At 69.7% G+C, this 55,725-nt stretch carries 58 protein-coding genes and 1 riboswitch (1 of these 59 only partly in view); of the genes, 29 read left to right on the top strand and 29 right to left on the bottom strand.

Annotated features, from left to right (window positions below; genetic code table 11):
* Positions 1 to 412, top strand: the 3' end of a protein-coding gene (locus F0U44_RS15305; protein WP_149729240.1) for a carbohydrate kinase family protein. 521 nt of this gene lie to the left of the window's left edge; only the last 412 of its 933 coding nucleotides appear in the window; its start codon lies beyond the left edge, outside the window; it ends in the stop codon at positions 410 to 412.
* Here the strand turns inward: F0U44_RS15305 and F0U44_RS15300 are convergent.
* Entirely contained in the window at positions 405 to 641 is a 237-nt protein-coding gene (locus F0U44_RS15300) for a sulfurtransferase TusA family protein (protein WP_149729212.1), read from the bottom strand. The two genes, F0U44_RS15305 and F0U44_RS15300, sit on opposite strands and share 8 nt — an antisense overlap.
* Positions 638 to 1,747, bottom strand: a complete 1,110-nt coding sequence (locus F0U44_RS15295) for a cysteine desulfurase family protein (RefSeq protein WP_149729211.1) — start codon at positions 1,745 to 1,747, stop codon at positions 638 to 640. Before F0U44_RS15295 ends, F0U44_RS15300 begins: the two co-directional genes overlap by 4 nt.
* Positions 1,748 to 1,851: 104 nt before the next feature.
* On the opposite strand from F0U44_RS15295, the gene ctaC reads away from it, so the two are divergent.
* The 4 genes from ctaC (at position 1,852) to F0U44_RS15275 (ending at position 6,274) form a co-directional block, all read left to right on the top strand.
* Complete coding sequence (gene ctaC, locus F0U44_RS15290; protein WP_246160507.1) at positions 1,852 to 2,742, top strand: aa3-type cytochrome oxidase subunit II; 891 nt, start codon at positions 1,852 to 1,854, stop codon at positions 2,740 to 2,742.
* Positions 2,739 to 4,433 carry an aa3-type cytochrome oxidase subunit I gene (ctaD, locus tag F0U44_RS15285; protein WP_246160506.1) on the top strand — a complete coding sequence of 565 codons (1,695 nt, stop codon included), beginning with the start codon at positions 2,739 to 2,741 and terminating at the stop codon, positions 4,431 to 4,433. Before ctaC ends, ctaD begins: the two co-directional genes overlap by 4 nt.
* Positions 4,433 to 4,849 (top strand): cytochrome c oxidase subunit 4, encoded by a 417-nt coding sequence (locus F0U44_RS15280; RefSeq protein ID WP_149729210.1) that lies wholly within the window; start codon positions 4,433 to 4,435, stop codon positions 4,847 to 4,849. The genes ctaD and F0U44_RS15280 overlap by 1 nt, the downstream gene beginning before the upstream one ends.
* A gap of 186 nt (positions 4,850 to 5,035) precedes the next feature.
* A complete protein-coding gene (locus F0U44_RS15275; protein ID WP_149729209.1) occupies positions 5,036 to 6,274 on the top strand; it encodes a L,D-transpeptidase in 1,239 nt (412 codons plus the stop codon).
* A 70-nt stretch (positions 6,275 to 6,344) separates the two neighbouring features.
* Here F0U44_RS15275 and qcrB read toward each other — a convergent pair whose 3' ends face one another.
* The 4 genes from qcrB to ctaE are packed head-to-tail and all read right to left on the bottom strand — an operon-like array spanning position 6,345 to position 10,814.
* Positions 6,345 to 8,093 carry a cytochrome bc1 complex cytochrome b subunit gene (gene qcrB / locus F0U44_RS15270; RefSeq protein WP_149729208.1) on the bottom strand — a complete coding sequence of 583 codons (1,749 nt, stop codon included), beginning with the start codon at positions 8,091 to 8,093 and terminating at the stop codon, positions 6,345 to 6,347.
* A 2-nt stretch (positions 8,094 to 8,095) separates the two neighbouring features.
* Positions 8,096 to 9,247, bottom strand: a complete 1,152-nt coding sequence (qcrA, locus tag F0U44_RS15265; protein WP_149729237.1) for a cytochrome bc1 complex Rieske iron-sulfur subunit — start codon at positions 9,245 to 9,247, stop codon at positions 8,096 to 8,098.
* Between the two features lie 14 nt (positions 9,248 to 9,261).
* Positions 9,262 to 10,137, bottom strand: coding sequence for a cytochrome bc1 complex diheme cytochrome c subunit (gene qcrC / locus F0U44_RS15260; RefSeq protein WP_246160505.1), 876 nt, complete (start codon positions 10,135 to 10,137; stop codon positions 9,262 to 9,264).
* A 32-nt stretch (positions 10,138 to 10,169) separates the two neighbouring features.
* A complete protein-coding gene (gene ctaE / locus F0U44_RS15255) occupies positions 10,170 to 10,814 on the bottom strand; it encodes an aa3-type cytochrome oxidase subunit III (protein WP_149729207.1) in 645 nt (214 codons plus the stop codon).
* A gap of 85 nt (positions 10,815 to 10,899) precedes the next feature.
* Here ctaE and F0U44_RS15250 point away from each other — a divergent pair, with 85 nt between their 5' ends.
* From F0U44_RS15250 to trpD, 3 genes are read left to right on the top strand one after another with little or no spacing between them, the layout of a single operon-like run.
* The gene (locus F0U44_RS15250) at positions 10,900 to 11,775 is read left to right on the top strand and encodes a cytochrome c oxidase assembly protein (protein WP_246160504.1); all 876 of its coding nucleotides are present in this window, start codon (positions 10,900 to 10,902) and stop codon (positions 11,773 to 11,775) included.
* A 44-nt stretch (positions 11,776 to 11,819) separates the two neighbouring features.
* Positions 11,820 to 12,221 carry an Rv3143 family two-component system response regulator gene (locus tag F0U44_RS15245; RefSeq protein WP_149729205.1) on the top strand — a complete coding sequence of 134 codons (402 nt, stop codon included), beginning with the start codon at positions 11,820 to 11,822 and terminating at the stop codon, positions 12,219 to 12,221.
* A gap of 4 nt (positions 12,222 to 12,225) precedes the next feature.
* Positions 12,226 to 13,257 carry an anthranilate phosphoribosyltransferase gene (trpD, locus tag F0U44_RS15240; RefSeq protein WP_149729204.1) on the top strand — a complete coding sequence of 344 codons (1,032 nt, stop codon included), beginning with the start codon at positions 12,226 to 12,228 and terminating at the stop codon, positions 13,255 to 13,257.
* Positions 13,258 to 13,266: 9 nt separating this feature from the next.
* On the opposite strand, the gene F0U44_RS15235 is transcribed toward trpD, so the two are convergent.
* A complete protein-coding gene (locus F0U44_RS15235) occupies positions 13,267 to 13,878 on the bottom strand; it encodes a YgjV family protein (protein WP_149729203.1) in 612 nt (203 codons plus the stop codon).
* Between the two features lie 179 nt (positions 13,879 to 14,057).
* Between F0U44_RS15235 and F0U44_RS15230 the strand changes: the two genes are divergently transcribed.
* Complete coding sequence (locus F0U44_RS15230) at positions 14,058 to 16,355, top strand: hypothetical protein (RefSeq protein ID WP_149729202.1); 2,298 nt, start codon at positions 14,058 to 14,060, stop codon at positions 16,353 to 16,355.
* Between the two features lie 33 nt (positions 16,356 to 16,388).
* On the opposite strand, the gene F0U44_RS15225 is transcribed toward F0U44_RS15230, so the two are convergent.
* The 4 genes from F0U44_RS15225 to F0U44_RS15210 are packed head-to-tail and all read right to left on the bottom strand — an operon-like array spanning position 16,389 to position 19,257.
* Positions 16,389 to 16,667 (bottom strand): Lrp/AsnC family transcriptional regulator, encoded by a 279-nt coding sequence (locus F0U44_RS15225; protein WP_149729201.1) that lies wholly within the window; start codon positions 16,665 to 16,667, stop codon positions 16,389 to 16,391.
* Positions 16,664 to 18,385, bottom strand: a complete 1,722-nt coding sequence (locus tag F0U44_RS15220) for a DEDD exonuclease domain-containing protein (RefSeq protein ID WP_149729200.1) — start codon at positions 18,383 to 18,385, stop codon at positions 16,664 to 16,666. The genes F0U44_RS15225 and F0U44_RS15220 overlap by 4 nt, the downstream gene beginning before the upstream one ends.
* 48 nt (positions 18,386 to 18,433) lie before the next feature.
* Entirely contained in the window at positions 18,434 to 18,919 is a 486-nt protein-coding gene (locus F0U44_RS15215; RefSeq protein WP_149729199.1) for an SRPBCC domain-containing protein, read from the bottom strand.
* Positions 18,916 to 19,257 (bottom strand): ArsR/SmtB family transcription factor, encoded by a 342-nt coding sequence (locus F0U44_RS15210; protein ID WP_223163709.1) that lies wholly within the window; start codon positions 19,255 to 19,257, stop codon positions 18,916 to 18,918. The genes F0U44_RS15215 and F0U44_RS15210 overlap by 4 nt, the downstream gene beginning before the upstream one ends.
* Positions 19,258 to 19,348: 91 nt before the next feature.
* Here F0U44_RS15210 and F0U44_RS15205 point away from each other — a divergent pair, with 91 nt between their 5' ends.
* From F0U44_RS15205 to F0U44_RS15190, 4 genes are all read left to right on the top strand, one after another.
* On the top strand, positions 19,349 to 19,555 hold the full coding sequence (locus F0U44_RS15205) for a hypothetical protein (RefSeq protein WP_149729198.1): 207 nt from the start codon (positions 19,349 to 19,351) through the stop codon (positions 19,553 to 19,555).
* Positions 19,556 to 19,739: 184 nt separating this feature from the next.
* Positions 19,740 to 19,910, top strand: a riboswitch (cyclic di-AMP (ydaO/yuaA leader).
* A gap of 12 nt (positions 19,911 to 19,922) precedes the next feature.
* Positions 19,923 to 20,915, top strand: coding sequence for a C40 family peptidase (locus F0U44_RS15200; protein ID WP_149729197.1), 993 nt, complete (start codon positions 19,923 to 19,925; stop codon positions 20,913 to 20,915).
* Positions 20,896 to 22,161: a hypothetical protein gene (locus F0U44_RS15195; RefSeq protein ID WP_149729196.1), complete on the top strand. Its 1,266-nt coding sequence runs from the start codon at positions 20,896 to 20,898 to the stop codon at positions 22,159 to 22,161. Before F0U44_RS15200 ends, F0U44_RS15195 begins: the two co-directional genes overlap by 20 nt.
* A 1-nt stretch (position 22,162) precedes the next feature.
* Complete coding sequence (locus F0U44_RS15190; RefSeq protein WP_149729195.1) at positions 22,163 to 23,392, top strand: M48 family metallopeptidase; 1,230 nt, start codon at positions 22,163 to 22,165, stop codon at positions 23,390 to 23,392.
* 71 nt (positions 23,393 to 23,463) lie between these two features.
* Here the strand turns inward: F0U44_RS15190 and F0U44_RS15185 are convergent, their stop codons facing one another.
* The 11 genes from F0U44_RS15185 to F0U44_RS15135 form a co-directional block, all read right to left on the bottom strand.
* Positions 23,464 to 23,637 (bottom strand): Flp family type IVb pilin, encoded by a 174-nt coding sequence (locus tag F0U44_RS15185; RefSeq protein ID WP_149729193.1) that lies wholly within the window; start codon positions 23,635 to 23,637, stop codon positions 23,464 to 23,466.
* Between the two features lie 254 nt (positions 23,638 to 23,891).
* Complete coding sequence (locus F0U44_RS15180) at positions 23,892 to 24,062, bottom strand: Flp family type IVb pilin (protein ID WP_149729194.1); 171 nt, start codon at positions 24,060 to 24,062, stop codon at positions 23,892 to 23,894.
* A gap of 101 nt (positions 24,063 to 24,163) precedes the next feature.
* Positions 24,164 to 24,337: a Flp family type IVb pilin gene (locus tag F0U44_RS15175; RefSeq protein ID WP_149729193.1), complete on the bottom strand. Its 174-nt coding sequence runs from the start codon at positions 24,335 to 24,337 to the stop codon at positions 24,164 to 24,166.
* 166 nt (positions 24,338 to 24,503) lie between these two features.
* A complete protein-coding gene (locus F0U44_RS15170) occupies positions 24,504 to 25,154 on the bottom strand; it encodes a response regulator transcription factor (RefSeq protein WP_149729192.1) in 651 nt (216 codons plus the stop codon).
* Entirely contained in the window at positions 25,151 to 26,743 is a 1,593-nt protein-coding gene (locus tag F0U44_RS15165; protein ID WP_149729191.1) for a sensor histidine kinase, read from the bottom strand. Before F0U44_RS15165 ends, F0U44_RS15170 begins: the two co-directional genes overlap by 4 nt.
* Before the next feature lie 24 nt (positions 26,744 to 26,767).
* Positions 26,768 to 27,685: a type II secretion system F family protein gene (locus tag F0U44_RS15160; RefSeq protein ID WP_149729190.1), complete on the bottom strand. Its 918-nt coding sequence runs from the start codon at positions 27,683 to 27,685 to the stop codon at positions 26,768 to 26,770.
* A 1-nt stretch (position 27,686) separates the two neighbouring features.
* The gene (locus F0U44_RS15155; protein WP_149729189.1) at positions 27,687 to 29,600 is read right to left on the bottom strand and encodes a type II secretion system F family protein; all 1,914 of its coding nucleotides are present in this window, start codon (positions 29,598 to 29,600) and stop codon (positions 27,687 to 27,689) included.
* The gene (locus tag F0U44_RS15150; protein ID WP_246160503.1) at positions 29,597 to 31,144 is read right to left on the bottom strand and encodes a TadA family conjugal transfer-associated ATPase; all 1,548 of its coding nucleotides are present in this window, start codon (positions 31,142 to 31,144) and stop codon (positions 29,597 to 29,599) included. The genes F0U44_RS15155 and F0U44_RS15150 overlap by 4 nt, the downstream gene beginning before the upstream one ends.
* A 2-nt stretch (positions 31,145 to 31,146) precedes the next feature.
* Complete coding sequence (locus F0U44_RS15145; protein ID WP_149729188.1) at positions 31,147 to 32,337, bottom strand: CpaE/TadZ family protein; 1,191 nt, start codon at positions 32,335 to 32,337, stop codon at positions 31,147 to 31,149.
* Between the two features lie 9 nt (positions 32,338 to 32,346).
* A complete protein-coding gene (cpaB, locus tag F0U44_RS15140) occupies positions 32,347 to 33,087 on the bottom strand; it encodes a Flp pilus assembly protein CpaB (protein WP_188113506.1) in 741 nt (246 codons plus the stop codon).
* A 246-nt stretch (positions 33,088 to 33,333) separates the two neighbouring features.
* Positions 33,334 to 35,142, bottom strand: coding sequence for an AMP-dependent synthetase/ligase (locus F0U44_RS15135; protein ID WP_149729186.1), 1,809 nt, complete (start codon positions 35,140 to 35,142; stop codon positions 33,334 to 33,336).
* 79 nt (positions 35,143 to 35,221) lie between these two features.
* Here F0U44_RS15135 and F0U44_RS15130 point away from each other — a divergent pair, with 79 nt between their 5' ends.
* From F0U44_RS15130 to F0U44_RS15110, 5 genes are read left to right on the top strand one after another with little or no spacing between them, the layout of a single operon-like run.
* Positions 35,222 to 35,680 carry an SRPBCC family protein gene (locus tag F0U44_RS15130; RefSeq protein ID WP_149729185.1) on the top strand — a complete coding sequence of 153 codons (459 nt, stop codon included), beginning with the start codon at positions 35,222 to 35,224 and terminating at the stop codon, positions 35,678 to 35,680.
* A gap of 29 nt (positions 35,681 to 35,709) precedes the next feature.
* Positions 35,710 to 36,915, top strand: a complete 1,206-nt coding sequence (locus F0U44_RS15125; RefSeq protein WP_149729184.1) for an ArsA family ATPase — start codon at positions 35,710 to 35,712, stop codon at positions 36,913 to 36,915.
* Positions 36,912 to 37,361, top strand: a complete 450-nt coding sequence (locus tag F0U44_RS15120) for a hypothetical protein (RefSeq protein WP_149729183.1) — start codon at positions 36,912 to 36,914, stop codon at positions 37,359 to 37,361. Before F0U44_RS15125 ends, F0U44_RS15120 begins: the two co-directional genes overlap by 4 nt.
* Before the next feature lie 7 nt (positions 37,362 to 37,368).
* Positions 37,369 to 38,316, top strand: coding sequence for an ROK family glucokinase (locus F0U44_RS15115; RefSeq protein WP_246160502.1), 948 nt, complete (start codon positions 37,369 to 37,371; stop codon positions 38,314 to 38,316).
* Between the two features lie 10 nt (positions 38,317 to 38,326).
* The gene (locus F0U44_RS15110) at positions 38,327 to 39,232 is read left to right on the top strand and encodes an ROK family protein (protein WP_149729182.1); all 906 of its coding nucleotides are present in this window, start codon (positions 38,327 to 38,329) and stop codon (positions 39,230 to 39,232) included.
* Positions 39,233 to 39,258: 26 nt separating this feature from the next.
* On the opposite strand, the gene F0U44_RS15105 is transcribed toward F0U44_RS15110, so the two are convergent.
* Together F0U44_RS15105 and F0U44_RS15100 are read right to left on the bottom strand one after the other, a co-directional pair.
* Positions 39,259 to 39,696 (bottom strand): hypothetical protein, encoded by a 438-nt coding sequence (locus tag F0U44_RS15105; RefSeq protein WP_149729181.1) that lies wholly within the window; start codon positions 39,694 to 39,696, stop codon positions 39,259 to 39,261.
* A gap of 38 nt (positions 39,697 to 39,734) precedes the next feature.
* The gene (locus tag F0U44_RS15100; RefSeq protein WP_149729180.1) at positions 39,735 to 40,505 is read right to left on the bottom strand and encodes an alpha/beta hydrolase; all 771 of its coding nucleotides are present in this window, start codon (positions 40,503 to 40,505) and stop codon (positions 39,735 to 39,737) included.
* 72 nt (positions 40,506 to 40,577) lie between these two features.
* Between F0U44_RS15100 and F0U44_RS15095 the strand changes: the two genes are divergently transcribed.
* The 5 genes from F0U44_RS15095 to F0U44_RS15075 are packed head-to-tail and all read left to right on the top strand — an operon-like array spanning position 40,578 to position 44,496.
* Positions 40,578 to 41,306 (top strand): lysophospholipid acyltransferase family protein, encoded by a 729-nt coding sequence (locus tag F0U44_RS15095; RefSeq protein ID WP_223163708.1) that lies wholly within the window; start codon positions 40,578 to 40,580, stop codon positions 41,304 to 41,306.
* A gap of 3 nt (positions 41,307 to 41,309) precedes the next feature.
* Positions 41,310 to 42,431, top strand: coding sequence for a MacS family sensor histidine kinase (gene macS / locus F0U44_RS15090; protein ID WP_149729178.1), 1,122 nt, complete (start codon positions 41,310 to 41,312; stop codon positions 42,429 to 42,431).
* A complete protein-coding gene (locus F0U44_RS15085; protein ID WP_149729177.1) occupies positions 42,428 to 42,940 on the top strand; it encodes a flavin reductase family protein in 513 nt (170 codons plus the stop codon). The genes macS and F0U44_RS15085 overlap by 4 nt, the downstream gene beginning before the upstream one ends.
* A gap of 10 nt (positions 42,941 to 42,950) precedes the next feature.
* On the top strand, positions 42,951 to 43,613 hold the full coding sequence (locus F0U44_RS15080; protein WP_149729176.1) for a response regulator: 663 nt from the start codon (positions 42,951 to 42,953) through the stop codon (positions 43,611 to 43,613).
* Positions 43,606 to 44,496 (top strand): hypothetical protein, encoded by an 891-nt coding sequence (locus tag F0U44_RS15075; protein ID WP_149729175.1) that lies wholly within the window; start codon positions 43,606 to 43,608, stop codon positions 44,494 to 44,496. Before F0U44_RS15080 ends, F0U44_RS15075 begins: the two co-directional genes overlap by 8 nt.
* On the opposite strand, the gene F0U44_RS15070 is transcribed toward F0U44_RS15075, so the two are convergent.
* Complete coding sequence (locus tag F0U44_RS15070) at positions 44,493 to 45,320, bottom strand: DUF1028 domain-containing protein (protein ID WP_149729174.1); 828 nt, start codon at positions 45,318 to 45,320, stop codon at positions 44,493 to 44,495. The genes F0U44_RS15075 and F0U44_RS15070 overlap by 4 nt on opposite strands.
* Positions 45,321 to 45,435: 115 nt before the next feature.
* Here F0U44_RS15070 and F0U44_RS15065 point away from each other — a divergent pair, with 115 nt between their 5' ends.
* From F0U44_RS15065 to F0U44_RS15040, 6 genes are all read left to right on the top strand, one after another.
* Positions 45,436 to 46,464, top strand: coding sequence for a 6-phosphofructokinase (locus F0U44_RS15065; protein WP_149729173.1), 1,029 nt, complete (start codon positions 45,436 to 45,438; stop codon positions 46,462 to 46,464).
* Positions 46,465 to 46,605: 141 nt separating this feature from the next.
* Positions 46,606 to 47,805 carry an amidohydrolase family protein gene (locus tag F0U44_RS15060; RefSeq protein ID WP_188113505.1) on the top strand — a complete coding sequence of 400 codons (1,200 nt, stop codon included), beginning with the start codon at positions 46,606 to 46,608 and terminating at the stop codon, positions 47,803 to 47,805.
* 71 nt (positions 47,806 to 47,876) lie between these two features.
* Positions 47,877 to 49,382: an APC family permease gene (locus tag F0U44_RS15055; RefSeq protein ID WP_149729171.1), complete on the top strand. Its 1,506-nt coding sequence runs from the start codon at positions 47,877 to 47,879 to the stop codon at positions 49,380 to 49,382.
* Positions 49,383 to 49,416: 34 nt separating this feature from the next.
* Positions 49,417 to 50,766 (top strand): class II 3-deoxy-7-phosphoheptulonate synthase, encoded by a 1,350-nt coding sequence (locus F0U44_RS15050; RefSeq protein ID WP_368732094.1) that lies wholly within the window; start codon positions 49,417 to 49,419, stop codon positions 50,764 to 50,766.
* A 20-nt stretch (positions 50,767 to 50,786) separates the two neighbouring features.
* Positions 50,787 to 51,377 (top strand): cupredoxin domain-containing protein, encoded by a 591-nt coding sequence (locus F0U44_RS15045; protein WP_149729170.1) that lies wholly within the window; start codon positions 50,787 to 50,789, stop codon positions 51,375 to 51,377.
* Positions 51,374 to 52,366, top strand: coding sequence for a threonine aldolase family protein (locus F0U44_RS15040; RefSeq protein ID WP_149729169.1), 993 nt, complete (start codon positions 51,374 to 51,376; stop codon positions 52,364 to 52,366). Before F0U44_RS15045 ends, F0U44_RS15040 begins: the two co-directional genes overlap by 4 nt.
* A 3-nt stretch (positions 52,367 to 52,369) precedes the next feature.
* Here F0U44_RS15040 and F0U44_RS15035 read toward each other — a convergent pair whose 3' ends face one another.
* From F0U44_RS15035 to F0U44_RS15020, 4 genes are all read right to left on the bottom strand, one after another.
* Positions 52,370 to 52,582 carry a hypothetical protein gene (locus F0U44_RS15035; protein ID WP_149729168.1) on the bottom strand — a complete coding sequence of 71 codons (213 nt, stop codon included), beginning with the start codon at positions 52,580 to 52,582 and terminating at the stop codon, positions 52,370 to 52,372.
* A 37-nt stretch (positions 52,583 to 52,619) separates the two neighbouring features.
* The gene (locus tag F0U44_RS15030; RefSeq protein ID WP_149729167.1) at positions 52,620 to 53,798 is read right to left on the bottom strand and encodes a T6SS phospholipase effector Tle1-like catalytic domain-containing protein; all 1,179 of its coding nucleotides are present in this window, start codon (positions 53,796 to 53,798) and stop codon (positions 52,620 to 52,622) included.
* Between the two features lie 212 nt (positions 53,799 to 54,010).
* Complete coding sequence (locus tag F0U44_RS15025; RefSeq protein ID WP_149729166.1) at positions 54,011 to 54,277, bottom strand: hypothetical protein; 267 nt, start codon at positions 54,275 to 54,277, stop codon at positions 54,011 to 54,013.
* A 470-nt stretch (positions 54,278 to 54,747) separates the two neighbouring features.
* Positions 54,748 to 55,362, bottom strand: coding sequence for a hypothetical protein (locus F0U44_RS15020; protein ID WP_149729165.1), 615 nt, complete (start codon positions 55,360 to 55,362; stop codon positions 54,748 to 54,750).
* Positions 55,363 to 55,725: the final 363 nt, after the last annotated feature.

Raw genomic sequence — 55,725 nt, 5'->3', positions numbered from 1 at the left:
CGCCGACATCCTCATCACCAACGAGTACGAGTCCCACGTCATCGAGAAGAAGACGGGCTGGACCAGCGACGACGTCCAGAAGCGGGTGCGCCTCCAGGTGACCACCCTGGGCGCTGACGGCGTGCGGATCGAGGGCACCGACCAGGAGCTCATCGAGGTTCCGGCGTGCAAGGACGTCACGCCTGTCGAGCCGACCGGTGTCGGTGACGCCTTCCGGGCCGGCTTCCTCGCCGCCCTGGGTTGGGAGCTCAGCCTCGAGCGGGCGGCCCAGGTCGGCTGCGTCCTCGCCGCCTACGTCGTCGAGACCGTCGGCCCGCAGGAATACACGTTCACGCCGGCAGAGTTCCTCGACCGCCTCCGGGGCTCCTACGGCGACGAGGCGGCCGACGAGGTCGGCGCCCACATCAAGTGAGGCGCTTCACCACGTAGCGGGGGAGTCCGTCGGCGGTGGAGTCCTCGCCGACGTACTCCTGGCCGCGCATGCGGCACCACGCAGGCACGTCGTGGCGGGCTGCGGGGTCGTCGCTGACGACCGCGAGCAGCTCGCCGACCTCGACGGTCGGGAGCGCCTTCGCGAGCTCGATGACGGGCCGCGGGCAGGGGATCCCGCGGCAGTCGAGCTCCACCGACGGCTCGCTCACAGCCCGATGCCTGACCGGATATCGGTGACCAGCTCGGTCACCGCCGTGCAAAAGCGCTCCACCTCGTCGTCGGTCGTGTCGCGCCGCAGCGACACGCGGACGTTGCCGTGCGTCAGCGCACCCATCGCGGCCAACACGTGGCTCGGCTCCAGCGTCGACGCGGTGCACGCCGAGCCACTGGCGACGGCGAACCCGCGCCGGTCGAGGCCCGTGACGAGCTCGTCGCCGCTGATGTAGAGGCACGAGAAGGTGACCAGGTGCGGCAGCCGCTCGACCGGGTCGCCGACGACCTCGGTGTCGGGAAGCGCCGCGGCACACGCCCGGATCCGGTCGACCTGTCGGTGCTGGCGAGCGGCGGTCTCCTCGCGCTCGGCGAGCACCGCCTGGAGCGCGGCAGCTGCCGCGAGAGCCGCCGGGACCGAGGCGCCGAGGTGGTCGAGACCGTCGTCGCCCGGGAACGGCGTCGTCCACCGCGTCGACCGGCGTACGACGAGCACGCCGACCCCGCTCGGTCCGCCCCACTTGTGGGCGGACCCGGCCAACGCCGACCAGCGGGTCGGGAGCGGCATGCGCCCGATCGCCGCGGCCGCGTCGACGAAGAGCGGCAGGTCGTCGGGCAGGTCCAGGTCGTCGACTGGCTGGCGCGTGCCGACCTCCTGGTTGGCCGCCTGGAGCGCGACCACCCCGACGCCCGGTCGCCGTGCGGCGGTGGACATGGCGTCGAGATCGACGCGGGCGGCGCTGTCGACGGCCACCGAGACATGCGCGGGGGAGGCGTGCCACTGGGCTGCATGCAGGACCGAGGAGTGCTCCACGGCGCTGTGCACGATGCCGCCTCCCGATCCCGCGGCCAGCAGGCCCAGGAGGCCGCGGTGAACCGCCTCGGAGCCCGACGCGGTGAATCCGACCTCGTCCGGGCGCGCGCCCAGGCACTCGGCGACGACCGCGCGAGCGTTGTCGAGGAGGAGGCGGGCGTCGCGGCCGGCCCCGTGGAGGCGGCGCGGATCGGCGTAGCCCCGCTCGAGCGCAGCGAGCAGGGTCTCGCGTGCTGCGGGGTGGAGAGGCTCCGCCGACGCGGTGTCGAGGTAGCCAGGCGGGCCGGTCACGGCTTAAATCTAGTCCGCGCCACGTTTCAGACCCGGCGCGATCTCGGGGGCCCGGGTCCGCTAGTGTTCGCAGGAGTTGTGACCCTCGAGAGGAAGGCTCGTTCGTGGGCTTGAGGCACCCCGAGCGCACGGCAGGACCGTCGCGGCGTTTTCGTCGCGCTACCGTCCTGGCCGGCGTCGTCGTACTCGCGCTGGGCCTGACCGGCTGCTCCGACGAAACCCAGGCAGGCCGTTTCGGCATGCCGGAGATCGTGACGAAGCAGGGTCAGGACAACCTGGACCTTTGGCAGGGCGCTTGGATCGCGGCTCTCGCGACCGGCGCTGTCACCTGGGCTCTGATCCTCGGCGCGGTCTGGTACTTCCGCCGCCGCAGCGACGACGAGGTCCCGGTGCAGACGCGCTACAACCTGCCGGTCGAGATCTTCTACACGATCTTCCCGATCATCATGGTGATCGTGTTCTTCTCGCACACCGTGCGCGTCCAGAACACCATGCTGGAGATCGACCCGCACCCCGACGTGACGGTCAAGGTCGTCGGCCAGAAGTGGCAGTGGACCTTCAACTACCCCGACTCCGTGGACACGCCTGACGGCACCAACGTCTACGTCGCCGGCACCGGTGATGACCGCCCGCTCCTGGTGCTCCCGGTCGACAGCACGATCGAGTTCGACCTCTACAGCCCCGACGTGATCCACGACTTCGGCGTGCCCGCCTTCGCGATGCGCATGGACGTCGTCCCGGGTCGCGACAACAAGTTCCAGGTCACCACGACCGAGACCGGCACCTTCGCCGGCAAATGCTTCGAGCTCTGCGGCGCCTACCACTCGCGCATGCTGTTCGACGTCAAGGTCGTCTCGCAGGCGGACTACGAGGCCTACCTCGCCGAGCTCGCGGCAGATCCCGACCACGTCAGCGAGGCGCCGGTCGTCGGCGGCGCCTACTCCGAAACCCCGGTCCTCGAGGACCTCAACAACACTGAGGGAGAGGACGAGTGACTGCCACCGTCGCCCGCTCCGCGGAGGTGACCGGACGCAAGCCGCTCGGTCAGCAGCTGGTCAGGGTCATGACCACGACCGACCACAAGGTCATCGGCAACCTCTACTTCACGACCGCGCTCCTGTGGTTCATGGCCGGCGGCATCATGGCGCTGCTCATGCGCTCCGAGCTTGCCTACCCGGGCAGCCAGGTCGTCAACGAAGAGACGTTCAACCAGCTCTTCACCATGCACGGCACGATCATGCTGCTGCTCTTCGCGACGCCGCTGTTCTTCGCCTTCGGCAACGCGATCATGCCGCTGCAGATCGGTGCGCCTGATGTGGCGTTCCCGCGGCTCAACATGTTCAGCTACTGGCTCTACCTGTTCGGCGGTCTGACCGCTGCGGCCGGGTTCATCACGCCGTCCGGCGCCGCCTCGTTCGGCTGGTTCGCCTACACGCCGCTGTCGGACTCGATCAACAGCCCCGGCGTCGGTGGCGACCTGTGGATCATGGGCCTGTGGATGGCCGGTCTCGGCACGATCCTGGGTGCGGTCAACTTCATCACCACGATCATCTGCATGCGTGCGCCCGGCATGACCATGTTCCGGATGTCGATGTTCACCTGGACTGTGCTCATCACGAGCCTGCTCGTCCTGATCGCCTTCCCGGTGCTCGCCGGCGCGCTGCTCTCGCTCGAGGCCGACCGTCAGCTCGGCGCCCACGTGTTCGACCCGTCCCACGGCGGCGCGATCCTTTGGCAGCACCTCTTCTGGTTCTTCGGGCACCCCGAGGTCTACATCATCGCGCTGCCGTTCTTCGGCATCATCTCCGAGATCCTGCCGGTCTTCAGCCGCAAGCCGCTGTTCGGCTACATCGGCCTTGTGGGCGCCACGATGGGCATCGCGATCTTGTCGGTGGCCGTGTGGGCGCACCACATGTTCGTCACCGGAGCGGTCAACCTGCCGTTCTTCTCCGGCATGACCTTCCTCATCGCGGTCCCGACCGGCGTGAAGTTCTTCAACTGGATCGGCACCATGTGGGGCGGATCCGTGCGGATGGACACCCCGATGTTGTGGTCGGTCGGCTTCTTGACGACCTTCCTCTTCGGTGGTCTGACGGGGGTCATCCTGGCCAGCCCGCCGCTCGACTTCCACGTGTCCGACTCCTACTTCGTGGTGGCGCACTTCCACTACGTCGTCTTCGGCACCGTGGTGTTCGCGATGTTCGCCGGCTTCTACTTCTGGTGGCCCAAGCTCACGGGTCGGATGCTCGACGAGCGGCTCGGCAAGGTCCACTTCTGGCTGTTGTTCGTCGGCTTCCACACGACCTTCCTCGTCCAGCACTGGCTGGGCATCGAGGGCATGCCGAGGCGCTACGCGGACTACCTGCCGGGTGACGGGTTCACCGCGCTCAACCAGGTGTCGACGATCGGTGCCTTCATCCTGGCCTCCTCGATGCTGCCGTTCTTCTACAACGTGTGGGTGAGCCGCAACTCACCGCTCGTCAACGTCGACGACCCGTGGGGCTGGGGCCGCTCGTTGGAGTGGGCGACCAGCTGCCCGCCGCCGCGTCACAACTTCACCTCGCTGCCGCGGATCCGTTCCGAGTCGCCGGCCTTCGACCTCCACCACCCGGAGATCGCCGCCATCGAGCTCGACACCCAGCCCCAGCCCGCCGCTGTGTCGGGCGCCAAGGAGGATGACGCCTGATGAAGGTCGAAGCCTGGCTCTTCGGCATCACCACCGTCTTCCTGGTGCTGGTGACGCCCGCCTACTGGTTGATCACCGACGCCAGCGACCACGGCGGTGACTGGACCGGCACGTCAGCGCTGGTCATGACCACGCTGCTGGTCGGGATGGTCACGCTCTACCTCGGCCTCCACGCGAAGCGGATGGACGAGCGTCCCGAGGACCGCCTCGACGGCGAGATCGCCGACGGCGCGGGCGAGCTCGGGTTCTTCCCGCCGTACTCCTGGTGGCCGTTCTGGTGCGCCTGCACCCTCGGCATCATCGTGCTGGCCCTGGCCGTCACTGCCTGGTGGATGCTCGTCCTGGGCGCTGCTCTGGGCGTGCTGGCCCTCAGCGGCTGGATCTTCGAGTACTACCGCGGAGAACACGCGCACTGAGTTCGCCTTTGACGTGAAGCGGCGGCGGTCTGGACTCCAGACGGCCGCCGCTTTCGCATTTGGTTGTCCTGAAGACGCGTGATTTAGCCAACGCGCGGGAGTGCGTTTCGCGGTTGGTGGCCGGGTTACCCTCTTGGAGTCGGCAAAAACGCCGCGTCCCGCCCTCTCCGAAGGATCCCGTCGCTCATGCATGCCCTGCCGACCCGCGCCCGCTCCGCGTCTCATCGCGGCCTTGCCGGCCTCGCCGTCACCGCCTTGCTGTTGAGCGGCTGTAGTGCCGCCAAGGACGCCGCAGACGGCGCCATGGGGAAGGCCGGGATCGGCGACGGCGACGAGAGCTCGGACGCGACCACCGCCGCTGCGGTCGACGAGCCGATCATCAAGTCCAACGTGAAGAAGGGCGCCACCGGCGTCCCTGTCGACACCCAGCTCAAGGTGACCGCGACCGACGCAGTCCTGACCAAGGTGACCGTGACCCAGTCGGGCGTCGAGCTGCCCGGCACGCTGGCGACCGACGGCAGCAGCTGGACCGCCGGCGACGGCCTCGAGCCCGGCGTCACCTACCAGGTGAAGTCGACCGCGACCGGCACCTCCGGTGACACCGTGCACGCGACGTCGAGCTTCACGACCCAGGCGCTCTCGCTCGACCAGCAGACCTATCCGTCCGTGGCGCCGCTCGCGGGCGAGACCGTCGGCATCGGCATGCCCGTCATCGTCACCTTCGACGTCCCGGTGACCGACCGGGCGGCCTTCGAGCGTCACCTCCACGTGACCAGTACGCCGGCCCAGCAGGGCACTTGGCACTGGCTCAGCGACACCGAGGTGCACTACCGGCCCAAGACCTACTGGCAGGCCGGCACCGACGTGAGCGTCGATGTTGACATCAACGGCGTCGCTGCCGGCAACGGCATCTACGGCCAGGAGGACCGCGAGGTCGACTTCCACATCGGCGACGCTCACGTCTACAAGGTCAACGCCCAGACCCACCAGATGAAGGTCTACTCCAACGGCGACCTGATCCGCACCATCCCGATCACCACCGGGAAGCCGGGCTTCACGACCCGTTCGGGCGTCAAGGTCATCATCGAGAAGTTCGACGTCAAGCGGATGAACTCCGAGACCGTGGGCATCCCCGCGGGCTCCTCGGAGGCCTACGACATCGACGACGTCCAGTGGGCGATGCGGTTGACCTACTCCGGTGAGTTCATCCACGCCGCGCCCTGGTCGGTCGGCTCCCAGGGCTATGCCAACGTCTCGCACGGCTGCACGGGCATGAGCACCGACAACGCCGGCTGGCTCTACTCCATGTCGAGCCGCGGCGACGTCGTCGAATACACCGGCACCGACCGCCCGATGGAGCCCGACAACGGCTACGGCGACTGGAACATCCCGTGGTCGGAGTACAAGGACGGCTCAGCGCTCTGAGCGCTCCCTAGAACAACGAGAAGGCCCGCTCCCCGATGGGGGAGCGGGCCTTCTACGTGTTGCTAGCGACTCAGTGGTCGTTGCTGGACCCGTGCTTGTTGGGACCGGCTGCGATCTGACCCTCGAGCTCGTGCAGCTCGTGCTCGGCGTGGTGCTGCCCCTCGTGCAGCTCCTCGGCGGTCGGCTTCTGCACGTTGTCGGCGAACATCGCCTCGGAGAGCTTGCCGCGGACCTTGCCGGCCACCTCGGCGAGCTTGCCGCCCGGTGCGGCGACGCCGGCCTCGTCGGCGGTGCCGTTGGGGGTCCAGACCTCGTCGCGGTCACGCGCCGTGAGGACGTAGGCCGAGGTCTCGCTGATGGGCAGGTGCTTCTCGGCGTAGCCACCGTCGGGCGACCGCACGATGACACCGGTCTCGTAGCCGTGCAAGAGCTTGCCCTCGTCGTGACGCTGGAGCGAGATGCACCAACGCCGGGCGATGATGAAGGCAATGACCGGTCCGATGAAGACCGCGGCCCGCATGAAGTACGTGATCTGGTTGATGCTGAGGTGCATCTTGATCGCGATGATGTCGTTGCCGCCCGCGGCCCAGGCGAGACCGTAGAAGGTCACCAGGGCAGCCATGACAGCCGTGCGGGTCGGGGCGTTGCGCGGCCGCTGGAGCAGGTGGTGCTCCCGCTTGTCGCCCGTCACCCACGCCTCGATGAACGGCAACGCGATCAGGACCATGAGCATCAGCGGCGGCATGATCAGGATCGGCAGCATGATGTTCCACGACACCGTGTGACCCCACAGGTGGGTCTCCCACGCGGGGATGATCCGGAGCAGTCCGTCGGGCCAGCCCATGTACCAGTCGGGCTGCGAACCTGCGGTCACCTTCGACGGGTCGTAGGGACCGAACTTCCACACCGGGTTGAGCGTGAACAGACCGCCCAGCAGGGCGACCATGCCGAACACGATGAAGAAGAAGCCGCCGGCCTTGGCCATGTAGATGGGCATCAGCGGCGGACCGACGACGTTGTCCTCGGTCTTGCCGGGCCCAGGCCACTGGGTGTGCTTGTGGTAGACCACCAGGATCAGGTGGGCGGTGATCAGCGCCAGCAGGATGCCTGGGATGAGCAGGATGTGCATCGAGTAGAGCCGCGGGATGACCTGGTCGCCCGGGAACTCGCCTCCGAAGAGGAAGAACGACATGTAGGTGCCGACGACGGGGCTGGCCTTCATGAAGCCGTCCGCCGCTCGCATGCCCGTGCCCGACAGGAGGTCGTCGGGGAGCGAGTAGCCGGTGAAGCCCTCGATCGTGCCGAGCAGCAGCAGGAGGCAGCCGATGATCCAGTTGACCTCGCGCGGCTTGCGGAACGCGCCGGTGAGGAACACGCGCATCAGGTGGATCATCATCGCGCCGATGAAGATCATCGCCGCCCAGTGGTGCATCTGCCGCATGAGCAGACCACCGCGGACGTCGAAGGAGATCTCCAGTGCCGAGGCGAAGGCGCGCGACATGTGCACGCCGCGCAGCGGGTCGTAGGACCCCTGGTATTGCACCTCGGTCATGCTCGGGTCGAAGAACAGGGTGAGGAACACACCGGTGAGGAGCAGTACGACGAAGCTCCACAGCGCGATCTCGCCCAGCATGAAGGACCAGTGGTCCGGGAAGACCTTGCGCAGCGACATGCCCTTCGTCGCCTTCGCGAGACCCAGCCGGTCGTCGGCCCAGTTGGCGACAGCCCCGGCAGCTTTGGCGCTCCGCGTGGGAGAAGCCGGCTCGGTGCCGTTGGTGGTCGCGACCTTGCCCGTGGTGAGGCCGTTGTCAGCGCTCATTGTCAGTCATCCTCCGCAAAGCGGTCGCGGTCGTAGTCACGTTCCCAGTAGCTCGGTCCGACCGGCTCGGTGAAGTCGCTCTGTGCGACCAGGTAGCCCTGGTCGTCGACGGTGATCGGCAGCTGGGGGAGCGGCCGGCCGGCCGGGCCGAACACGACCTTGCCGGAGTCGGCGAGATCGAAGGTCGACTGGTGGCAGGGGCAGAGCAGGTGGTGCGTGGTGCGCTCGTTGAGCGAGATCGGGCAACCCACGTGGGTGCAGATCTTGGAGTAGGCGACGATCCCGTTGACGTCCCAGTCCTCGCGGCCCTTGCCCGGCTTGATGTCGGCGGGGTCCATGCGGAGCAGGATCAGCGACGCCTTGCTCTTGTTGATCTGCAGGTTGACGCCCTCGACCTCCTCCAGCTCCACCGAGTAGCGCTCGGGGTTGAAGAGCACCTCGGGCTGCGCGTTGACGAGGTCACCGGTCTCGAGGTCGGAGGCGAGGATCGGGGTGCCGATCGCGTCACGCGAGATCCGCATCAGGGGTACGGTGACGGTCACCTCCTTGCCGTCGACGACCTTCTTGATCTTCTGGCCGCCGCGGCCCCAGATGGTGTGCTCGAGCTTGTCACCCGGCAGCGTGCCGAGGTCGCGGAGCATGACCACTGCGGGCACGCCCAGCAGGGCGAGCGCGCCGAGCGCGGAGTTGCGGATCAGCGGGCGGCGGGCGATGCCGGTCTCCTCGAAGCCCATCTTGAGGTCGTTGAGGGCCCGCTGGCGGTCCTCCTCCTCGGAGTAGGCCGGGTGACGCATCTCGACGATCTCGTGGTCGCCCATGAGCTTGCGCGCCCAGTGGGTGATCGCGACGCCGATGAACAGCAGTGAGAGACCCAGGGTGCCGCCGAGAGCCACGGTCGAGCCGCCGACGTTGAGGACGTCGAAGACGCTCCAGTTGTCGCCGACGTCCAAGGTGAAGTAGGAGACCGCGAAGAGGACCGTGAAGATCGCGGACAGGCCGAACAGTGCGGCGACCTGGATCTCGGCCCGCTTCTCCTTCTGCGGGTCGACGTCGGTCGGCCGCGGCAGGTGGGCCGGCAGACCGGGGTTGGCGATCGGCTCGTCGGGGACGCCGTTGCCCCCGTGGCCGTGACCGTGGTCGCCGGCCGGCTCGATGGTGTTGTCGTCGGTCACGCGTCGGCCCCGTCCTTCTTCTCCGTCGTGCGCGTCGTCTGCGCGGCGCCCCAGATCGCGAAGCCGACCAGGCCTCCGATCCCGATGAGCCACGCGATCATGCCCTCGCTCACGGGCCCGAGGCTGCCCAGCGTGAAACCGCCGTAGTTGGGCTGCTCGTTGAGCGTGTCGAGGTAGGCGATGACCGCCTTCTTGTCGTCCGGCGGGATGTTGCCGTCGGAGAACGTGTCCATGGACTGTGGGCCGGTGAGCATGGCCTCGTAGATGTGCTTCGGGTCGACGCCACGGATGTTCGGGGCGAAGCCGCCGCGCGGCATGGCGCCGCCGGAGCCCTCGAAGTTGTGGCACGCGGTGCAGTTGGCCAGGAAGATCTGGCCACCCCGCGTGACGTAGTCGTCGTACTCCTCCTCGGACAGGGTGTCCGGGTCGTACAGCTCGGCGTCGGGCACCGAGGGACCGGTGCCGAGGCTCGCGACGTAGGCGGCGAGGGCATCGATCTCGTCGTCGGTGTAGACGACCTCCTTGCGCGGCACCTGGACGCCGGGCTGGGCCATCGGCATGCGGCCGGTGCCGACCTGGAAGTCGACGGCGGCCGCGCCGACGTCGGTCAGGGCCGGGCCGTACTGCGAGCCGTCCTGGGTGAGGACGCCCTCACCGTTCTGGCCGTGGCAGAAGGCACACCCGACGAGGAAGAGCTCGCGGCCCTCCTTGACGAGGTCCTCCTGGCTCTGGGTCGAGTCGGCCTGGGCCGGCGCGAACGCGGCGTAGAGACCGCCGGTCATCAGCAGCCCGAGCAGAAGCACGGCGAGGCCGGCGAGCGGTCCGCGACGGTGCCGCGAGAGGCGGCCGGCGGAGCGGTTCAGGAGGCGCACATTCAGTCCTTGCTTATCCGGAGCGGGACGGGTCACTTGACCAGGTAGATCGTGGCGAACAGACCGATCCACACCACGTCGACGAAGTGCCAGTAGTAGGACACGACGATCGCGCTGACGGCCTGCTCGTGGGTGAAGCGCTTGGCCAGGTAGGTGCGACCGAGAACGAACAGGAACGCGATGAGACCGCCGGTCACGTGGATGCCGTGGAAGCCGGTGGTCAGGTAGAACATCGTGCCGTAGCCGTCGTGCGGGATGGTGACGCCCTCGTGCACGAGCTCGGCGTATTCGAGCGCCTGTCCGCCGATGAAGATCGCGCCCATGATGTAGGTGACGATGAACCACTCACGCAGGCCCCAGCCCTTGGCGTTGAGCAGCGAGCCCGTGCGCCCGACCTGACCGCGCTCGGCGGCGAAGACGCCGAGCTGGCAGGTGAACGACGACAGCACCAGGATCGTGGTGTTGATCGACGCGAAGGGCACGTTGAGCAGGTCGGTGTTGGCCGCCCACATGTCCTCGCTGACCGAGCGAATCGTGAAGTACGACGCGAACAGTGCCGCGAAGAACATCAGCTCGCTGGACAGCCAGATGATCGTGCCGACGGCGACCATGCTGGGTCGGTCGTGCTGGCCGTGCAGGCGGGAGGCCGGAAGGGATGCCGTTGCTGTGGTCGCCACGGGGTCATTATGTCGATACCGGGGCCCGACGTCTCCCCGACCCCCTGGAATCGGACGGGGCGTCTTGATGACCTACCGTCAGGGCGTGGACCCCCTCTCCTGGGCGACGCTCTTCACCGAATGGCAGCTCGCACCGCTTCCCCTCGTGGTGACGGTGTGGTCGGTGGGCCTCTACGCGCTCGGAGTGCGCGCTCTGCAGCGCCGCGGCGACCGGTGGCCGGTGGGCCGTTCGATCGCCTGGGGAGTCGGGATGGCGGCGTTCTACCTCGCCACTTCCTCCGGCCTGGCGGCCTACGACACCACGCTCCTGAGCGTGCACATGGCCCAGCACATGGTGCTGTCGATGATCGTGCCGCTCTCGCTCGCGCTCGGCGCGCCGGTGACCCTCGCGCTGCGCACCCTGCCGAAACGGCCGCGCGCGTGGCTGCTCGCCGTACTCCACTCGCGGGTGGCCAAGGTGCTGTCCTTCCCGCCGCTCGCGTTCGGGCTCTACGTGCTGTCGCCGTGGGCGCTCTACTTCACCGGTTGGTACGACGCCTCGCTCGCGCACCCTTACGTGCACGAGATGATGCACGTGCACCTGGTCGCGGTCGGGTCACTCTTCTTCTTGCCGATCGTGGGCATCGATCCGCTGCCCGGGCGGGTCGGGCACCCGTTCCGGGTGCTCCTCACCGTGCTCACGCTGCCGTTCCACGCCTTCTTGGGCGTCACGATCCTCGGGCAGACCGCGCTCCTGGGTGGCGACCACTACCGCGCGCTGCGCGAGCAGGCGGGATACGGGTGGCTTCCGGACATCCGCGCCGACCAGGAGCTCGCCGGCGGCATCCTGTGGGGCGCGGGTGACCTCGTGGGGCTCGTGTTCTTCGTGGTCCTCTTCGTGCAGTGGGTCCGAGCCTCGATGAAGGAGGCCGAGCGCGAAGATCGGCGGCTCGATCTGCTCGAACGACAGGGCGGTGGTTGAGGTGCGAGCGCAGCGAGCCTCGAAACCCCGAGTAGGCTGCGCGCGTGACCGACTCCAAGGCACTCAAGGTCCTCGTCTACAGCGACGACGTGCACACCCGCGAGCAGGTGATCCTGGCGCTGGGCCGCCGGCCCCACCCTGACCTGCCCGAGGTGGAGTACGTCGAGGTGGCGACCGAGCCGGTGGTGATCCAGAACATGGACGCCGGCCACATCGACCTCGCGATCCTCGACGGCGAGGCCGTCCCGGCCGGCGGCATGGGCATCGCCAAGCAGCTCAAGGACGAGATTTTCCGCTGCCCGCCGCTCCTGGTGCTCACCGGGCGTCCTCAGGACGCCTGGCTCGCGACCTGGTCGCGCGCCGACGCCGCGGTGTCGCACCCGATCGACCCGCTGCAGCTCGCCGACGCCGTCGTCGCGCTGCTCCGCTCCCGCGTCCCTGCCTGAGCCCGTGGCCGCTCACAGCTGGGCCGAGGTCCTCAGCGCGCTCGTCGCCGGGTCGGAGGCCACCTCCGACCAGATCCGCTGGGCGATGGGGGAGATCCTCGCCGGACAGGCGACCGACGCCCAGGTCGCCGGCTTCGCCGTCGCGCTGCGCGCCAAGGGCGAGACGGTCGATGAGGTCACCGGCCTGGTCGACGCGATGTACGGCGCCGCGACCCCGCTCTCCGTCCCCGGCCGCCTGCTCGACGTCGTCGGCACCGGCGGTGACCGCTCGATGTCGGTCAACATCTCGACGATGGCCTCGATCGTGGCGGCCGGCGCCGGTGCCAAGGTCGTCAAGCACGGCAACGTGTCGGCGAGCTCCCAGTCGGGCTCGGCCGACGTGCTGCGTGCGCTCGGTATCCGGCTCGACCTGACCGCCGCCGAGGTGGCCGCAGTCGTCGAGAAGGCCGGCATCACCTTCTGCTTCGCCAAGACCTTCCACCCGGCACTCCGCTTCGCAGGCCCGGCGCGCAGCGAGCTCGGCATCGGCACCACCTTCAACATGCTCGGTCCGCTGACCAACCCGGCTCACGCCCAGGCGCGCGCCGTCGGGTGCGCCGACTCGCGGGTCGCGCCTGTCATGGCCGGGGTCCTCGCTGCCCGGGGGATCGACGCGTGGGTCTTCCGCGGCGACGACGGCCTCGACGAGCTCACGACCACCACGACGTCGGCCGTGTGGGTCGCCCGTGGTGGCGAGGTGACCACGGCCTCGGTCGACCCCGGCGCCTTCGGCATCGCGCTCGTCGACCGGGAGGCGCTGCGGGGCGGCGACGCCGACCACAACGCCGAGGTGGTCCGTCGGCTGCTGGCCGGCGAGACCGGGGCAGTGCGCGACGCCGTCGTCCTCAACGCGGGAGCGGCGCTGGCGGTCTACGACGCCCCTGACGCCGACCTCCACGAGGCGCTGGCCGCCGGCATCACCCGGGCTGCTGAGGCGATCGACTCCGGTGCCGCACTGGCGACGCTCGACCGCTGGGTCGCTGCTGCTTCGGTCTAGATCGGTGGCCTAGGCCAGGTCGAGCACGAAACCGTCGCCCTCGCGGCGGAAGCCGATCTCGCCGTAGTAGGGCGCCACGATCTCCGGCGACGTGCGCACCCGGTGGTAGCCGCGGCCGCGCAGCAGGTCGCTGCGCCGCCACACGAACTCGCCCGGCGTGAAGTCGCGGTAGCGCGGTGTCACGTAGTCGAGGCGGATCTGGGCCGTGACTCCGTCGCGCTCGATGACGACGACCCCGACCGTCTCGTCGCCCTTCACCACGACGAACGCCTCCTGCCCGGCCACCGCGCGACCGGGGAACGTCGGCTGGTGCTCCCGGATGTCGTCGGCGTGGGTGTCGAGCACGTGGTGGAGGTACTGGTCGTCCAGACCCACCTCGATGACGCCGAAGCTGCCGGCGTCATGGCGCTGGCGGCGCAGCTGCACGATGAACCACAGGTTGATCCCGCTCGTCACGACGTTGAGGGCCACCATCGGCCACACCGCGATGATCACGTTGAACGCGATGAGCACCGCGCCGGCGACCAGGTTGAGCGTGCGAAACCGCAGCACCCGCCGCTGGAGCAGGGAGTAGACGAGGAGAGCGCTCCCGCCCCAGCCGAGCGCATCGATCCAGTCCACGCGCCCGATGCTAGGGCCAATCCGGCGGGGGACTAGTACCAAGGAACTAGGACGTCTGCCTTACCGCCGGTGCCGCTGGGTGCCCCGCAAGTTTTACTCTCACGGCGGGAGGGGGCTCGGAGGAGGGACTCTGTGGCCGACCCCTCCCTGACGTGGGGACCATCGGAGGGGAATTTCTCGTGACACCGCATCGGCTTGTGCTGCCCGTGCTCTCGGCGCTCGTCGGAAGCTCGCTGACCCTGTTAACGCCGCCGGCTCCGGCCTCGGCCGCGCCGGACCCGACTGCTTCGCTCGGCCTGCCGGCGGGAGTCACCGCCGCCGTCGCCGGCAGCGGGGCCGTCTCGACGCGTCCGTTCGACGACTTCCCGTCGGAGGGCAGCAGCTACTACGTGCTCTCGACCGGCCAGGCCGGCGCGGCCTTCCCGGTCGCACCCGACCCCGACGCCCAGCTCAGCACCGACCTGGGGGACGACGGGGTCGCCGACACCTCGAAGCTGACATTGACGGTCGCGCAGTCGACAGGTGCGGGTTGCCTCTTCATCGACTTCGCGCTCGGTACCGAAGAGCCGGTGCACAAGTACACCTACTCGACCGGAAACCCTGGCGACAACATCACCATCACCCAGCGGTCCGAGGCCACCCTTCCGGTCGTCCCGCAGTATGCGATGAACGTCGGTTGGGGCTACTTCGCTCAGGCCACACGGCCGGCCGCGCCCAAGCCGTACGCCGTCAACGCCGTCGACTACTGGCACCACCCTGGTGACACGCTCGACCCGGCACCCGGGACCGCTGAGACGCCGTGGCTCGAGGAGGTGACCGCCCTCAACAGCGTCACCACTCGCGACACGGCACGCGTGCCGCTCAACTACGTCAGCGGCAGCACGACCATCGACATCTCGATCGCCGACTTCAACAATGGCGACCTCGACTCGGTGGCCCTGCTCGACCGCGTCCGCCTCGGCAACACCTGCGCGGCCGGCACCGGTGTCGAGCCCAACCCGGTCCACGGCGGCGGCGTCATCGCCGGCATCCGGGGCATCGGCAACGCGTTGGTCTACGACCCGATCCCGTCCACCGACGCCATCGAGCGCTACGACGACCCGGGCAACGGTTGGCGCTCGCCTTCAGGCGTCCCGGTCGAGCTGCGGTTCCGCTGGTACCGGACCTACGAGAGCAACTCCTTCGAAGGCGACATGTCGAAGTGGGAGGCGATCCCGGACGCGGACCGCCAGGCCTACGTGCCGACCGCCGTCGACTACGGGAAAGCACTGATCTGCCTCGTCACCGGCGTCGTCGACGGCCGGCGCTACGAGACGTTCCCGTCGACCGGTGAGGCCGATACCTGGTACGTGACCTCGAAGATCGCCCTCGGCGCGTTCGTCGAGGGCGAGGCGCCCACGATCACCGGACCGGACGGCGGCGCCGCGACCGGTGACGTGCTGACGGCCCAGATCGGCCACGTCGTCCCGCGCGAGGACACCTGGCTGTGGAAGTGGTACGCCAACGGCGCCCGGATCAACGGCGCGGCCAACCAGACCCTGACGCTCTCGGCCGCGGAGGCCGGCAAGACCATCACGGTGGAGGCGAGCGCTCGCCGTATCAACTTCGCGGACCGTGCGTGGCTCAGCGCGCCGTACGGCCCGATCCAGCTGCAGCAGTGGACGGACACCGACACCCCGACGATCGTCGTCGACGGTGGCGCTGAGTACGGCAAGACCCTGGTCGCCGACCCGGGTGACGGCTGGAGCCCGACCCCCGATCGCTACAGCTATCAGTGGAAGCGCAACGGCAGCGTGATCGCCAACGCGACCTACGCCAACTACACGATCAAGGCCGAGGACGTCGGCTCGCAGATCACGGTCCTGGTGACCGGCTCGAAGGCCGGCTATGAGCCCGTGCCGCAGGAGAGCGCTGCGGTCAGCGTGCTCGGCGCGACCATGCCGGGCGCGACGCCGGTCGTCACCGGGACGCCGCAGGTCGGTCAACGGCTCACCGGCTCCGTGGCCGACTGGGATCCAGTCGGTTCCACCCTGACCTACCAGTGGTACGCCGGCGACGTCCTCATCCAGGACGGCTCGACCTCGCTGACAGTGCCGGCCTCGGCCCTGGGGCAGCCCATCGTCTTGAAGGTGACCGGGCGCAGGTCGGGCTACTCGCAGAAGACGATGTCGAGCATCCCGACGGCCGCCGTCGTCCCGGGCGTGCTCACGACCGCCGTGCCGCGCATCTCGGGCACAGCGAAGGTCGGGCAGACCCTGGTCGGTTCGGCCGGCTACTGGGGACCGACCGGCGTGACCGTGGGCTACCGCTGGAAGGTCGGCCGGAACCTCGTGTCGGGCGCGAAGGGCAAGCGGCAGACGTTCGTCGTGCCGGCGACCGCGCGGGGCAAGCGGATCACGCTGGTCGTGACCGGGCGCCTCGACGGCTTCGACACGCAGAAGCGCTCCAGCACGCCGACCGCCAAGGTCGTGCGCTGATCTGAGCTTCGGCCCTCTCGGGCTCCCTCGGTCTCAGTCGAGGCCGAGGGAGAAGGCCGACTCGAGGTCGTGGCGCGAGTAGGCGCGGTAGGCGATGTGGGTCTCGGTGTCGACCACGCCGGGGACCTTGTTGAGCTGGTCGGCGACCACCGCGGCGATCTCGTCGTGCTGGCGCACCCGGACGAGCGCGATCAGGTCGATCTGGCCGGTCACGGAGTAGACCTCGGTGACGCCGTCGAGCGCTGCGATCGCCTCCGCGACCTCGGGGATCCGGGCGACGTCTGCCTTCACGAAGACGATGGCGGTGATCATGGCCCAAGACTAAGCGCAGGGGTGGGGGACGGCGGCCACGGCCGACCGGCACCGCGGACCGGGCAGGTCCACTCACCTTCGACCTCGACGAGCCGGATGCCGGGCAGCTCGAGCCAGCGCAGCACCTTCTCGGACTCCTCGGCCGTCGCCGCCGGGATCGGGCCGACGCTCGGCACGACGGTCTCGGCGGACGCGCGCAGCTGGTCGACGTAGTCGCGGGCGTCGGCGCCGCTGGGGATGATCCCGGCGGCCGCGAGGCGACCGTGTCGGACCACGTGGACCGACCAGCGGCCGTCCTCCTCGCGGCGGGTGGCGATCACCTCCGGGCACCGGGTGAGCGAAGTGAGTCGCTGGGTGCGGGCGGCAGCACGCACGAAGGACGCGAGCCGGTCGCGCTGGACGCCGGCCTCCTCGAACCGCTCCTGGTCGGCGAGGGCCGTCATCTTCTCGTTGACGAGCTCGACCACGTCGTCGGGATGACGCAGCAGCGCGTCGCGCAGTTGTCGTACGACGGCGGCGTAGGTGTCGGCGTCGACGCTGCCGTCGCACGGGGAGAGGCACCGGCCGAGCTCGGCGAGCACGCACGAGGCGCGCGACGGCTGCCGACCGAACTTGTCGTTGCACTGCCGGATCGGGAACGTCTCGTGGAGGGCCGCGAGGCAGCTCTCCGCGGACCCGCGCGAGGAGAACGGTCCGAGGTAGTCTGCGTCGTCGTCGAGCACCTTCTTGACCATCGACAGCCGCGGCCAGGGCTCGCGGGTGAGCTTGATGAAGGTGACCTTCTCCGGGTAGCGCGAACGGCGGTTGTAGCTCGGCTTGTGCTCGGCGATCAGGCGCAGCTCACGGACCTCGGCCTCCAGGGGTGTCGCGCACTCGATCCCGGTGACCGAGGTCGCGATCTGGACCATCTCGCCGATCCTGGACCGGGTCTCTGAGGCGGTGAAGTAGGAGCGGACCCGTTTGCGCAGATCCTTCGAGGTGCCGATGTAGAGCACGCGGGACCGCTCGTCGCAGAAGAGGTAGACGCCGGGCGCGTGGGGGAGCCGGTCGGCGAGGTGGCGCTTGCGTCGCTGGGCAGCGGCGACCTTGGAGGAATAGGTCTGCAGCTCCTCGAGGGTGTGGACACCGAGGCTGCCCAGCCGCTCCATGCACCCGTGGAGGACGTCGACGGTGGCTCGGGCGTCGGCGAGCGCGCGGTGGTTGGGGGTGGTGCCGGACCGGAAGACGCGCGCCAGCGAGGAGAGCTTGTGGTTGGGCGACTCGTCCTTGGTGACGACCCGGCGAGCCAGCTTGACCGTGTCGACCACCTCGAAGTCGGGCCACGGGATCTCCTGCTCGCGGGCGAAGTGACGCAGGAAGCCGACATCGAAGCCGGCATTGTGGGCGACCAGCACGGAGCCCCGCGCGAACTCCAGGAAGGAGGGCAGCGCGGAAGTGATCGGCGGGGCGTCGACCACCATGCCGTTGGTGATGCCGGTCAGCACCGCGATGAAGGCCGGGATCGAGGTGTGCGGGTTGACCAAGGTCTGGAACTCGCCGAGGACCTCGCCGCCGCGGACCTTGACCGCGCCGATCTCGGTGATCATGTCGCCGTCGCCGGGGGAGCCCCCGGTCGTCTCGAGGTCGACCACGCAGAACGTCACGTCACGCAGCGGGCGACCGAGCTCGTCGAAGCTCCGCTGCTCCTCCCAGCGACTGCGGACGGGGGCGGTGGTCATGTCGCCGACGGTAGGACGGACCCCCGACAGAAGAGGGGAGGCGCGGCGCTAGGAGGCTGCGCGCTCAGCGACGCCCTGGTAGGTCCGCAGCATCCCGGCCCACGCGTCGGGACCCTCGAAGGTCTTCTGCATCTGGGCCGCGTCGGCGCCGTAGGCCTCGAGGTCACGGTGCACGAGCTCGACGAGGGTGCGTCCGTCCTCGGTCGGTGTGAAGGACACGTCGAGATGGGTGACGAGGTCGGCGTGGTAGGTCCAGTCGGCACCCACCTGCCAGGTGACCGTGAAGCCCCGGGGTGCGTCCCAAGCGGTGACCACGCCCGTCTCGGTCTCCTCGCCACCCTCGTGCTGGGCATACCAACGACCGCCCACGAACGGCTCGATGACGATCTCCTTGAGCGGCGTCTCGCCGATGTGGTGGCTCGCCGGCCACCACGACAGCATCTCGGCGGTGAAGACCTCGAAGCAGCGTTGCTGCTCCAGGCCCACCGAGACGCTGACGCGCACCGGGCTGATGGTCTGCTGTTGCTGGGTCATCGGTCCTTCTCCTTGTCCGCCTGGTTGTCGGCGTGCTGGGTCTCGGCGTGCTGGGCGAACGCGTCCATGGCCGTCTGCCAGAAGCGCTCGAGGTAGGCGCGGAGCGGGGCGAGCCCGTCCGGGTCCACCCGGTAGACCCGACGGGTCCCCTCCTGGCGGTCCACCACGAGTCCGGCCCCCTTCAGCACCTTGAGGTGCTGGGAGACGGCCGGTCGGCTGACCGGCAGCAGCGCGGCGAGCTCTCCCACCGGCTGCGGGCCCTCGAGCAGCAGGTCGAGGATCGCCTGCCGTGTCGGGTCGCCCAGCACCGTGAGCAGCGTCGTTGCGTTCGTCGTCACTTACCGTAAGTTACGACTAACGATTCGGTATGTCAACCGTCGGCCGCAACGCTCGACCTGTTGTGTCGGAGGGTGGTGTCACCGTCCTGGCATGACAACGACGATCGACTGCGGCACCTGCTTGGTGCGCGGGCTGGCGTGCCACGACTGTGTGGTCACCGTGCTGCTCGGGCCGCCTCCGGAGCTGACCATCGACGACGAGGAGCTGCGCGCGCTCGACGTGCTGGCTGCGGAGGGCCTGGTGCCTCGCCTGCGGCTGGTGCAGCCCGTCGACGGACCTCAGGTCGAGTCCGCTTAGTTTCGAGGCTCGCTTCGCTCGCACCTCAACCAACGGGGTTCCTGTTACGCGTGTGACGTAGGCGTCACTGATTGTCACGGAAACACGGCGTGCCGGGGTTTGGCGGGGCTTCAGAAGCCGTCTAACCTACTTGCTCAGGTGTTCGTGGAAGTGGGCCGACCCGGTCCGCGCGGACATCGCGTCGAGTTCGGTGCCACCTGAGCGATCAGGGGGCACCGGAGCCGGGGACCCAACCACTCTGGGGTGAATCCCGTGCAAGGCGCGGCCGGTGGGAAATGCGGCTGCGAGGAGCACGGGTAGGGCAAGTCGTGCCCGAATCCGTCAGCTCACCCGGTAGGCGTACGACACCAGAGGGGACCGCCAGCACGTGCTGAACGGCCGCACACGCTTCACCACCGCGCTGAGCGCGCTCGCACTGACCGGCACCGTCTGCCTCACGGTCAACACCTCTTCTCCCGCCAGCGCGGAGCCCGACATCGACGATGTCCGCGCCCGCGTCGACAGCCTCTTCGAAGAGGCCGAGCACGCGCAGGAGCGCTACAACGACGCCAAGGTCGAGCTCGACGAGCTCAACGAGGAGCTCGCCTCCCTGCAGTCCGACGAGGTCCGCCAGGGTGACCAGGTCGCCCGCGTGCGTTCCGACGTCCGCGACTCGGTGATCCGCCAGTTCCAGAGCCAGAGCCTGAGCCCCGCCGCCCAGCTCATCAACGCCGACGAGGACGCCTTCCTCAACAGCCTCTCGACGCTGACGACCGTCAGCGACCTGCAGGAGTCCCTGCTCTCCGACTACAACGACGAGCTCAAGGCCTACGCCATCCGTCGTAAGGAGACGGCCGACCGCCGCAACCAGGTCGCCGATCTCGAGGAGGAGCTGAAGGACGAGAAGGAGACCGTCGAGGAGAAGTACAACGAGGCCAAGGACCTCCTGGGCGACCTCGAGGCCAAGGAGCGCGAGGCGATCCTGTCCCGCGGTGGCGACATCCGCGCCGAGGACATCAGCGTGTCGGCCTCCGGCCGGGCCGCTGCGGCCGTCCAGTACGCCATGGCCCAGGTCGGCGACGCCTACGTCTACGGCGCGGCGGGCCCCAGCGCCTACGACTGCTCGGGCCTCACGATGATGGCCTGGGCCCAGGCCGGCGTCTCGCTCCCGCACTCCTCCAGCGCTCAATACGGCATGGGTCCGCACATCGCCGAGAGCGCACTCCAGCCCGGCGACCTCGTCTTCTACTACAGCCCGATCAGCCACGTCGGCATGTACATCGGCAACGGCATGATCGTCCATGCGGCCAACCCCGGCGCCGGCGTCCTCGTGAGCCCGCTGCACTACATGCCGTACGTCGGTGCGGTCCGCCCTGGCTGAGGTCCCCTCCGTCCGTCGACCCGTCCGTCGCGCAGTCCGTCGATGGGCCGCCACGGTCTCGGCGGGGCTGCTGGCTGCTGCCCTGATCTCGGGCTGCGGCGGCGACGAGCCCTACGTCGCGCCAACGCAGGTCCCCTCGACCGACGACCTCCAGCCCGCGGCCGCGGCGACGACGCTCGACGCGCTCCAGCGCGCGCTGCGGCGCGATGACGCCGACGCGGCGTCGGCGCTGGGCGCCGACGACCAGATGAGCGCGCTCCTCGGCTCCATCGTCGAGAGCACGACCGCTGCCGGGCTCGACGACGTGACCCTGCGCTACATCACCGAGAACGGCCAGGTCTCGCCCGACGGCGCGTGGACCGCCACTGTCGCGGCGACCTGGCGGGTGGGTGGCTTCGAGGAGCGCGCCGCCCACGCCGACGTGGCGTTCGCCTTCGCCGACGACGGCAAGCGGATCGCCCACATCGGTGGCGGCGCCGACGTGACGCCGGTGTGGCTCGGCGGCACGACCGACGTACGCCGTACGGACGACGTGGTGGTGATCGCCGCGACCGGGACCTTGCCGGTCGCATCGGTTCTCGCCGAGGCCCAGGAGGCCCTGGTGGTCGCCCGCCGGGTGCTGGGCGCCCGGGCCGACCGGCTCGTGGTCGAGGTCCCGTCGTCGGCGGCCGCCATGGACGCCGCCCTGGGCATCGATCGCGGCTCCTACGCCGGGGTCGCCGCCATCACGACGGGCGCCGACGGCTCGACCGTCCCTGGACGCCCTGTCCACGTCTTCCTCAACCCCGAGGTCTACGGCGACCTCGAGCCGGTGCCCGCCCAGGTCGTCATGAGCCACGAGGCCGTGCACGCGCTCACCGACGCTCCGGCGAGCGGAGCGGAGGCGTGGCTGCTGGAGGGGTTCGCCGACTACGTCGCGCTCCGCGACGTCGACCTGCCGCGCTCGCGGACCGCTGGGCAGATCGCCGAGCAGGTCCGCCGCGACGGCGTGCCCGACACCCTCCCGACCCGTGCTGACCTCGACAGCCAGGCACCGCACGTCGGGGCGGCCTACGAGGCCGCGTGGCTGGTCTGCGTGACCCTGGCGGAGCACTTCGGGGAGGATGCTCTGGTGAGGTTCTACGACGCGGCGCTCGGCGGCGCCGACCTCGAACGCACGCTGCGCGGGCAGCTCGGTTGGACCATCGCCGACCTCACCGCTGCCTGGCAGGACGAGCTCATCTCGATCTCGACCGTCGGAGGCTGAGGTGCAGCGGAAGGTCGCCCTCGTGACCACGCTCGTGGGCCTGGGCGCCTTCGTGATCCTCGCCGTCTGGCTCGTCCCCTGGCACCCGGTGCCCGGCGGCACCCCCGACCCGGTCGCTGCCGACTCGGTCTTCTCGGCCGAGCAGGTCGCGCGCGGCGAGCACTACGCCCGGTGGGCGCGCACCTGGAGCTGGAGCGCGCTCGTCGTCTCCCTCGCGGTGGCGTGCTGGCTCGGGTTCGGCGCCCGCGGACGCCGCCTCGTCGAGCGGCTGAAGGGCCCCTGGTGGGCGAGAGTCGTCACGGTCGTGGCCGCGCTGGCCGTCATCGGCCGCCTGGCGACCCTCCCGTTCTCGATCGCCTACCGCAAGCTGCAGCTCGACGCCGGTCTGAGCACAGGCTCCTGGGAGGCGTGGGCGTTCGACGTCGTCAAGACCGAGCTCGTCGGCATCGTCACCACCGCGATCGCGTTGTTGGTGCTGCTCGCCATCGCGCGGCGGTGGCAGCGCGCCTGGACCGCGGTCGCCGGGGGCGTGCTCGCTGCGCTCGTCGTCGCAGCCTCGTTCGTCTACCCCCTCGTGGTCGAGCCGCTCTTCAACTCGTTCACGCCGCTCGAGGCCGGACCGCTGCGCTCCGACATCCTCCAGCTCGCCGACGACGAGGGGGTCGAGGTCGACGACGTGCTGGTTGCCGACGCCTCACGCCGTACGACGACGCTCAACGCCTACGTCTCCGGCTTCGGAGGCACCCGCCGGGTGGTCGTCTACGACAACCTCGTCGACGACCTGTCCGAGCGTGAGGCGCTCTCCGTGGTGGCCCACGAGCTCGGGCACGCCCGCCACGACGACGTGCTGGTCGGTACGGCGCTCGGAGCCGCTGGCGCCCTCGTGGGAGTCGGGCTCCTGGGCCTGCTGATGGGCTACGCCGAGCGGCGCGGGCGTCCTGGGGTGGGTGAGGTCGGGGCGGTCCCGATGATCCTGGCGCTCGCGGCCCTCGCGACTGTCCTGTCGAGCCCGGTGCAGAACGGCATCAGCCGGCAGGTGGAGACCCGGGCCGACGTCGACGCGCTGGAGGCGACCCACGCGCCGCAGCCGTTCATCGCCCTCCAGCGCCAGCTGGCGCTCACCTCGCTCGCCGACCCGACGCCGCCGGCGTGGTCGCAGTGGTGGTTCGGCTCGCACCCGACGGTGCTCGAGCGGATCGCCATCGCCGAGCAGCTCGCCGACCGGGGCTAGGCCGCCGCCCGACAAAAATTGCCGAGGGCCGCACGCGGAAGCGTGCGGCCCTCGGTCGGTCGTGCGTCAGATCAGATCTGGCCCGCGACGGAGTTGAAGAGGTCGTTGAGCGCGGTGCCGAAGACAGCGGCGCCGACGGCCATGACGACCGCGATCAGGGCGACCAGGAGGCCGTACTCAACGGCGGACGCGCCCCGCTCCTCGTCGCGGTGGGCGTTGAGCAGGATCTGCAGGTACTGGATCATCGGAGTTTCTCCCTCAGGTTTGTCACTTGTGTCCCCGGGGCGATTCCCCCGATGAGGAGTACTCTTCCCGGTTTCCGGCCCTGGGGGATCGGGACTTCGTCTGGTCCGTGATGGTCCGGATTGACTAGGTGTCGACGCCGGCAGGTACCGGGCCGGCCGGGACCTGTGCCCGGCGATGTGGCGAAGGTGGAAATGGCGAAGGCCGCACGTCTGTGAGACGTGCGGCCGGTGCTGCCGATGGTGCGGTGCTGGCGTCAGAAGACGTTGGCGTAGAGCTCGGAGACCTGCAGCCCGAACAACGTGATCCCGGCGATGATCACCAGGACCACCGCGGAGATGAGGATGCCGTACTCGACTGCGGAGCCGCCCACCTCGTCGCGCACGTGCAGGCGCCGCGTGCGCCTGAGCAGGTTCGGTTTGTGCATGAGCTGGCCTCGGAGTTCGTCGTTAGAGTTGGAGCCTCTATGGACGAAGGCCGCACGCCCGTTGCGGACGTGCGGCCTTCGCCATGGTGTCGTGAGTCAGATCAGATCTGGCCGGCGACGGAGTTGAAGAGGTCGTTGAGCGCGGTGCCGAAGACAGCGGCGCCGACGGCCATGACGACCGCGATCAGGGCGACCAGGAGACCGTACTCAACGGCCGAGGCGCCCCGCTCCTCGTCGCGGTGGGCGTTGAGCAGGATCTGCAGGTACTGGATCATCGGAGTTCTCCCTCAAGTTTGTTTCTTGTGTCCCCGGGGTGATTTCCCCCGATGACAAGAATCTTGCCGGGAGTGGGCATGCCTGCGGATCGGGAGTTCGTCTCGATGCCGGTAGTCCCTTGTGACTACCTGTGCGGCACCGGTCTGCGGGGCTCCTCGTCGCGGGTCAGCGAGCCGACGGCTGGACCGTCGAGAGCAGCCCGATACGCATCGCGGTCACCAGGGCCTGGGCACGGTTGGCGGCGCCCAGCTTCTGATAGATCCGCGCGATGTGCGACTTGGTCGTCGACTCCGACAGGTAGAGCTTGGCCCCGATCGAAGCGGCGTTGAGGCCCTCGGCCAGCAGCAGGAGCACGTCATGCTCGCGCTCCGTCAGCGACGTCAGCTCGCCCGAGCGCCGACGCATCATCGCGCCGACGAGCCCGGCGCAGACGAAGGCTTTCGGAGAGACGGCCGCGTGTCGCGCGGCCTTGATGACCTCGGTCGCAGGGGCGTCCTTGCCGACGAAGCCGGATGCGCCGGCCTGCATGGCCGCGAAGATCTGGTCGTCGCCGGAGTGCATCGTCAAGACGATGAGGCCGACCGTGTCGCTCTGCTTGCGGATCGTGCGCACGATGTCGAGGCCGGTGCCGTCCTGCAGCTGGAGGTCGGCGACGACGACCATCGGCTTGAGCCGGTCGTAGGCGGTGATCGCCTCGGCGACGCTGCCGGCCGTGCCGACGACGGTCATGTCGGGCTCGAGGTCGAGCACCGCCCCCAGTCCACTCCGGATCAGCTCGTGGTCGTCGACCAGCAGGACCGAGATGTGGTCGCTCATCGTGTCTCCTTCGTCAGGGTGCGTTCCGGGGGATGGACCGGGCCACCGGGGGCGCGGAGGGTGACCGAGACCGTGAGCCCGCGACTGGCATTGTCGCGCACTGTGAGCTGGGCGCCGATCAGTTTCGCGCGTTCTCGCATGATCTTTAGGCCGTGGGAGTCCGAACGACCGCCCTGGAGGCCAACACCGTCGTCCGCGACGATGATCCGCGCGTCGGGGGCGTAGACCTGGCACCGCACGTCGATGGCGGTCGCCCGCGCATGCTTGACGGCGTTGTTCATCGCCTCCTGGGCGATGCGGAAGAGCTCTGCCTCGACCTCGGGACGCAGCCGGGCGGGCTGCTCGTCGAGCCGGACCCGGATCGGGATGCCCGAGGCCTCCGACAGGTGTCGGGCCACCGCGCTGATGGCGGCGCCGAGGCTCTCGTTCTCGCCGATGCTGGTGCGCAGGTTCATGACCGACCGTCGCACCTCGGCGACGACCTTCGTCACGCGCTCGCGCAGCATGGCGAACTGCTTGGCCTGCTGCTCGTCGGCGGGCCGGGCGGCCAGCGCATCGACGAGGTAGCCGAGCGAGGCGATGTCCTGGGCGACGCCGTCGTGCATCTCACGCGCGAGCCGCTGCCGCTCGTCGGCAGTGGCCACGTCGCGGAAGTGGGTGAAGAGCAGCGCGGTGTCGAACTTGACCGTGCTGGGCGCGAGCGCCGAGGCCAGGTCCTCGAACGGCGGATCGGGCGGAGTCTTCTCCGTGCCCGGACGGAGGCCGGCGATGACGGCCGCGTCGCCCGCCGCGAAGGCGAAGCCCTGGCCCGCCGTGACCGGTTCGGCGCGCGCCCAGGCGTCGGTCGCGAGTTTCTCGCACGCGTCGTTGTCGGCGGGGTCGAGCTCGCTGCTCGACGCGATGGGCGTCAGTACGTCGCCCCGGGGGACGTAGAGGGCGAGCGCCCGGGTGGGCACCAGGTCGCCGACGACGCCGAGCATCTCGCCACCGATCGCCGCGACATCGAGCCCCGAGCTGAGGTCGCCGGAGAGGTCGATGAGCTGCTTGAGCAGGTGCTGCGCATCTCGGTACGGCGCCAACCGGTCGCGTGCGACGAGGTCGTTGTAGAAGGTCGTGCTCGCGACCAGGCTCAGGCCGACGCCCGCCATCGACCAGGTGAAGATCGATACGCCCCACTCAGTCCAGTGGCTGTCGGGTCCCCGCTGGTACCACATCAGGCCGATGCTCACCACGGCCACGAGCTGGCAGGCGACGGTGCGGACCATGGTCCGCAGACCAGCGGTCGCCGTCGCGTAGAGCGGCGGGACGGCGAGCGCCGCGAGGATCGCGGGGGAGGGCTCCATGGCCAACGCGCAGATCACGCCGACCGCCGCCGCCTCCCACGCGGGGGTCAGGGTGAGCTCCAGCTCTCGGCGCGTCATCGTGACCACCTGGTAGAGCCACAAGATGGCCAGGACCAGGAGCGCGACCAATGCGCCCTCGTCGCGGAACCAGAGCGCCGGTGCACCGATCGCGAGCAGGGCGAACAGCCGCGCCGCTGTCACGACCGCGAACGACGGCGCGGACCACGTGGACTTCCCGGTGGGCATTGCTCCCTTTGATGGTGCGGTGGCTCAGGTGAACTGCTTGACCACGCTGATGATCGCAGGTCCGAGCACGACCGTCATCAGACACGGCAGGACACACAGGATCAACGGGACCATGATCTTCACCGGCACCTGCTGCGCGCGCTTCTCCGCGTGCTGGCGGCGCTTGATCCGCATCTCGCCCGACTGGACCCTCAGGACCTGGGCGATCGAGATGCCGAACGAGTCCGCCTGGACCATTGCGCCGACGAAGGTCTGCAGGTCGTCGACGTTGGTGCGCTCCGACAGTGCGCGGAGCGAGTCGGCGCGGCCCTTGCCGAGCTGCATCTCGCGCAGCACGCGGGAGAACTCCTCGGCGAGCGGGCCACCGGTGTTGCGGGCGACCTGCTGGAGGGCGGCGTCGAACCCGAGGCCGGCCTCCACGCTGATCGTCAGCAGGTCGACGGCGTCGGCCAGCGTCCGGCGGATCTCCTCGGCGCGCTCGTAGGCCTTTTGGTAGAGGTACATGTCGGGCGCCATGAAGCCGACGCCCACCCCGAGGGCGCCCAGGCCGAGGTAGACCAGCGGCCCGGCCGAGATCAGCGCGGCGTAGGCGATCCCGCAGAAGCCCAGGACGACGGCGGCCATCACCTTGAGCGACACGATCCGGTCGACGGACATGTCACGCGGGTTGCCGGCGAGGTCGAGCTTGTGACGGATCCGCTCCGCCTTGTCGGCACCCGTTAGGCGCCGACCGAGGTTGAGGGCGCGCTCCTGGAGCGGCTCGAGGACCCGGTCGGCGAAGGGGAGCTCAAGCTCTTCCTTGAGGTCGGCGGGGTTGAGCGACATGTTCTCGAGGGTCGCGATGGAGCGCTCCAGGCCGGACGGCGCGTGAGTCTTGGTCAGCGCCATGCTCAGCAGCACGATCGCCGATCCGAACAGCACGACTGCGAGGAAAAGGAACATCTCAGATCTCCACCTTCACCATGCGGCTCATCCAGAAGATGCCGATGCACAGCCACAACGTGCCGCCGGTCAGCAGGATCATTCCGAGCACGGTGTTGAACAACGGCGCGATGTATCCCGGGTTCGTGAAGCTCAGGAAGAACAAGAACCCGGGAGGCAGTACGGCGAGGATGATGGCCGACAGCTTGCCTTCGGCGGCCAGCGAGGCGACCTGCCGGCGGAGGTACTCCCGCTCGCGCATCGTCGCGGCCACCGTGGTCAGCAGCTCGGCGAGGTTGCCGCCGACCTGCCGCTGGATGCGGATCGCCATGACGACCCAGGCGAAGTCCTTGCTCTCGAACCGCTCGGCGACGCCCTCGAAGGCGTCCTCGATCTGCAGACCGATCCGGTTCTCGACGAGGACCCGCTTGAACTCCGATGCGATGGGCTCGGGGCCCTCGTGCACCACCGTGTCGACCGACTGCGCCAGCGACAGGCCCGCCGCGAGCGAGCCGGACATCAGCTGGAGGGTGTCGGGCAGGCAGGAGTTGAACGCCTTGCGACGTCGCCCCGCCTGGAACCGCAGGTAGAAGCGGGGGAGGAAGAACCCGAGCGCGGTGAGCAGGATGCCGATGACGAGGTTGCCCCCGCCGAGGAGCAGGCCGAGCATGCCCGAGGCCACCACGATGCCGACGTGGAGCAGCAGCCACTCTGAAGGCTTGAAGCTGCTGCCGGCGGCCGACAGCCGTCGGGCGAGCTTCTCCTCGAGGCCCTTGTTGCGGTGGAGCACGCCGGCCGCGGCCGCCTTGGCCTGGTCGAGCATCGGCTCGGACGCCGCCTTGGGCTCCTCCTTCGGGCTGCCCACACGACCGGTGTAAGCCGTCACGCGCTCGGCGATCGTCATCGGCTGCGCCTTCGCGGGCACGAGCAGCACGGACGCGGCGAGCAGGCCGACTCCGAAGACACCGATGCCCGCGTAGAGCGCCCAGCTCGGCGCGTTCCAGCCGTCGTCGGGGTTGACGATGTCGGTCGTCGTGGGGCTGTTCGAGTCGGGTGCGTCCTGGATCTTCGCGAACGCGCTCGCGACCAGGTCGCCTCCGGCGGTCGGCAGCGTGATCGTGACCGTCGCTTCCTCCGCGTCGAAGCCGGCGGGCAGGGGAGCGGTGACCAGGATCTGGTCGGCCAGCACCTCGGCCTCGGCGGCGAACGCATCGGCGAGGGCGGTGCCCGTCGACTCGATGACCTGGCCGTGACCCGCCTCGGCGAGGTCGCCGAGGGCGGCGACCGCCTTGGGCTTGCCCGTCTGGTCGAGCGCGACGACGTCGACCAGGGTGGCGGTGTCGTCGATCGCGGCGGTGACGTCGTCGAGCGAGGTGGTCTTGCCGGTGTCGGCGCCGTCGGACAGGACCAAGATCGAGCGTTGCCCGTCGGTGCCCGCGACGTCGACGGCGGCCAGGATGCCGTCGTAGAGCAAGGTGCCCTTGCTCAGCGAGAGGCCGTTGACGACCCCGGCGGCCGCGTCGCGGTCGGTGGTCGGGGCGAGCGCGGTGGCGACGTCGCCGTCGAAGGTGACGATGCCGACCGCGACGTCGGAGGGCACCGAGTCGAGGAAGGCCAGCGCGGCGGCCTTGGCCGCCTCGAACCGACCGTTCTGGGCCATCGAGTCGCTGGTGTCGATCGCGAGGATCGTGGTGCGCTGGACGGTGCCCGTCGTGCCCGCGGCGGCGGCGGTCGCGTCGAGGTCGTGGCCGTCGAGGCTGCCGGTCACCTCGCCCAGGTCGACCTTGACACCGGGCGGCACGGTGACGAGGACCCGGAGACCGTCGTCGGTTGCCTCGACGTGGGCGATGCTGGGATCGCCGTCAGCGGCCGAGGCCGTCGACGGCGCGACCAGCACGAACGCGGCGGCGGCGAGCGCCGTCAGCAGGCGCTTCATGCCCGGTCCAGGCGGAAGAGGGCCGGGTCGACGGCGACGTTGTTGTAGGCGAGCTTCTCCACGAACTTCGGTCGAAGACCGGTGCTGCGGAGGCGTCCGAGCACGCGGCCGTTCTCGTCGAAACCGGCGGAGTTGTCGAACACGAACACGTCCTGGAGGGTGATGACCTCGCCCTCCATGCGCTCGACCTCGGTGATGTGGGTGATCCGACGCGAGCCGTCCTTGAAACGCGACTGGTGCACGATCAGGTCGACCGCGGAGGCCACCTGCTCGCGGATCGCGCGGATCGGCAGGTCCATGCCGGCCATCAGCACCATGGTCTCCATGCGGGCGAGCGTGTCGCGCGGGCCGTTGGAGTGCAGGGTGCAGATGGAACCGTCGTGGCCGGTGTTCATCGCCTGCAGCATGTCGAGGGCCGAAGCGTCACGGACCTCGCCGACGACGATGCGGTCGGGGCGCATACGCAGGCTGTTCTTCACCAGGTCGCGGATGGTCACCGCGCCCTTGCCCTCGATGTTGGCCGGCCGCGACTCCAGGCGAACGACGTGGTCCTGGTTGAGCTGGAGCTCGGCCGCGTCCTCGATCGTCACGATGCGCTCGTCGGACGGGATGAACGACGACAACACGTTGAGCGTCGTCGTCTTCCCCGCGCCCGTACCGCCGGAGACGATGACGTTGAGACGGCCGCGCACGCAGGCCTCGAGGAAGTCGGCGGTCGCCGGGCTGAGCGACCCGAAGGTGATCAGGTCGGCCACGGTGAGCGGGTCGGTCGCGAACTTCCGGATGGTGAGCGCCGAGCCGTCGATCGAGAGCGGCGGGACGATGGCGTTGACACGGCTGCCGTCAGGGAGCCGTGCGTCGACCATCGGGCTCGACTCGTCGACGCGCCGGCCGATGCGGGAGACGATCTTGTCGATCGTGCGCCGCAGGTGAGCCTCGTCGGCGAAGTGCGCCTCGGCCTTGGTCAGCCGACCCGACTTCTCCAGCCACACGTCGTTGTGGCCGTTGACCATGACCTCGGAGACCTCGGGGTCGCGGAGGTAGGGGTCGATCGGGCCGTAGCCGAGGATGTCGTCGCTGATCTCCTGGGTTACCCGAGCGCGATCGCTGTTGCTCAGCGGGCGGTCCTGGGCGCTCAGCACCTCGGCCAGCACCGTGCGGACCCGTTGGTCGAGCTCGGACTGGTCCATGTCGGCGTCGTAGAGGTGCGGGCCGAGCTCCTTGAGCAGCTCGGCGTGGACGCTGGCCTTGAGGTCCTCGATCCGGTCCGCTTCCTGGTTGGCCAGGGCGCGGCGCTGGGCCGAGCGGTTGTCGGTGGTGGACGCGGCGACCGCGGTGCGCTGGGACAGCGGGCCGGGGGTCACGGTCGCGGCAGCTGCGGGCGGCGCCGGCGGGGGCGGCGGGACGGGCAGCGTGTGCAGCTCGTCGGCGAGGATCGAGCCCTCGGGCCGCATCGGGTCCGAGGGGTCCGGCTCGCCGGCGTGGCGGCCCTGGACCTCGGCCTGGCGGCGGGCTGCTTCAAGACGTTCGGAGAGGCTGGCCATGATCAGCTCCTTCCGTTGCGACGGAACAGGCCACCGCGCGAGCGGGCCACGGCCTCGGTGGCGTCGGCCGTGAAGACGGGAGCCGAGATGGGCTCACCGGTCACGGTCGAGGCCAGTTCGATGTAGGCGCGGCTCGCGGGGTGGTTGGGATTGCCGGACACGATCGGGGTGCCGGAGTTGGTCGCTGCGGCGATGTCCATCGCGCTGCGGACCTGAGAGGCGACGGGCATCCCGAGGATCTGCTCGACCTTGTCGACGCTGATGCCGACCTCGTCGTCTGCGCGGTTGAGCAGCAGGTGCCGGTGACCGCGAGCGATGTTGAGCATGTCCATCGTCTCGAGCGCGACCTTGACGTTCTTCAGGGTCGGTACGTCGAGCGTCGCGACGATCACGCACTCGTCGGTCTCGTCGAGCGCCGTGAGCGTGGCGTCGTCGAAGGACGGCGAGGTGTCGACCACGACGTAGTCGAAGCCGTCACGCAGCGCGCGGAGGATCCGCGAGATGAGCAGGGGAGTCACGCGTTCGCGGACGTCGGGGTGGGCCGGCGCCGCGAGGACGTTGAGCGAGTCCTGATGGCGGGTGAGGAGCCCCTCGATCATCGCGAGGTCGATGGAGTCCTCCGAGCCGACGGCCTGCTCGATCGAGTGCGTCGGGAAGAGCTGCATCGTGATCGCGACGTCGCCGAAGGCGAGGTCGAGGTCGACGAGGCAGACCTTCCGGGCACCCTTGTCGGACAGGGCCAGTGCGAGGTTGACCGAGGAGGTCGTCTTGCCGACACCGCCCTTGGGCGAGAAGACGGTGACGACCCGACCCATCGCCCGGGCGCCGCCAGGGCCGCGCAGCGCGAGGTAGAGCTGGTGGGCACGCTCGATGGCCTTGGTGAGGCCCTTCTCGTCATCGGCGGACACCACGTCGCGGACGCCGGCGTGCATCGCGCGGGTCAACGTCTCGGTGTCGTAGGCGTTGCGCAGGAGCACGACGCTCACGGTGGGCTTGGCGATCCGCAGGTCCTCGGCGTAGGACAGAGCGAGCTCGAGGGTGAGGGACGGTCCGAGCGTGACGACGTACTCGTCGCTGTGCTGGTCGAGCCAGAGGTACATCCGGTCGGCGGCGGCGACGGCATGGGAGCCGGCCGGCATCGCCCGGAGCAGCGAGGGGACGACCCCGCTGTCGGTTTCGACAAGGACGGGCATGGAGACTCCTCAGTCCTCGAACAGCGTGTCGTCGTTGACGCCGTCGTCGGACTTGATGTCGCTACCGGCGTTGAGCAGGGCGGCAGACAGCTCGCCGGCCTTCTCGGCGAACCGGACCTTCTCGGCCTGCCTCTGCGTGACAGCGATCGTCAGCAGCTGCTTGATGCCGTCGTTGTTGGTCTCGTCCTCGCCGCCGTCGCTCGTCGAGATCGCGGAGGTGTCGCCAGCGGCGAGCACGGTCACGCGGTCGAGCAGGGTGCGGGTGACGATCGGGGCCTGGGTCGAGCGGTCGATCAGGGTCGAGATGACCGCGACCTCGGCGCCGGGACGGACGAAGTAGCCCACGCGGCCGGCGTCCTCGATGGCGATCGAGATGGCGATCTTGCCTTCGGGGATCGGCAGCGTCGTGATCGCCTCGACCTCGTCGGCGCCACCGAACTTCACCGGGACCAGCTGCTCGTGCGGGTAGATCGTCGTCAGCGCGACGGTGCCCTCGTAGTCGTCCGACGCGTCGCCGGCACCGTCGAGCACCTGCGCCTGAGCGACGTCGGCGAGCTCGAACTTCCCGCTCTGGAGCGCCTCGTCGAAGCTCTCACCCGGGTTGATCTTCTTGGTCGCCACCAACACCTCGACGGTGTCGAACTTGTCGGCGGCGCGCTTGTCGGCGCCCTTGGCGTAAACGAAGACGAGTGCCACGCCGAGAACCGCGACGACCGCGGCGACGACCAGCAGCAACTTGCGACGGTCCATCTTTAGAGCCCTCCCGCTCCCCATGACGGGGATGCGGCACGGCGCCGCCCTCCCCGTTTTGCTCTGTCCCCCGGCTGCGCAACCCTCCCAAGCGGCAGCCGAGCAATAAGAACGCTAGCCCAGAAAACGGGCCAGAGGAGCCCCCCAGGACGAAGCCGAACCGAACGTTTTGGGGTCCTAGTCACAACGGACCAGGGGGTGGCCCGATCGGGTCAACCTGAGGCTGATCCGGGGATCTGGCTCAGATCAGACCTCGTAGAGAGCAGCGACCTCGTCGCGGCACTCGCGCATCACGACGTTGCGCTTGAGCTTGAGGCTGGGGGTGAGCTGCCCGCCCTCCTCGGTCCAGTCGTAGGGGAGGATCTCGAACTTCCGGATCGCCTCGGCCTTGGAGACCGCCAGGTTGGCGTCGTCGACCGCAGCCTGGATCGCTCGCCGCAGGTCGGGGTCGTCGACCAGGCCGGCGACCGACCCGTCCTTGGGGAGCTCCTTGCCGTGCTGCTCGGCCCAGGCCGGCAGGGCCTCCTGGTCGATCGTCACGAGAGCGGCGATGAAGGGCTGGCCGTCGCCGACGACCAGGCACTGGCTGACCAGGGCGTGAGCACGCACCCGGTCCTCGAGCACGGCGGGTGCGACGTTCTTGCCGCCGGCGGTCACCAGGATCTCCTTCTTGCGCCCGGTGATCCGGACGAAGCCCTCGTCGTCGACCTCGCCGACGTCGCCGGTGTGGAACCACCCGTCCCCATCGATCGCGTCGGCGGTCGCCTCGGGGTTGGCCCAGTAACCGGAGAACACCTGGCCGCCCTTGAACACCAGCTCGCCGTCGTCGGTGACCCGGACCGCTGTGCCGGGCAACGGACGACCGACGGTGCCGATCTTGATGGCGTCGGGCAGGTTGACCGTCAGCGCGGCGGTGGTCTCCGTCAGGCCGTAGCCCTCGAGCACCGTGACGCCGATGCCGCGGTAGAAGTGGCCGAGCCGGTCGCCGAGCGGAGCACCGCCCGAGACCGCGAACTCGCAGTGGCCGCCCAGCGCGGCGCGGAGCCGCCCGTAGACCAGGCGGGAGAAGGCAGCGTGCTGGGCACGGACGGCCAGCGGCACGCGGCCGGCGTCGAGGCCCCGGGAGTAAGCGATCGCAGCGTCGGCCGCGCGGTCGAAGATCTTGCCCTTGCCGTCAGCCGTGGCGTTCTGCGATGCGGTGTTGAACACCTTCTCGAACACCCGCGGCACGGCCAGGATGAAGGTCGGCTGGAACGACTGCAGCTGGGGGATCAGGCTCTTGATGTCGGCGCTGTGGCCCAGCCGCGTGCGGGACTTCACGCAGCCGACCTGGATGATCCGCGCGAAGACGTGGGCGAGCGGCAAGAAGAGCAGGGTCGAGGCGCCCTCGGTGCTGAAGAGTCGCTCGAGCTCGTCGACCGCTACGCACAGCTCGGTCTGGAAGTTGCCGTGGGAGAGCATGCAGCCCTTGGGGCGGCCGGTCGTGCCCGAGGTGTAGATCAGCGTCGCCAGGTCATCGGGCTGGGGCGTCGTACGACGCTTCTCCAGGTCGTCGTCGGCGACGTCGGCGCCCAGGCTGGTGAGGACGTCGACAGCGTTGTCGTTGATCGCCCAGACGTGGTGGAGGTCGGTGAGATCGCGTCGTACCTCTGTGATCTTCGTGACGTGCCCCTGGTCCTCGGCCACGACGGCCTTGGCGCCGGAGTCGCTCAGGATCCAGGCGATCTGCTCGGCCGAGGAGCTCTCGTAGATCGGCACCGTGACGGCGCCGGCGAACCAGATCGCGTAGTCGATCAACGTCCACTCGTAGCGCGTGCGGGAGACGATCGCGACCCGGTCGCCGACCTCGATACCGGCTGCGACCAGGCCTTTTGCAGCGGAGGTGACCTCGGCGAGGAAGGTCGCGGCGGTGACGTCCTCCCAGTCCTGGCCGGTCCCGGCGGGTCGGCTGAACACCACGGCATCAGGTGCCTCGGTGGCGTTGCGGACCACGTCGTCGGTCAGGTTGCCGGTCGTCGGCACGTCGACCGTCGGGGGAGTGGAGTACTCGCGCAAGGTGAATCCTCTCGAGATGGACCGCATCGCAGATTACCGCCGGGTGGGGGTGCCCTGACTATCCGGTAGCCTGCCGTCCATGGCCGAGCAGACGTCGTCGTCGATCGTCGTCGACGCCCCAGCAGCGGCCGTGATGGCTGTCATCGCCGATTTCGCGGCCTATCCCGCGTGGGCGAAGGGCGTCACCACGGCCGATGTCGTCGCGTCCTTCGACGACGCCGACGAGGCCGCTCGCGGTCGCGCCGAGAAGGTCTACTTCGCGCTCGACGTGCCCCCGATCAAGGACGAATACACCCTCGCCTACGTGTGGCACGGCGACCGCCAGGTCACCTGGACCCTCGTGCAGGGCAAGATGCTCCGCTCCCTTGAAGGCGCCTACGTGCTCGACGAGATCGGGCCCGGACGGACCGAGGTCACCTACCGGCTCGCCCTCGACATGTCGATCCCGCTGATCGGCCTGCTCAAGCGCAAGGGCGAGAAGATCCTGATCGACACCGCGCTGAAGGGGCTCAAGAAGCGCGTCGAGTCGGGCGCCTGATCGCCCTGCAGTCCCCGCCGAGGAGCTCCGTGCGCATCGTCCTGTTCACCGGCAAGGGCGGTGTGGGCAAGTCCACCGTCGCAGCCGGCACGGCCGCCCTGGCCGCCGCCCAAGGTCTGCGGACCCTGGTGCTGTCGACCGACGCCGCCCACTCGCTCGCCGACGCCTACGGCGCGGCGGGCCAGGTCCACGCCGAGCCGACCGAGATCGCCGACAACCTGTTCGTCCACCAGGTCGACGCGCAGCTGCGCTTCGAGCAGTCGTGGGCCGACATCCAGCGCTACCTCCTGTCCGTGCTCGACGCCGCGGGCATGGACCCGGTCGCTGCCGAGGAGATGACGGTCATCCCGGGCGCCGAGGAGGTCCTGGCGCTGCTCGAGCTGCGGCTCCACGCCCGTTCTGGCCGCTGGGACGTCATCGTCGTCGACTGCGCGCCGACCGCGGAGACGTTGCGGCTACTGGCGCTGCCGGAGGCGCTCGGCTGGTACATGGAGCGGCTGCTCCCGATCCAGCGCCGCCTGGTCAAGGCGCTGCGGCCGGTGCTCAACCGCGCTGCCGGCGTGCCCATGCCCGGCGACTCCGTCTTCGACGCGATCACCCGGCTCCACTCCGAGCTCGACGAGGTCCACGAGCTGCTGGCCGGCCCCGACGCGTCGGTCCGCCTCGTGCTGACGCCCGAGAACGTCGTGCTCGCCGAGGCCCGGCGCGCCTACACGAGCCTGTCGCTCTTCGGCTACCGGATCGACGGCGTCATCGCCAACCGGGTCTTCCCGGCCGGCGACGGCGACGCCTGGCGCGCTGCCTGGGTCGATGCTCAGACGACGGTGCTCAAGGAGGTCGACCAGTCCTTCGATGGCCTGCCGGTCTGGAGGTCCGAATATCAGCCGGGTGAGCCCGTGGGCGTTGCAGCGCTCACTGCGCTCGCGTCCCGCCTGTACGGCGACCACGACCCGCTCGCGCGCCCCGATGGGGAGGGTCCCTTCCGGGTGACCCGCGATGGTGCGGGCGACGCGGTGCTCCACCTGGCACTGCCGTTCGTGACGCGCGCGGAGGTCGGACTGGCCCGAAATGGCGACGAGCTGGTCGTCACAGTGGGATCCTCGCGGCGGCTCTTGACCCTGCCGTCCGGGCTCGCGCGACTGCGCGTGGCCGGGGCCCGGGTCGAGGGCGGCGAGCTGCAGGTGCGGTTCCGGGAGCCGGAGCAGGGAGCGACCACGAGGGAGGCGACGACGTGACGGAGTCCGACGACCCGCAGGGCGAGCAGAGCCCGTCGAGCACCCCTCCGAGCCCCGAGGTGGGCTCGGTCGGTGAGGAGGCGATGAAGCTCTTCGGCGCGCTCGCCGACCTCGCTCGGCAGCAGGGCACCGAGGTCGGTGCCAGCCTCGGCGGACTCGCCGACCACGCCGGGTCGCTGGCCAAGGAGGTCAACGACCACATCGCCACCGACAGCGCCGAGTGCAAGTACTGCCCGGTCTGCCGGGTCGTGCATGCCGTCCGCGAGACGTCGCCCGACGTGAAGACGCACCTGTTGAGCGCGGCGACGTCGCTGCTCCAGGCTGCTGCCGGAATGCTCGAGACGCTGCCGCCGCCTGACCCGGCTGGCGCCCAGCGCGGACCCGAGGTGCAGCGGATCAACCTCGACGGCGGTGACGACGAGCTGCACCCGGACGATGTCTGGTGAGGGCCCCGTGAGGGGCGACCTCACCTGCGGGATCGACATCGGCGGCACCAAGATCGCCGGTGCGGTCGTCGCCGGCGACGGCACCATCCTCGACGAGGCCCGGGTCGTGTCCCCGGCGACCGACCCCGAGGCGATCGAGTCCACGGTCGCCGACCTGGTGCGCACGCTGGCGGCGCGCCATCCCGTCACCGCCGTCGGCGTGGGTGCTGCGGGTTATGTCGACGCCCGCAGGGCGACCGTGCTCTTCGCGCCCAACATCGCTTGGCGCGACGAGCCGCTCGGACCTGAGCTCACCCGGCTGACGGGGCTGCCTGTCACGATCGAGAACGATGCCAACGCTGCTGCCTGGGGCGAGTTCCGCTACGGCGCCGGCAAGGACGTCGATGACCAGCTGATGGTCACGGTCGGGACCGGTGTCGGCGGCGGCGTCATCGCGGGCGGCCGGCTGCTCCGCGGCGGCTTCGGCGTGGCCGGCGAGATCGGCCACCTCTGCCTGGTGCCCGACGGTCGACAGTGCGGCTGCGGCAACCTCGGCTGCTTCGAGCAGTACGGCTCCGGGTCGGCCCTCGAGCGCGAGACGCGGGCCGCCGCGAGTGGGAGCTCCCTGCTGGCACGCGACCTGCTCGACCGCGCGGGTGGAGACCCGCAACGGATCACCGGACCCCTCATCACCGCAGCTGCCCAGGACGGCGACCGGTTCGCCATCGAGCAGCTCGCATCGCTCGGGCACTGGCTCGGCCACGGGATCGCATCGCTGGTCGCCGTGCTTGACCCGGCCGTCATCGTCATCGGCGGCGGCGTCAGCGAGGCGGGCGACCTCCTCCTGGATCCGATCCGCGAGGCCTTCGGACGCGAGCTGACCGGTCGTGGCTACCGACCGCAGGCAGAGATCCGCGCAGCGGAGCTCGGCAACGAGGCCGGCGTCATCGGCGCCGCGGACCTGGCTCGGTCCTGAGGAGCCCGCGGTGCACGTGGGGGTCGACGTCGGCGGCACGAAGGTGCTCGCCGTGGAGATCGCGGGTGAGGGTGACGGCCTCGAGGTCGTCAGCTCCGCGCAGGTGCCGATGCCGGGACGCAACGCGTCCGACGCCGAGGTCGAGCGGGCCGTGGCGGACGCTGCACTCGAGGTCGCCGCGGGCCGGACGCTGACCGGAGTGGGTGTGTCCTCCGCCGGTCTGGTGGATCGCGAGGGGGAGTGGGTCCGCTTCTGCGCCCACCTGCCGTGGCGGGACGCTCCGGTCCGATCCCGTCTCGCCGAACTGCTGGGCGTGCCGGTCGTCCTGGACAACGACGCCAACTGTGCTGCCTACGCCGAGCTCGCCGCAGGATCCCTGCAGGATGCGACGTTCGCTCTCATGATCACGATCGGGACTGGCATCGGCGGGGCGATCGTGCTCGACGGGCGCGTGGTGCGGGGAGCCAACGGCATGGCGGGGGAGTTCGGCCACGTCCAGGTGGTGCCGGACGGGTTGGCCTGCGAGTGCGGCCTCCACGGCTGCTGGGAGCAGTACTGCAGCGGTCGGGCGCTCGAACGGGTGATGCGAGTGGCGCTCGGGTCGCACCTCGACGGTCCCCAGGTCGCGGCCTTGGCGCGCGACGGGGACCGAATCGCGCGCGAGGCGTTCGCCACCGTCGGGACCTGGCTCGGCGTCGGCATCGCCGGACTGGTCTCGGCCTACGACCCGGAGGTGGTCGTGGTCGGCGGCGGCGTCTCGGCGGTCGGCGACCTGCTGCTGGACCCGGCTCGCCACGGGCTCGCCCGAGCGTTGCAAGGGGCCGAGCACCGGACGATCCCGGGGATCGTGCCGGCCCGGTTCGGTCCGGAGGCCGGCGCGGTCGGAGCTGCGCTGCAGGCCGTTGCCGCTGGTTGAGGTGCGAGCGGAGCGAGCCTCGAAACCTAGAGGACGGCGCCGTCGTCCCAGGGGTCGCGCGGCTCGTCGGACATCTTGACGACGAGATAGCCGAACCCGCCGACGAAACCGGCGGCCATCAAGAAGCCGACCCAGCTGGGGACGCTGATGCCGGCCACGACACACACGAGGACGACGGCAGGCACCCCGAAGACGCCGATCCAGGCCATCAGCCGATCGGCGGGCGGCCGCGGGAGCGGCGGGGGTGTGGGTGGGACGAACGCGTCGCTCGGGTGGACCTGGTCGCGGACCTCGATCTCGATTTCCTCGGGGTCACGCTCGAAGCGCGGCTGGACCACCGCGAACGGTTGCTCCTCGTCGGGCTCGAGCACCGCACGGTCGCCGAAGTTGTCGATGATCTGCTGCCACTCGACCTCCCGCTCACGGGCGAGGTCAGCAGACTCCGGGTCGTCCTCGCGGGGCATGCCCCCAGCCTACGGCCGCGGGGCAATCCCCGGGCCGATCAGAGCGACGTCACCCGCGCGACGAACTCCGCGGACCGCTCGAAGATCGTCGGTGCGTCGTTGTCGAGGGTCGCGACGTGGAAAGACTCGGGGAGCGGCACCAGCTCGACGTCGGTCGAGGAGATGTTGTCGAGGATGATCGGCTGCGACGCCTCGTCGACGACGTGGTCGATCGTCGAACGGAAGTAGATGAGCGGCGCCTTGACCTTCGGCAGGTCGGCGACCAGCGGCTTCCACGAGGTGATCAGCGAGTGGATGGCCTTCAGCGGCGTACGGGTGTAGCCGTGCTCCTCGACGCCGGACTTCTTGATGTCGTTGGCGATCCCGGGGAACGACGGGATGAGGTGCTTGAGGACGGGGAGCAGCTTGACGTCGAACCGCTTGGTCGCGACCGCGGGGTTGCAGATCATCACGCCGGAGATCTCCTCGGCGCGGTCCTCGGCGAGCCGCAGCACGAGCGCGCCGCCCATCGAGAGCCCGGCGACGACCACGGCGTCGTGCTCGGCGAGCATCGTGTCGAGCTCGGCGCTGAGGGCGCCGTACCAGTCGGCCCACCGCTTGGTGTTGAGGTCCTGCCACGTGGTGGCGTGCCCCGGGAGCAGCGGCACCCGGACTCCGTAGCCCAGGTCGGAGAGGTAGCGGCCCCAGGGCCGCATCGACACCGGCGAACCGGTGAATCCGTGGCTGAGGAGCACGCCGATGCGGCGGTCGCCGGTCAGCTCGGGACGGGCGGCGACGACGAGCGGCTCGTAGTCCGGGTTGCTGGTCATGGCGTGATTGTCCACCAATACGGAGGACACCCAGCAAGGCACTAGGCTCTCCCTGTCGATCTCGGGGAAAGGATGCGTGGGGTGTTCTACTGGTTCCTCAAGTTCATCGCCCTCGGGCCGATGCTCAAGCTCGTCTTCCGCCCCAAGTCCGAGGGCGTCGAGAACGTCCCGTCGTCGGGTCCGGCGATCCTCGCCAGCAACCACCTCAGCTACGCCGACTGGCTCTTCATGCCGCTGGTGATCCCGAGGATGGTGCGCTTCGTCGCGAAGGCCGAGTACTTCACCTCGCCCGGCATCAAGGGCTGGCTGCAGAAGACCTTCTTCAGCGGCACCGGCAACATCCCGATCGACCGCTCTGGCGCTGACGCTGCCTCCGGCGCGCTCCTCTCGGCCAAGCGCGTGCTCGGCGAGGGTGAGCTCTTCGGCATCTACCCCGAGGGCACCCGGTCCCACGACGGCCGTCTCTACCGCGGCAAGACCGGCATCGCGCGCCTCGCGCTCGAGACCGGTGTGCCGGTGATCCCGACCGCGGTCGTCGGCACCGACGTGGTGGCGCCCCCGGGCAAGAAGTTCGGCCGGATCACCCGGCCGACGGTGCGCTTCGGCAAGCCCCTCGACTTCAGTCGCTACGCCGGCATGGAGAACGACCGCTTCATCCTGCGGTCGATCACCGACGAGATCATGTACGAGATCATGCGGCTCTCCGGCCAGGAGTACGTCGACATGTACGCCACGCGCGCCAAGGACGAGTCCAAGAAGAGCGACGCCGCGAAGGGCGCAGAGCGTAAGCCTGCAGCCTGACCCATGACCGTCAGGGCCGTGGTCGCGGTCGAGGACCGGATGTTCCGCGCCCTCGCGTGGCTGCGGCTCGTCGTGCTCGCCAACGCGTTGGTCCTCAACGTCTACCGGCACAACTTCGACCACCCGGTCGCCGGCTGGGCATGCGTCGCGCTGATGGTCGTCTGGACGGCGTACGCCATCGCGACCTACGCCAAGCCGATCCGTCGCACCGTGCGACTGACGGTCGCCGACCTGGCGATCGCCGTCGGGCTGCTGGTCGCGACCCCGTGGGTCAAGGGTGAGTGGTTCAACGCCACGATCCCCGGTTTCTGGATCATGGGCGCGCTGCTGGCGTGGGCGGTCCGCTACGGCTGGCGTGGCGGCCTGTTCGCCGCGGTCGTCCTGGGCGGCACCGACCGACTGATCCGCGCCGACTTCGACCAGGGCAACTACGGCTACGTGTTCCTCATCGTGCTGGGCGGCCCGATCGTCGGCTACCTCGTGGAGTCCCTGCAGCAGATGGCCTCCGAGCGCGACCGCGCCGAGCGTGAGGCGGCCGCGGCCGCGGAGCGGGCCCGGCTCGCCCGCGTGGTGCACGACGGGGTGCTTCAGGTCCTCGCGCTCGTGCAGCGCCGCGGGGCCGAGCTGGGCGGTGAGGCCGAGGAACTCGGCCGGTTGGCGGGCGACCAGGAGCGGGCGCTGCGCACGCTGATCCGGTCGCAGGACCGGTTGGTGGCCGACGAGGGGCCGACGACGGCCGACCTGGCCGCTGCACTCGCAGCCCTCGGTGAGCGGCCCGGGGTCGAGGTCGCGGTGCCGGGCGGTCCGGTGCGCCTGGCTCCGCACGTCGCCGCCGAGGTGGTGGCGGTGGTCGGCGCCTGCCTCGACAACGTCAACCGGCACGTCGGCGAGGGCGCTGCCGCGTGGGTCCTGCTCGACGACCTGGGCGACCAGATCGCTGTCTCGGTGCGCGACGAGGGTCCGGGCATCCCCGAGGGCAGGCTGGGCGAAGCGCGCGCCAGCGGCCGACTCGGCATCTCCGAGTCGATCGAGGGTCGGGTCCGTGACCTCGGGGGCACCGCGACCTTGACCACCGGCGCTGACGGCACCGAGTGGGAGCTCGTCGTCCCGAAGGAGCGATCGTGACCATCCACTCCGGGCACCCGTTCGCAGAGGCCGATCCCGACCCGGCCCGCCGGTTCCGCGGCCGCCTGGGCGGTGGCGTGACGCTGTGGACCACGGGTGAGGGTGCCACCCGGGCCGGGCTGACCGTGACGTCGCTGATGGTCGCTCTCGGGCCCCGTCCGGGCCTGCTGGCCCTGGTCGACCCCGACAGTGACCTGCTCGCCGAGCTCCGCGACAACGGACGCGGCGTCGTCCAGTTGCTGACGTGGGCCGATCGCCAGCTCGCCGAGGCGTTCGCCGGGACCGCGCCGGCGCCGGGCGGGCCGTTCCGCCAGGCCGAGTTCGTCGGGACCCCGGCCGGACCGCTCCTGGCCAGTGCGACGACGCACGCGCAGGTGTCGCTGGTCGACGCGCGGGAGGTCGGCTGGTCGGTCGAGGTGCAGGTGGCGCTCGACGAGGTCACCATCGGTGCCGACGACGTCTCCCCATTGCTGCACCGCCGCGGGCGGTACCGAACCTTGGCTGAGTAGGGTCCGGGTCATGGAGGAGCAGGCTCGGCTGCGGGTCATGGTGGTCGACGACCACCCCATGTGGCGCGATGCGGTGACCGCCGACCTCGAGGCCGCCGGCCTCACCGTGGTCGCGACCGCATCGACGGGCACGGAGGCGATCAACCGCTTCCGGGCGACCCACCCGCAGGTCGTCGTGCTGGACCTCCAGATCCCTGCTCCCACCGGGGTCGAGGTCACCGCGACGGTGCTCCAGGACGACCCGTCCGCCCGCGTGCTGATCCTCTCGGCATCCGGCGAGCAGGACGACGTGCTCGAGGCCGTCAAGGCCGGCGCGACGGGCTACCTGGTCAAGTCGGCGTCGCGTGAAGAGCTGATCGCCGCCGTACGTCGCGTCAGTGTCGGTGACAGTGTCTTCACCCCCGGGCTCGCAGGGCTGGTGCTCGGTGAGTTCCGTCGGATGTCGCAGGACCCGGGTCCGGCGATGCCGCCCGGCGAGCAGCTCACCGATCGGGAGACCGAGGTGCTCAAGATGGTCGCGAAGGGTCTGTCCTACAAGCAGATCGCCGAGCGCCTGGTCCTGTCGCACCGCACGGTCCAGAACCACGTGCAGAACACCCTGCGCAAGCTCCAGCTGCACAACCGGGTCGAGCTGACCCGTTACGCCATCGAGCAGGGGCTCGACGATGAGTGACCTGCTCGAGATCGCCGACGAGCTCTACGCGCTCGCGCCGGGCGACTTCACCGCGGCGCGCGACGCGCGGGCGAAGGAGCTGAAGGGCACCGACCTCGCCGCTCCGGTGAAGGCGCTGAAGCGGCCGGGGATCGCGGCGTGGGTCGTCAACCTGCTCGTACGACGTGAGACCGACCAGGTCGACCAGCTGCTGAGCGTCGGGGCCGCTCTGCGCGACGCCCAGGCGGCCATGTCGGCCGGCGAGCTGCGGGCCCTGACCAAGCAGCGCCGGCAGGTCACGGCTGCCGTCACGCAGCAGGCGCGGTCGCTCGCAGCCGAGGCGGGGCTGAAGGTCACGCAGGCGGTGGCCGACCAGGTCGAGGCCACGCTCACCGCGGCGATGATCGACGAGGAGTGCGGACGTGCGGTGCGCAGCGGCCTGCTCGTCGGTCCCCTCCAGACCAATGGGGTCGACCCGGTCGGTGAAGCAGCCCTCGCTGCGGCGCTCGCTGTCCCGGAGGCGCTCGGTTTCGCCGCGCCGGCCCGCGAGGCCCCGGCGCCCGGACCGCCCGACCTGCGGGTGGTGCCCGACCCCGACCGCGACGCCAAGGTGCGAGCGGCAGCCGAGGAACGGCTCGACCAGGCGACCACCTCCTACGACGAGGCGGTCGGCGCGCAGGCTGACGCCCAGGCGGACGTCGACCGGTTGTCGGCGAGGTCGCTCCAGCTCCAGGCCGAGGTCGAGGAGCTCCGGCGCCGGGTCGCCGATCTCGAGGGGGAGCTCGACGAGGTCGACGACGAGCTCGGTGACGCCGAGGACGTCCGCGACGAGGCGGGCGCCGCGCTGCGGACCGCCACCAAGGACCGTGACCAGGCCCAGGCGGCGCTCGACAGGCTGGGCTAGGCCGACCAGTCGGGTGTCGCGTCGCGCAGCTGTTCGATGACCTGAGTGGCGGTCCAGCCCTCACCGCCGTAGGCCTCGAGGTTGTTGGTGCCCAACCACGCGGCGAAATGGAGATGGCCGAGTGACTGGGCGCGGCCGTCGAGCTCGGCCGCCAGCTCGGGCGTCTCCGGCACGCGCTCGTCCTCGGGCACGTCGGGGCTGAGAGCGTCGTGCAGGCCGAGCAGTCGCTCGAGCTCGGGCACCGGGTCCTCGTGGTCGTCGATGCGCAGGTCGACCGCGACGTCGTCGAACCCGCCGTAGCCGGCGCCTTCCTTGACCACCAGGAGAGCGGCCGACTGGCGCCCGCGGCTGTCGCCGCCCGCGGCATCGCCGGCAGCCAGAGCCGCCAGAAGCCGCCGGGCGAGCGGGGCCTCCGGGTCGCTCTGCTCGAAGGCGTCGCGCATCGCCTCGACGACCTCGGGGCCGGTCAGGATGTTGCCCTGCACCGCGAAGCCGTCGCCGGTGAGGCCACCCGCCCAGTCCAGGCAGGCAGATCCGGTGTAGGTCGCCGCGCCGCCGTCCAGGTCGACGATGCCGACCTGCCGGTGGTCGCGGCCCTCGTCCTCCTCCACCAGACGCTGCAGGGCGACCGACGCGGTCGCGCCCTCGTCGAGGTGGGACAGGGCGAGGCCCTTGTAGGCGACATTGGCATAGGCCTGCGTGGCGACGGCGCCGACGCCGGCGACGGCCGCCGGAACGGCCGATCCCACCGCGAGGAACTTGGACGCGACGGCCACACCCCACGACTCTCCGTCGGCGGACCGGGCCACGATCGAGAACGTCATGGTCTGACGCTACTGACCGGGTGCCGCGGTTTCGAGGCTCGCTTCGCTCGCACCTCAACCAGCGGCGGCAGTAGGCTCGACGCTGGAACGATCCAAACGGGAGGGGAGCAGCCTGATGCGGGTAGGAGTGCTGACCGGCGGGGGTGATTGCCCCGGGCTCAACGCCGTGATCCGGGCGGTCGTGCGCAAGGGCGTCAAGGAGCACGGTTTCGAGTTCGTCGGGTTCCGTGACGGCTGGCGAGGGCCGCTCGAGGGCGTCACGATGCCGCTCGGCATCGAGGAGTGCCGCGGCATCCTGCCGCGCGGCGGCACGATCCTCGGCTCGTCGCGGACCAACCCGTTCAAGCTCGACGACGGCGTCCAGCGGATCAAGGACAACCTGGCCGCGACCGGCGTCGACGCCCTGATCGCCATCGGCGGCGAGGACACCCTCGGCGTCGCCACCAAGCTCGCCGACCTCGGCGTCAACGTCGTCGGGGTGCCGAAGACGATCGACAACGACCTGTCCGGCACCGACTTCACCTTCGGCTTCGACACCGCGGTCAACATCGCGACCGAGGCCATCGACCGGCTCCACACCACTGCCGAGTCCCACCACCGGGTCCTCGTCGTCGAGGTGATGGGCAGGCACGCCGGCTGGATCGCCCTGCACTCCGGCATCGCCGGCGGCGCGAGCATCGTGCTGATCCCCGAGCAGCCGTTCGACATCGACGAGGTGTGCTCGCTGGTGCAGCGGCGCTTCGGGTCGAAGTACGCCCCGATCCTGGTCGTCTCCGAGGGCGCGGTCCCGCGCGACGGCACGGGCATGACGTTGCAGAGCGGCGAGGTCGACGCCTTCGGTCACGTGCGCCTCGGCGGCATCGGCGACCGACTGGCCAAGGAGATCGAGGACCGCACCGGGGCGGAGGCGCGGGCCGTCGTACTCGGTCACGTGCAGCGGGGCGGCACCCCGACCGCCTTCGACCGGTGGCTGGCCACGCGCTTCGGACTGCAGGCGATCGGGGCGGTCGCTGACGGCGACTTCGGCGTGATGGTCGCGCTGCGCGGCAAGGACATCGTGCGGGTGCCGCTCGCTGAGGGCACCGGCGAGCTCAAGGTGGTCAGCCCCGAGGAGTACGCCGAGGCGCAGGTCTTCTTCGGCTGATCTGTCAGCCGGCAGCGCGGCGGGAAGCGACCCGGCGCAAGCTTGCTTGCTCCATGCTGTCGCTGGAGACGCGCTCGGCCAATCCAGCAATGCCTTCGGTTGGCTGATGACAGTCGTCCCCGCGCGCGTGAGACTCATCCCGTGTTCGCGCTGAGAGCTCCGCAGGCATTCGACGGCACCCGCTTCCTCCTCGGCGGTGCGACGGTCCTGGTCGAGGGGGAGAAGATCGTCGGGGTCGAGGCCCACGACTTCGCCGTCCCGGACGGCTGCGCCGTCACGTCGTACGACGGCACGCTGCTGCCCGGGCTCGTGGACGCCCACGTCCACCTGGTCGCCGACGGCAGTCCGGGTTCGCTCGAGCGGGTCGAGGGGATGTCGCCCGAGGAGATCGACGCGGCGATCGAGAAGACGCTGGCCGCCCAGGCCGCCAAGGGCGTGACGACCGTGCGTGACCTCGGCGACTGCGACTATCGCACGCTCGCCTTCCGAGACCGGCGCACGCCGGGACAGCCGAGGATCATCGCCGCCGGCCCGCCGATCACGACCACGGGCGGACACTGTCACTTCCTCGGCAGTCAGGCCGACGGCGCCGACGCCCTGCGCGCCGCTGTGGCCGAGCACCACGAGCGCGGCGTCGACGTCATCAAGGTGATGGCGAGCGGCGGCTTCCTCACGGTGGGCACCGACATGTTCGGCGTGCAGTACGAGGCGACCGATCTGGCGATCGTCGTCGAGGCGGCGCACGCGGTCGGTCTTCAGGTGCTCGCCCACGCGCACTCGATCCGGGGGATCGAGGCGGCGCTCGCTGCTGGGGTCGACTGCATCGAGCACTTCAGCGGTATCTCGGAGGACGGGAGCGTCATCTCCGACGACCTCCTCGACCGGGTCGCTGCGGCCGGGATCATGGTCGACCCGACGATGGGCTTCGACCAGTCGCTGCTCGCTTTCATGCCGCCTCCGCCGCCGCAGGCGCTGGAGGTCATGGCGAAGACGGGGATGGACTTCGGTTCGATGCTGGCGCGCGGCTTCGAGACCGCCGCCCGGCTGCGCGCCCACGGGATCCGTGTCGTCCCCGGGGTCGACTCGGGCGCGATGCCGCTCAAGGCCCACGGCAACGAGTGGATCGCCATCGCCGACCTGGTCCGCGCAGGCTGGCCGGTCGAGGAAGCGCTCGCCGCCGGCACCTCCGGCGCTGCGGACGCGTGCGGGGTCGGTGACGTCACCGGACGGCTGGCCGTCGGCTACGACGCCGATCTCCTCGTCGTTCGCGGCGACGTCGCCGCCGACGCCTCGGCCCTCGGCGAGACCGAGGCGGTCGTGGTGCGCGGCCACCCCGTCTGAACCTTCCCGAAAGCGGTAACTGGGGAGGGTGACGTCCGGGGACCCGGACCAGGCATCGGGAGGATCTCGGGATGACAGCGTCGACCACCGACGAACACACGCCGACGGGCGACCAGCCCCACGAGCTCAAGCGGGTGATGGGCCCCCGCCTGCTCCTCCTCTTCATCGTCGGCGACATCCTCGGCGCAGGTGTCTACGCCGTGACCGGCAAGCTCGCCGGACAGGTCGGCGGCATCGCGTGGCTGCCGTTCCTGCTGGCCTTCGCGGTGGCGACCCTGACGGCCTTCTCCTACCTCGAGCTGGTCACGAAGTTCCCCCAGGCGGCGGGAGCCGCCCTCTACGCCCACAAGGCGTTCGGCATCCACTTCGTCACGTTCCTCGTCGCCTTCACGGTGGTCTGCTCAGGCATCACCAGCGCCTCGACCTCGTCGAGCCTGCTGGCCAACAACCTGCTGCTCGGGCTGCACGAGATCTGGGGCGGCGTGCCGACCACCAGCGGCTGGGCGCTGTTCGTGGCGCTCTGCTTCATGCTCCTGCTGGCCGCGATCAACCTGCGCGGCGTGGGGGAGAGCGTGAAGTTCAACATCGTGCTCACGCTGATCGAGATGGCGGCCCTCGCCATCGTGATCGCCATCGGCTTCGCCGTCATCGCCCGCGGCGACGGCGACTTCGACCGGGTCACCGTCTTCGAGAACCCCGACGACAAGGGCCTGTTCCTTGCGGTCACCATCGCGACGACGATCGCCTTCTTCGCGATGGTCGGCTTCGAGGACTCGGTCAACATGGTCGAGGAGACCCGTGAGCCGGAGCGAATCTTCCCGCGGATGATGTTCACCGGGCTCGGCATCGCAGCGGTGATCTACATGCTGGTCGCCGTGTCGGTCGTCGTCGTGATCCCGGCCGGCGACATCGCGGCGCCCACCAACCCCGACGCCGGCATCCTCATCGACGTCGTGAAGCGGGGTGCCCCCGATCTCCCGATCGACGACTTCTTCCCCTTCATGACCGTCTTCGCGGTCGCCAACACGGCGTTGATCAACATGCTGATGGCGAGCCGGCTGGTCTACGGCATGGCCCGCCAGCAGGTCCTGCCGTCCGGCCTCGGCAAGGTGCTGCCCGGCAGGCGCGCGCCGTGGGCGGCCATCGCCTTCACGACGGCGCTGGCCCTGGCGCTCATCGTCGCGGTCGTCAAGCTGAGCGACACGACGATCGGCGACCCCGACAAGGGCACCGAGGTGTCGGTGGTGAGCGCGCTGTCCGGCACCACGGCGCTGCTGCTCCTGGCCGTCTTCACGGTCGTCAACATCGCCTGCCTCGTGCTGCGCCGCGACCCGGGCGACGGCACCTCCTTCAAGGCGCCGGTCGTCGTCCCGGTGCTGGGCGCCGTCACCTGTGCCTACCTCCTCGGGCCGTGGGCCCGGCTCGAGGCCGACCAGGTTCAATACGTCATCGCGGCGGCGCTGCTGGGACTCGGTGTCGTGCTGTGGGGTGTGACCCGGATCTTCCACACCCCCGAGGGCGGGCACTTCGCCGACATCGAGCACATGGACATCGATCCCACGGACGACCCGCGATAGCAGACGGGGGGGCGGGTCGCCGTACCCTTGGAGGGTGAGCATCCCCTCCCTCGAGCAGCTGCACGCCATGGGCGCCGCGCAGCAGCCGAACTACGACGACCCGGCCGCTGTGGCCGCTGCCGTCGCGCGGCTGCGGACCATGCCGCCGCTGGTGTTTGCTGGCGAGTGCGACGAGCTGAAGGCGAAGATCGCCGCGGCCAGCCGCGGCGAGGCCTTCATCCTCCAGGGGGGCGACTGCGCGGAGACGTTCGTCGACGCCACCGCCGACAACGTGCGCAACAAGCTGCGCGTGCTGCTGCAGATGGCGGTCGTGCTCACCTACGCAGCGTCCGTGCCGGTGGTCAAGGTCGGTCGGCTCGCAGGGCAGTACGCCAAGCCGCGCTCCAGCGACATGGAGACGCGCGCCGTCGGCGGCGAGCAGGTCACGCTGCCGGCCTACCGCGGCGACGCCGTCAACGGCTTCGAGTTCACGCCCGAGTCCCGTCGGCCCGACCCGCAGCGGCTGCTCGACGTCTACCACGCGTCGGCCTCCACGCTGAACCTCGTGCGCGCCTTCACGACCGGTGGCTACGCCGACCTGCGCCAGGTCCACACCTGGAACTCCGAGTTCGTGCGCAACAGCCCGGTCGGTCAGCACTACGAGGCGATGGCCGCCGAGATCGACCGCGCCCTGACCTTCATGAAGGCCATCGGCGCCGCCGACCCCGACGAGTTCCACCGGGTCGACTTCTACTCGTCCCACGAGGCGCTGCTGCTCGAGTACGAGCACGCGATGACGCGCACCGACTCGCGCACCGAGCTGCCCTACAACGTGTCCGCCCACATGGTCTGGATCGGTGAGCGCACCCGCCAGCTCGACGGCGCCCACGTCGAATACTTCAGCCGGATCCGCAACCCGATCGGCTGCAAGCTCGGTCCGACCGCGACCGCCGACGACGCTCTGTCGCTCGCGACCAAGCTCAACCCGACCAACGAGCCGGGCCGGCTCACCTTCATCACCCGCTTCGGCGCCGGCAAGATCCGCGACGGCCTGCCCGCGCTGGTCGAGAAGGTGACCGCCGAGGGTGTCGACGTGGCCTGGGTGTGCGACGCGATGCACGGCAACACCTTCGAGGCCTCCAACGGCTACAAGACCCGTCGCTTCGAGGACGTTCTTGACGAGGTGCGGGGCTTCTTCGAGGTCCACCGCGCACTCGGCACGGTCCCGGCCGGCATCCTGGTCGAAAACACCGGCGACGACGTCACCGAGATCATCGGTGGCGGCGAGGAGCTCACCGAGCAGGGTCTCGCTCACCGCTACGAGTCCGTGGTCGACCCGCGCCTCAACCGGGTGCAGTCGCTGGAGATGGCTTTCCGCGTGGCCGACATGCTGCGCAAATCCTGACCCGGTCCTACATTGGGTGGATGCGCACCCGCACGCTCCTCGCTTCCCTGGGGCTCGGCTCGGCGACCTTGCTCGCCGCCCTTGTCGCCGCCCCCTCCGCCATCGGTGGTGCGGTGATCGTCACCGTCGCCGACAACAGCTTCTCGCCGACCGCCAAGACCGTGCCACAGGGTCAGACGATCGGCTGGTCCTTCACCGGGTCCAACACGCACACGGCCACCTCCAACCAGGCCTTCTTCGACAGCGGTTTCCGTTCCTCGGGACAGTTCAACGCCGGCTTCAACTCGGCCGGCCGCTTCCCCTACCACTGCAGCATCCACGCGACGATGAAGGGCAGCATCGTTGTGCCGATGAAGGCCGACGGCACGCCGAGCACCGGCTGGACGCTGCGGTGGTCCACCGGTTCTGCCCCAGCCGGCCGTGCGTTCGACGTCCAGTTCCGCCGGCAGGGCACCACTGACTGGCGCGTCCTGCTGACCAACACGCATGCCGCGACCAAGTTCTACAACCCGGCGCAGAACGGCACCTACGAGTTCCGGGCCCGCACGTCCAACACCGCTGCCGGCAAGGAGTCGGGCTGGTCGCCGACGCTCACGAAGCAGATCTCGTGATCGATCTCCGCTCCGACACGGTCACCCGACCGACGGAGGGGATGCGTGCTGCCATGGCGCGCGCGGATGTGGGCGACGACGTCTACGGCGAGGACCCGACCGTCCGCGCGCTCGAGGAGCGGGTCGCCGGCCTGCTCGGCCACGAGGCGGCGCTCTTCACCCCGACCGGCTCGATGGCCAACGTGCTCGCCGTCGGGCTGCTCGTCGCGCCCGGGCAGGAGGTGCTCTGCGAGGCGCGGGCGCACATCGCGCGTGCGGAGCTCGGTGCCCACGGCGCCGTCTCCGGCGTGACGATGCGGACCTGGTCGTCGCCTCGCGGCCAGGTCGACGTCGCGGTGCTCGCCGACCTGTTCGCCCCTGATCTCGGCCCGTTCTTCGTGCGGACCGCGGCCATCTCGGTCGAGAACACCCACAACTTCGCCGGGGGAGCGGTCCTCCCGTTGGCCGACCTGAAGGCGCTGCGTGCCTTCGCCGACGAGCACTCCGTCGCGGTCCACCTCGACGGGGCCCGGCTCTGGAACGCCCACGTCGCGACCGGCGTGTCCCTCGAGGAGTACGGCGCCGTGGCCGATGTCGCTGCCGTGTGCCTCTCCAAGGGGCTCGGCGCTCCGGTGGGCTCGCTCGTCGTCGGTCCCGCGGCGCTGATCGCTGAGGCTCGGGTGCGGCGCAAGCGGCTGGGCGGCGGGATGCGCCAGGTCGGCGTACTCGCTGCTGGTGGGTTGTATGCCCTCGACCACCACGTCGATCGGCTTGCTGATGACCACGCCCACGCACGGCTGCTCGCCGAGGCCTGCGGAGTCGATCCCGCAGGCGTCGACACCAACATCGTCGCGTTCGACGTGGCGGACGCTCCGGCCTACGTGGCCGCGGCGCGGGAGGCGGGCGTGCTCGTGGGCGCTGTGGGGGCGCGAACGGTCCGGCTCGTGACGCACCTCGACGTCAGTCGCGCGGACACCGCGCAGGCCGTGGCGGCGCTGGCGAGGCTGTAGTCGTCACATCGTGCCGCTGGCCATCGCCATCGCGATGACGAGGCAGATCAACGCTGTGATCGAGACGACCACGATGTAGGCGCGGTGAACCCGCATCCCATTGCCCTGCCGATGGCCGTGGGTCAGGTCGTCCGGAGTGGCTCCTGCGTGGACGGCCAGCTGTGCATCCGTCAGGAGGTGCTTGCGTCGGGTGGTGGTGCTCGTGTGGTGGTCCATGGAGGTGATTCGTCGCGGACCGGGATTCGGCTCGGAGTCAGGGCGCCGGATCCACCTGGACTGGGGGACTACCGAGTGCGGTGAGATCCACGCCGGCCTCGGGCAGGGCATCGACCGGCTCGACGATGCCGTTGAAGCCCTGGGTCGCGTCGGCAAGAGCCAGCAGGTTGGCGGGCTCGTAGCCGCCCTCCTGGAAGTGGTTGACCGCGCTGCTCGCGACCCGGACCGAGATCGCGCGCTCAGTCGTCAGTCGTCGCCGACCGCCGATGAAGGCGCCGGCATCCTTGCCGATCCCGAGGGAGCTCTTCCCGCGAAGGACCAGGTTGTCGGCCCGGTAGAGCAGGTTGAGCGGATTGTGCCGGATCGGGTCGTGGCCGCTGTTGGCGTAGTGGTTGAGCAGCGGTACGTCGAACACCAGGCCAGCCGCGTGCGCCTCGCGGGCCATCCACAACAGGGCCGTGTCCGAGAGGCCGGTCTCCGCGTAGCCACCGCCGACATCGGAGTGAGCGCCCTCGAACCACACCTGCTTGACGCGCAGGTCCTCGGCCGGACCGTCGGTCGGTGGCTCCGACACCTCCCAGAGCGACGGCGCGAACTTCAACCGGGTCTCGTCGATCGCCAGCGCCTGGCGGGCGCGCAGGACGCCGGCACCCAGGCGCACATTGTGGAACTGCGGCGCGAACTTCATGAAGCCCGGCACTCCGAGCGCACCCACGGTGTCGAACACACCGAGGAAGTTCACCTCGGCCGCGTGGCAGTGGTCGTGCTTGAACTCCTCGACGCTCTCGCCGAAGGCTCCCGTACGTGGCTTCCTCTGCTGGTAGCGCGCGACCGCCGCCGGAAGGCGTTCCTCGACCAGGGAGAGGCGGGTCAGTAGACCGACGCGCCCGATCATCCCGGCCAGCGACCGGGCCGTGTAGGCGCCGCGGCTGAAGCCGACGATGAAGATCTCGTCGCCCGGCTCGTAGTTCTGGGCGAGGAAGCGGTAGGCGGCGACGACGTTGCGGAACAGGCCGAAGCCGAACGCGCCCCCGAGTACCTCGTCAGCCTTGTAGCTCCCTGTGCCGACCCCGCCGACGTAGTAGACGAGCTGGTAGGCACGCCCCGATGCGGCCGGGTCGGTCTGGATCGTGCGCGCGATCTTCTCGACGTTGGTGATGGTCTCGCTGTCCGGCTTGTTCCACGTCCCGTCGCAGCACACGACCAAGCGCTTCATGCCTCCGAGGCTAGACCTCGGCAACGTGGTCAGCCCGGTTTGGGCGTGCGCGTCGGCCTACGCGCACTGCTCGATTCGGCTCACCGCCCACACGGCCAGGAAGAGGCGATCAACGGAGATGACGGCGACGCAGCGCTTCTGGGAGGCACGTAGTCGAAGCTTCCTGACGAGGAGCGGCTCCCATCGCTGTCGAGGGTCAGGTCGACCGGGGCTCAGTGCCCGCACAGGTCGATCGAGGGGAGCGTGCCCGAGAAGTCGGTGGGCAGCTCCCCGTGCTTGATGGGGCCGCCCTCGTGGGCGTACAGACCTCCGTCGGGATAGGAGACGAACTCACGGCCGCTGCGGTCGTGGCAGCGGGACCGCTCGGAAAGGATGCGTGCTCCGTCGCTTTCGCAGCCCGTGTAGTCAGCGGGCAGGAGCTTGCCCTCTACCCAGACCTGATCGCAGGGCGGCGCGTCGGCCGTGGTTGCGGACAACATCGCCGGTCGCCGATCTTCACGCGGGCGCTGTCCTGCGTCGTCGTTCTCGTGTGAGCAGCCCGACAGGGCGAGCAGCGCGACCGACGTGAGAGACAAGGCTCGTCGAATGTCCACAGTTGGATGACGGTCCCCGAGGGCCGGGCGTTCCGTCAACGCTGAGTCCGGCATCAGCAGGCCGCAACTGGGTAGCGGCCATGTGGAACTGATGGGGAAGAAGGGAGAACCCACCCATGTCTAGATCTGACTCCAGGGACCAGGATTCATCGCTCGACGACGTCACCTCAGATCCGGCCCGCGATGACCAGTCAGGAAGCGACTGGTCCACCGAGGGAGGCGCGACCGAAGCCGGTCCTGCCACGGACACGAACGAACCGGACGAGGACCCGGACCGATCGTGACGCCCCGGGGTGCCCGGCAGGAACGTCGGAAACGCCCGACTCGGATCTAGCGGGTCGGGATGGCCAGCACCCTCATGGTGCCGGTGGCGTAGGAGGAGTGACCTGCGTCGAGGTAGTCACCGTTCGATAGATGCTGATGTCGTCGTAAACGGCGCCTCCGTCCTCGCAAAGGATGACGGCCCTGCCATCGTCATGAACCATGAGTTCGATGTGTGCTCCGTTGTACGTCCCTGGCACCACGATCGTCGTATCCGTAGTGCCAGGTGTAACGGATTTCACGGTCGCCGACCAGGAGCTCGCGGCGACAATTGCGGCAGTCCAGGTGCCCGGAAGCTGGACTGATACAGACCCTTGGCCAGACTCATTCGTGTTGCTGCCGAACTCCCAATAACCCACGTCGTACCGGATCACCTTGGCGCCCATGGCGCTGGTTCGTAGGTCGACTCCTGCGATCGTTCCGTTCTTGATGTCACCGCTCGTGATCGACTCGTCCAAGATTCTGGTGCTGATCACACTGTCGACCGCGAGCTTCGGCGTGGTGATGGCACTGTTGGCGATCTGGTCAGTGGTCACCAAGGCGGCAGCCATACTCGGCACGGGGGAGACGTAGAGGGCAAGGCCGATGAAGGCGTAGACCGCCCTTTGGCGACGGAGGTGGGCGCCGAGAGAACTGAGGCGTGCAGACATGGCGGGCCTTTCAGTCGGGCGGGAGTCCTTCACTATGCGCCCGTTTGGCCGTCGTCGTACCGAGTCCGAGTCATTCGCTGCTCGCCAAGCCGGCCCAGCAACGGCCGCAATTGCGCGCAGGCCGAGCGGCATTGGCGTGCACGTCGGTGCCTCCCGAAGGGAGGTGCCGCTTCCGACAGAGACCACGGACCACACTCAGCATTGCTCTGGGTCAGTGGCCACAGTGCCCGCGAGTCTCCTTTACCGCTGAGACGACCGACTCGCTGAGACGACCTCGCCCTGTACCTGTCAGATCGGAGCGCATGCCGCGCGACGCTCGACCGTCTCGGCGTGTTGCCGCGACACGCCGAGGGACCCGTCGGT

Origin of the sequence: Nocardioides humilatus, assembly GCF_008373755.1 — a bacterium.
GTDB classification, from domain to species: Bacteria; Actinomycetota; Actinomycetes; order Propionibacteriales; family Nocardioidaceae; genus Nocardioides; species Nocardioides humilatus.
Note: the sequence above shows the minus strand (reverse complement) of the source record. Positions and strands in the feature narration are given on the sequence as shown.

Coding starts and splice junctions, on each gene's coding strand:
- F0U44_RS15280 (WP_149729210.1), top strand. CDS start 4,433: ATGAAGGTCGAAGCCTGGCTCTTCGGCATCACCACCGTCTTCCTGGTG.
- F0U44_RS15275 (WP_149729209.1), top strand. CDS start 5,036: ATGCATGCCCTGCCGACCCGCGCCCGCTCCGCGTCTCATCGCGGCCTT.
- qcrB (WP_149729208.1), bottom strand. CDS start 8,093: ATGAGCGCTGACAACGGCCTCACCACGGGCAAGGTCGCGACCACCAAC.
- F0U44_RS15225 (WP_149729201.1), bottom strand. CDS start 16,667: ATGATCACCGCCATCGTCTTCGTGAAGGCAGACGTCGCCCGGATCCCC.
- F0U44_RS15220 (WP_149729200.1), bottom strand. CDS start 18,385: ATGACCACCGCCCCCGTCCGCAGTCGCTGGGAGGAGCAGCGGAGCTTC.
- F0U44_RS15215 (WP_149729199.1), bottom strand. CDS start 18,919: ATGACCCAGCAACAGCAGACCATCAGCCCGGTGCGCGTCAGCGTCTCG.
- F0U44_RS15205 (WP_149729198.1), top strand. CDS start 19,349: ATGACAACGACGATCGACTGCGGCACCTGCTTGGTGCGCGGGCTGGCG.
- F0U44_RS15185 (WP_149729193.1), bottom strand. CDS start 23,637: ATGATCCAGTACCTGCAGATCCTGCTCAACGCCCACCGCGACGAGGAG.
- F0U44_RS15180 (WP_149729194.1), bottom strand. CDS start 24,062: ATGCACAAACCGAACCTGCTCAGGCGCACGCGGCGCCTGCACGTGCGC.
- F0U44_RS15175 (WP_149729193.1), bottom strand. CDS start 24,337: ATGATCCAGTACCTGCAGATCCTGCTCAACGCCCACCGCGACGAGGAG.
- F0U44_RS15170 (WP_149729192.1), bottom strand. CDS start 25,154: ATGAGCGACCACATCTCGGTCCTGCTGGTCGACGACCACGAGCTGATC.
- F0U44_RS15165 (WP_149729191.1), bottom strand. CDS start 26,743: ATGCCCACCGGGAAGTCCACGTGGTCCGCGCCGTCGTTCGCGGTCGTG.
- F0U44_RS15160 (WP_149729190.1), bottom strand. CDS start 27,685: ATGTTCCTTTTCCTCGCAGTCGTGCTGTTCGGATCGGCGATCGTGCTG.
- F0U44_RS15155 (WP_149729189.1), bottom strand. CDS start 29,600: ATGAAGCGCCTGCTGACGGCGCTCGCCGCCGCCGCGTTCGTGCTGGTC.
- F0U44_RS15150 (WP_246160503.1), bottom strand. CDS start 31,144: ATGGCCAGCCTCTCCGAACGTCTTGAAGCAGCCCGCCGCCAGGCCGAG.
- F0U44_RS15145 (WP_149729188.1), bottom strand. CDS start 32,337: ATGCCCGTCCTTGTCGAAACCGACAGCGGGGTCGTCCCCTCGCTGCTC.
- cpaB (WP_188113506.1), bottom strand. CDS start 33,087: ATGGACCGTCGCAAGTTGCTGCTGGTCGTCGCCGCGGTCGTCGCGGTT.
- F0U44_RS15130 (WP_149729185.1), top strand. CDS start 35,222: ATGGCCGAGCAGACGTCGTCGTCGATCGTCGTCGACGCCCCAGCAGCG.
- F0U44_RS15105 (WP_149729181.1), bottom strand. CDS start 39,696: ATGCCCCGCGAGGACGACCCGGAGTCTGCTGACCTCGCCCGTGAGCGG.
- F0U44_RS15100 (WP_149729180.1), bottom strand. CDS start 40,505: ATGACCAGCAACCCGGACTACGAGCCGCTCGTCGTCGCCGCCCGTCCC.
- F0U44_RS15095 (WP_223163708.1), top strand. CDS start 40,578: ATGCGTGGGGTGTTCTACTGGTTCCTCAAGTTCATCGCCCTCGGGCCG.
- macS (WP_149729178.1), top strand. CDS start 41,310: ATGACCGTCAGGGCCGTGGTCGCGGTCGAGGACCGGATGTTCCGCGCC.
- F0U44_RS15080 (WP_149729176.1), top strand. CDS start 42,951: ATGGAGGAGCAGGCTCGGCTGCGGGTCATGGTGGTCGACGACCACCCC.
- F0U44_RS15075 (WP_149729175.1), top strand. CDS start 43,606: ATGAGTGACCTGCTCGAGATCGCCGACGAGCTCTACGCGCTCGCGCCG.
- F0U44_RS15070 (WP_149729174.1), bottom strand. CDS start 45,320: ATGACGTTCTCGATCGTGGCCCGGTCCGCCGACGGAGAGTCGTGGGGT.
- F0U44_RS15065 (WP_149729173.1), top strand. CDS start 45,436: ATGCGGGTAGGAGTGCTGACCGGCGGGGGTGATTGCCCCGGGCTCAAC.
- F0U44_RS15055 (WP_149729171.1), top strand. CDS start 47,877: ATGACAGCGTCGACCACCGACGAACACACGCCGACGGGCGACCAGCCC.
- F0U44_RS15045 (WP_149729170.1), top strand. CDS start 50,787: ATGCGCACCCGCACGCTCCTCGCTTCCCTGGGGCTCGGCTCGGCGACC.
- F0U44_RS15035 (WP_149729168.1), bottom strand. CDS start 52,582: ATGGACCACCACACGAGCACCACCACCCGACGCAAGCACCTCCTGACG.
- F0U44_RS15030 (WP_149729167.1), bottom strand. CDS start 53,798: ATGAAGCGCTTGGTCGTGTGCTGCGACGGGACGTGGAACAAGCCGGAC.
- F0U44_RS15025 (WP_149729166.1), bottom strand. CDS start 54,277: ATGTTGTCCGCAACCACGGCCGACGCGCCGCCCTGCGATCAGGTCTGG.
- F0U44_RS15020 (WP_149729165.1), bottom strand. CDS start 55,362: ATGTCTGCACGCCTCAGTTCTCTCGGCGCCCACCTCCGTCGCCAAAGG.